The organism is Streptomyces sp. NPDC032940 (genome assembly GCF_040636935.1).
GTDB lineage: Bacteria > Actinomycetota > Actinomycetes > Streptomycetales > Streptomycetaceae > Streptomyces.
Genome location: NZ_JBEZVJ010000012.1, coordinates 137,414 through 190,741 on the forward strand (window position 1 = coordinate 137,414; position 53,328 = coordinate 190,741).

At 73.3% G+C, this 53,328-nt stretch carries 51 protein-coding genes and 2 pseudogenes (1 of these 53 running past the window's edge); 25 read left to right on the top strand and 28 right to left on the bottom strand.

What is annotated here, in order from left to right; all coding sequences use genetic code 11:
- Positions 1-587, bottom strand: partial view of a malto-oligosyltrehalose synthase gene (treY, locus tag AB0E77_RS17630; protein ID WP_361571190.1) — the beginning only. It extends 1,828 nt beyond the left edge of the window; the window shows 587 of its 2,415 coding nt (coding positions 1-587); its start codon is at positions 585-587; its stop codon lies beyond the left edge, outside the window.
- Between the two features lie 116 nt (positions 588-703).
- Positions 704-2,821 carry a glycogen debranching protein GlgX gene (glgX, locus tag AB0E77_RS17635; RefSeq protein WP_361571192.1) on the bottom strand — a complete coding sequence of 706 codons (2,118 nt, stop codon included), beginning with the start codon at positions 2,819-2,821 and terminating at the stop codon, positions 704-706.
- Between the two features lie 355 nt (positions 2,822-3,176).
- On the opposite strand from glgX, the gene AB0E77_RS17640 reads away from it, so the two are divergent.
- Together AB0E77_RS17640 and AB0E77_RS17645 are read left to right on the top strand one after the other, a co-directional pair.
- On the top strand, positions 3,177-4,424 hold the full coding sequence (locus AB0E77_RS17640) for an SAV2148 family HEPN domain-containing protein (protein WP_361571195.1): 1,248 nt from the start codon (positions 3,177-3,179) through the stop codon (positions 4,422-4,424).
- A 116-nt stretch (positions 4,425-4,540) separates the two neighbouring features.
- Entirely contained in the window at positions 4,541-5,263 is a 723-nt protein-coding gene (locus AB0E77_RS17645) for a 3'-5' exonuclease (RefSeq protein ID WP_361571198.1), read from the top strand.
- Between the two features lie 32 nt (positions 5,264-5,295).
- Here AB0E77_RS17645 and AB0E77_RS17650 read toward each other — a convergent pair whose 3' ends face one another.
- Entirely contained in the window at positions 5,296-6,159 is an 864-nt protein-coding gene (locus AB0E77_RS17650; RefSeq protein WP_361571201.1) for an aminoglycoside phosphotransferase family protein, read from the bottom strand.
- Between the two features lie 188 nt (positions 6,160-6,347).
- Between AB0E77_RS17650 and AB0E77_RS17655 the strand changes: the two genes are divergently transcribed.
- From AB0E77_RS17655 to AB0E77_RS17670, 4 genes and pseudogenes are all read left to right on the top strand, one after another.
- The gene (locus AB0E77_RS17655) at positions 6,348-7,283 is read left to right on the top strand and encodes a sugar ABC transporter permease (RefSeq protein ID WP_361571203.1); all 936 of its coding nucleotides are present in this window, start codon (positions 6,348-6,350) and stop codon (positions 7,281-7,283) included.
- Complete coding sequence (locus tag AB0E77_RS17660) at positions 7,280-8,113, top strand: carbohydrate ABC transporter permease (RefSeq protein ID WP_361571206.1); 834 nt, start codon at positions 7,280-7,282, stop codon at positions 8,111-8,113. Before AB0E77_RS17655 ends, AB0E77_RS17660 begins: the two co-directional genes overlap by 4 nt.
- Positions 8,113-9,396, top strand: coding sequence for a sugar ABC transporter substrate-binding protein (locus tag AB0E77_RS17665; RefSeq protein ID WP_361571208.1), 1,284 nt, complete (start codon positions 8,113-8,115; stop codon positions 9,394-9,396). The genes AB0E77_RS17660 and AB0E77_RS17665 overlap by 1 nt, the downstream gene beginning before the upstream one ends.
- A pseudogene (locus AB0E77_RS17670) lies at positions 9,393-10,680 on the top strand (glycosyltransferase). The gene AB0E77_RS17665 and the pseudogene AB0E77_RS17670 overlap by 4 nt, the downstream one beginning before the upstream one ends.
- Positions 10,681-10,804: 124 nt before the next feature.
- Here AB0E77_RS17670 and AB0E77_RS17675 read toward each other — a convergent pair.
- On the bottom strand, positions 10,805-13,054 hold the full coding sequence (locus tag AB0E77_RS17675) for an MMPL family transporter (RefSeq protein WP_361571211.1): 2,250 nt from the start codon (positions 13,052-13,054) through the stop codon (positions 10,805-10,807).
- A 382-nt stretch (positions 13,055-13,436) separates the two neighbouring features.
- Here AB0E77_RS17675 and AB0E77_RS17680 point away from each other — a divergent pair, with 382 nt between their 5' ends.
- Positions 13,437-13,988, top strand: a complete 552-nt coding sequence (locus AB0E77_RS17680) for a DUF1697 domain-containing protein (protein ID WP_361571213.1) — start codon at positions 13,437-13,439, stop codon at positions 13,986-13,988.
- Between the two features lie 19 nt (positions 13,989-14,007).
- Here the strand turns inward: AB0E77_RS17680 and AB0E77_RS17685 are convergent, their stop codons facing one another.
- The 15 genes from AB0E77_RS17685 to AB0E77_RS17755 all read right to left on the bottom strand — a co-directional run bounded on the left by AB0E77_RS17685 (position 14,008) and on the right by AB0E77_RS17755 (position 29,126).
- Positions 14,008-14,763: a sirohydrochlorin chelatase gene (locus AB0E77_RS17685; RefSeq protein WP_361571216.1), complete on the bottom strand. Its 756-nt coding sequence runs from the start codon at positions 14,761-14,763 to the stop codon at positions 14,008-14,010.
- Between the two features lie 50 nt (positions 14,764-14,813).
- On the bottom strand, positions 14,814-15,725 hold the full coding sequence (locus AB0E77_RS17690; RefSeq protein ID WP_361571220.1) for an ABC transporter permease: 912 nt from the start codon (positions 15,723-15,725) through the stop codon (positions 14,814-14,816).
- Positions 15,712-16,500, bottom strand: a complete 789-nt coding sequence (locus AB0E77_RS17695; RefSeq protein WP_361571226.1) for an ABC transporter ATP-binding protein — start codon at positions 16,498-16,500, stop codon at positions 15,712-15,714. The genes AB0E77_RS17690 and AB0E77_RS17695 overlap by 14 nt, the downstream gene beginning before the upstream one ends.
- A 34-nt stretch (positions 16,501-16,534) precedes the next feature.
- Positions 16,535-17,638: an aliphatic sulfonate ABC transporter substrate-binding protein gene (locus tag AB0E77_RS17700; protein ID WP_361571231.1), complete on the bottom strand. Its 1,104-nt coding sequence runs from the start codon at positions 17,636-17,638 to the stop codon at positions 16,535-16,537.
- A gap of 239 nt (positions 17,639-17,877) precedes the next feature.
- Positions 17,878-19,233: a GTP-binding protein gene (locus tag AB0E77_RS17705; RefSeq protein ID WP_361571237.1), complete on the bottom strand. Its 1,356-nt coding sequence runs from the start codon at positions 19,231-19,233 to the stop codon at positions 17,878-17,880.
- Positions 19,234-19,235: 2 nt separating this feature from the next.
- Positions 19,236-20,183, bottom strand: coding sequence for a sulfate adenylyltransferase subunit CysD (gene cysD / locus AB0E77_RS17710; protein ID WP_361571241.1), 948 nt, complete (start codon positions 20,181-20,183; stop codon positions 19,236-19,238).
- The gene (cysC, locus tag AB0E77_RS17715; protein WP_361571243.1) at positions 20,180-20,749 is read right to left on the bottom strand and encodes an adenylyl-sulfate kinase; all 570 of its coding nucleotides are present in this window, start codon (positions 20,747-20,749) and stop codon (positions 20,180-20,182) included. Before cysC ends, cysD begins: the two co-directional genes overlap by 4 nt.
- A gap of 1 nt (position 20,750) precedes the next feature.
- The gene (locus AB0E77_RS17720) at positions 20,751-21,461 is read right to left on the bottom strand and encodes a phosphoadenylyl-sulfate reductase (protein ID WP_361571246.1); all 711 of its coding nucleotides are present in this window, start codon (positions 21,459-21,461) and stop codon (positions 20,751-20,753) included.
- Entirely contained in the window at positions 21,458-21,637 is a 180-nt protein-coding gene (locus AB0E77_RS17725; RefSeq protein WP_361571248.1) for a hypothetical protein, read from the bottom strand. The genes AB0E77_RS17720 and AB0E77_RS17725 overlap by 4 nt, the downstream gene beginning before the upstream one ends.
- The gene (sirA, locus tag AB0E77_RS17730) at positions 21,634-23,331 is read right to left on the bottom strand and encodes a sulfite reductase SirA (RefSeq protein WP_361571251.1); all 1,698 of its coding nucleotides are present in this window, start codon (positions 23,329-23,331) and stop codon (positions 21,634-21,636) included. Before sirA ends, AB0E77_RS17725 begins: the two co-directional genes overlap by 4 nt.
- 176 nt (positions 23,332-23,507) lie before the next feature.
- Positions 23,508-23,591, bottom strand: coding sequence for a putative leader peptide (locus AB0E77_RS17735; protein ID WP_343234115.1), 84 nt, complete (start codon positions 23,589-23,591; stop codon positions 23,508-23,510).
- A gap of 127 nt (positions 23,592-23,718) precedes the next feature.
- A complete protein-coding gene (locus AB0E77_RS17740) occupies positions 23,719-24,291 on the bottom strand; it encodes a GNAT family N-acetyltransferase (RefSeq protein ID WP_361571254.1) in 573 nt (190 codons plus the stop codon).
- Between the two features lie 61 nt (positions 24,292-24,352).
- The gene (locus AB0E77_RS17745; protein WP_361571256.1) at positions 24,353-25,654 is read right to left on the bottom strand and encodes a hypothetical protein; all 1,302 of its coding nucleotides are present in this window, start codon (positions 25,652-25,654) and stop codon (positions 24,353-24,355) included.
- Positions 25,655-25,836: 182 nt separating this feature from the next.
- Positions 25,837-27,156: a GAF domain-containing protein gene (locus AB0E77_RS17750; protein ID WP_361571259.1), complete on the bottom strand. Its 1,320-nt coding sequence runs from the start codon at positions 27,154-27,156 to the stop codon at positions 25,837-25,839.
- A gap of 335 nt (positions 27,157-27,491) precedes the next feature.
- The gene (locus AB0E77_RS17755; RefSeq protein ID WP_361571261.1) at positions 27,492-29,126 is read right to left on the bottom strand and encodes an acyl-CoA dehydrogenase family protein; all 1,635 of its coding nucleotides are present in this window, start codon (positions 29,124-29,126) and stop codon (positions 27,492-27,494) included.
- A 98-nt stretch (positions 29,127-29,224) separates the two neighbouring features.
- Between AB0E77_RS17755 and AB0E77_RS17760 the strand changes: the two genes are divergently transcribed.
- Together AB0E77_RS17760 and AB0E77_RS17765 are read left to right on the top strand one after the other, a co-directional pair.
- Positions 29,225-30,367 (top strand): YihY/virulence factor BrkB family protein, encoded by a 1,143-nt coding sequence (locus AB0E77_RS17760; RefSeq protein WP_361571264.1) that lies wholly within the window; start codon positions 29,225-29,227, stop codon positions 30,365-30,367.
- Between the two features lie 18 nt (positions 30,368-30,385).
- Positions 30,386-31,075, top strand: coding sequence for a helix-turn-helix transcriptional regulator (locus AB0E77_RS17765; RefSeq protein WP_361571266.1), 690 nt, complete (start codon positions 30,386-30,388; stop codon positions 31,073-31,075).
- On the opposite strand, the gene AB0E77_RS17770 is transcribed toward AB0E77_RS17765, so the two are convergent.
- The gene (locus AB0E77_RS17770; protein ID WP_361571273.1) at positions 31,055-31,459 is read right to left on the bottom strand and encodes a VOC family protein; all 405 of its coding nucleotides are present in this window, start codon (positions 31,457-31,459) and stop codon (positions 31,055-31,057) included. The two genes, AB0E77_RS17765 and AB0E77_RS17770, sit on opposite strands and share 21 nt — an antisense overlap.
- Before the next feature lie 187 nt (positions 31,460-31,646).
- Between AB0E77_RS17770 and AB0E77_RS17775 the strand changes: the two genes are divergently transcribed.
- From AB0E77_RS17775 to AB0E77_RS17795, 5 genes are all read left to right on the top strand, one after another.
- On the top strand, positions 31,647-31,970 hold the full coding sequence (locus AB0E77_RS17775; protein WP_361571278.1) for a hypothetical protein: 324 nt from the start codon (positions 31,647-31,649) through the stop codon (positions 31,968-31,970).
- A 61-nt stretch (positions 31,971-32,031) separates the two neighbouring features.
- Positions 32,032-32,700, top strand: a complete 669-nt coding sequence (locus AB0E77_RS17780; protein WP_361571281.1) for a hypothetical protein — start codon at positions 32,032-32,034, stop codon at positions 32,698-32,700.
- A 128-nt stretch (positions 32,701-32,828) separates the two neighbouring features.
- Complete coding sequence (locus tag AB0E77_RS17785) at positions 32,829-33,236, top strand: YciI family protein (RefSeq protein WP_361571283.1); 408 nt, start codon at positions 32,829-32,831, stop codon at positions 33,234-33,236.
- An 8-nt stretch (positions 33,237-33,244) separates the two neighbouring features.
- On the top strand, positions 33,245-34,384 hold the full coding sequence (locus AB0E77_RS17790; RefSeq protein ID WP_361571344.1) for a DUF6596 domain-containing protein: 1,140 nt from the start codon (positions 33,245-33,247) through the stop codon (positions 34,382-34,384).
- Positions 34,385-34,568: 184 nt separating this feature from the next.
- Complete coding sequence (locus AB0E77_RS17795; RefSeq protein WP_361571285.1) at positions 34,569-36,107, top strand: carboxylesterase family protein; 1,539 nt, start codon at positions 34,569-34,571, stop codon at positions 36,105-36,107.
- On the opposite strand, the gene mmuM is transcribed toward AB0E77_RS17795, so the two are convergent.
- Positions 36,098-37,003, bottom strand: a complete 906-nt coding sequence (gene mmuM, locus AB0E77_RS17800; protein WP_361571287.1) for a homocysteine S-methyltransferase — start codon at positions 37,001-37,003, stop codon at positions 36,098-36,100. The two genes, AB0E77_RS17795 and mmuM, sit on opposite strands and share 10 nt — an antisense overlap.
- 155 nt (positions 37,004-37,158) lie before the next feature.
- On the opposite strand from mmuM, the gene AB0E77_RS17805 reads away from it, so the two are divergent.
- Both AB0E77_RS17805 and AB0E77_RS17810 read left to right on the top strand, forming a co-directional pair.
- Positions 37,159-38,244, top strand: coding sequence for a glycoside hydrolase family 43 protein (locus AB0E77_RS17805; RefSeq protein ID WP_361571289.1), 1,086 nt, complete (start codon positions 37,159-37,161; stop codon positions 38,242-38,244).
- 1 nt (position 38,245) lies between these two features.
- Entirely contained in the window at positions 38,246-39,280 is a 1,035-nt protein-coding gene (locus AB0E77_RS17810) for a rhamnogalacturonan acetylesterase (protein ID WP_361571291.1), read from the top strand.
- 10 nt (positions 39,281-39,290) lie between these two features.
- On the opposite strand, the gene AB0E77_RS17815 is transcribed toward AB0E77_RS17810, so the two are convergent.
- Positions 39,291-39,827 carry a hypothetical protein gene (locus tag AB0E77_RS17815; RefSeq protein ID WP_361571294.1) on the bottom strand — a complete coding sequence of 179 codons (537 nt, stop codon included), beginning with the start codon at positions 39,825-39,827 and terminating at the stop codon, positions 39,291-39,293.
- A 117-nt stretch (positions 39,828-39,944) separates the two neighbouring features.
- On the opposite strand from AB0E77_RS17815, the gene AB0E77_RS17820 reads away from it, so the two are divergent.
- From AB0E77_RS17820 to AB0E77_RS17830, 3 genes are read left to right on the top strand one after another with little or no spacing between them, the layout of a single operon-like run.
- Positions 39,945-40,415: a hypothetical protein gene (locus AB0E77_RS17820; protein WP_361571296.1), complete on the top strand. Its 471-nt coding sequence runs from the start codon at positions 39,945-39,947 to the stop codon at positions 40,413-40,415.
- Positions 40,412-41,158 (top strand): isocitrate lyase/phosphoenolpyruvate mutase family protein, encoded by a 747-nt coding sequence (locus AB0E77_RS17825; RefSeq protein ID WP_361571299.1) that lies wholly within the window; start codon positions 40,412-40,414, stop codon positions 41,156-41,158. Before AB0E77_RS17820 ends, AB0E77_RS17825 begins: the two co-directional genes overlap by 4 nt.
- A gap of 48 nt (positions 41,159-41,206) precedes the next feature.
- The gene (locus tag AB0E77_RS17830; RefSeq protein ID WP_361571302.1) at positions 41,207-42,010 is read left to right on the top strand and encodes an SAM-dependent methyltransferase; all 804 of its coding nucleotides are present in this window, start codon (positions 41,207-41,209) and stop codon (positions 42,008-42,010) included.
- Between the two features lie 30 nt (positions 42,011-42,040).
- Here AB0E77_RS17830 and AB0E77_RS17835 read toward each other — a convergent pair whose 3' ends face one another.
- On the bottom strand, positions 42,041-42,613 hold the full coding sequence (locus AB0E77_RS17835) for a TetR-like C-terminal domain-containing protein (RefSeq protein ID WP_361571304.1): 573 nt from the start codon (positions 42,611-42,613) through the stop codon (positions 42,041-42,043).
- 104 nt (positions 42,614-42,717) lie between these two features.
- Here AB0E77_RS17835 and AB0E77_RS17840 point away from each other — a divergent pair, with 104 nt between their 5' ends.
- Positions 42,718-43,167, top strand: coding sequence for a nitroreductase/quinone reductase family protein (locus AB0E77_RS17840; protein ID WP_361571307.1), 450 nt, complete (start codon positions 42,718-42,720; stop codon positions 43,165-43,167).
- A gap of 9 nt (positions 43,168-43,176) precedes the next feature.
- Here AB0E77_RS17840 and AB0E77_RS17845 read toward each other — a convergent pair whose 3' ends face one another.
- Positions 43,177-44,433: an FAD-binding protein gene (locus AB0E77_RS17845; RefSeq protein ID WP_361571309.1), complete on the bottom strand. Its 1,257-nt coding sequence runs from the start codon at positions 44,431-44,433 to the stop codon at positions 43,177-43,179.
- 108 nt (positions 44,434-44,541) lie between these two features.
- Here AB0E77_RS17845 and AB0E77_RS17850 point away from each other — a divergent pair, with 108 nt between their 5' ends.
- Positions 44,542-45,861, top strand: coding sequence for a radical SAM protein (locus AB0E77_RS17850; RefSeq protein ID WP_361571312.1), 1,320 nt, complete (start codon positions 44,542-44,544; stop codon positions 45,859-45,861).
- 106 nt (positions 45,862-45,967) lie between these two features.
- Here AB0E77_RS17850 and AB0E77_RS17855 read toward each other — a convergent pair whose 3' ends face one another.
- Both AB0E77_RS17855 and AB0E77_RS17860 read right to left on the bottom strand, forming a co-directional pair.
- Positions 45,968-46,741, bottom strand: a complete 774-nt coding sequence (locus tag AB0E77_RS17855) for a glycosyltransferase family 2 protein (protein ID WP_361571315.1) — start codon at positions 46,739-46,741, stop codon at positions 45,968-45,970.
- 63 nt (positions 46,742-46,804) lie between these two features.
- Positions 46,805-47,713, bottom strand: a complete 909-nt coding sequence (locus tag AB0E77_RS17860; RefSeq protein ID WP_361571321.1) for an alpha/beta hydrolase — start codon at positions 47,711-47,713, stop codon at positions 46,805-46,807.
- 296 nt (positions 47,714-48,009) lie between these two features.
- On the opposite strand from AB0E77_RS17860, the gene rsgA reads away from it, so the two are divergent.
- Genes rsgA through AB0E77_RS17875 form a run of 3 tightly spaced genes read left to right on the top strand, consistent with a single transcriptional unit; the run spans position 48,010 to position 51,110 of the window.
- Positions 48,010-49,122, top strand: a complete 1,113-nt coding sequence (rsgA, locus tag AB0E77_RS17865) for a ribosome small subunit-dependent GTPase A (protein ID WP_361571323.1) — start codon at positions 48,010-48,012, stop codon at positions 49,120-49,122.
- 21 nt (positions 49,123-49,143) lie between these two features.
- A complete protein-coding gene (locus AB0E77_RS17870; protein ID WP_361571325.1) occupies positions 49,144-50,613 on the top strand; it encodes an AlkA N-terminal domain-containing protein in 1,470 nt (489 codons plus the stop codon).
- A complete protein-coding gene (locus AB0E77_RS17875; RefSeq protein ID WP_361571328.1) occupies positions 50,610-51,110 on the top strand; it encodes a methylated-DNA--[protein]-cysteine S-methyltransferase in 501 nt (166 codons plus the stop codon). Before AB0E77_RS17870 ends, AB0E77_RS17875 begins: the two co-directional genes overlap by 4 nt.
- Here AB0E77_RS17875 and AB0E77_RS17880 read toward each other — a convergent pair.
- Both AB0E77_RS17880 and AB0E77_RS17885 read right to left on the bottom strand, forming a co-directional pair.
- Entirely contained in the window at positions 51,107-51,589 is a 483-nt protein-coding gene (locus AB0E77_RS17880; RefSeq protein ID WP_361571331.1) for a DUF456 domain-containing protein, read from the bottom strand. The genes AB0E77_RS17875 and AB0E77_RS17880 overlap by 4 nt on opposite strands.
- 62 nt (positions 51,590-51,651) lie before the next feature.
- A complete protein-coding gene (locus AB0E77_RS17885; RefSeq protein WP_361571347.1) occupies positions 51,652-52,635 on the bottom strand; it encodes a helix-turn-helix domain-containing protein in 984 nt (327 codons plus the stop codon).
- Positions 52,636-52,921: 286 nt separating this feature from the next.
- Between AB0E77_RS17885 and AB0E77_RS17890 the strand changes: the two are divergent.
- Positions 52,922-53,328: pseudogene (locus AB0E77_RS17890) on the top strand (hypothetical protein); the annotation flags it as partial.

Below are 53,328 nucleotides of genomic sequence, written 5' to 3' on the forward strand. Positions count from 1 at the left end.
TGGGCGTCCAGCAGCTGCGGCAGCGGCAGGTCCGCGGTGCCCTCCCGGAGGGGGAAGACGTGGTCGTGGTAGCGCAGCACGTCGCCGTCGGCCCGCAGCTCCTCCAGCACCTCGCCGACGGGCGCGCCGAGCACCGGCAGCAGCACCTGGCCGCCCTGCGCCTCCCAGTCGATGTCGAACCACCGCGCGTACGGCGACCTCGGCCCCTCCCGCAGCACCTCCCACAGGGCGCGGTTGTGCCGCGGGGACATCGCCATGTGGTTCGGCACGATGTCCACCACCAGCCCGAGCCCGTGCTCCCGCGCGGTGCGCGACAGGGTCCGCAGCCCCTCCTCGCCGCCCAGCTCCTCCCGCACCCGCCCGGGGTCCACCACGTCGTAGCCGTGCGACGAGCCCGGCACCGCCTCCAGCACGGGGGACAGGTGCAGATGGGTGACACCGAGCGAGGCCAGGTACGGCACGGCCGCCGCCGCGGCCGCGAAGGGGAAGCCGGGCTGCAGCTGCAGCCGGTACGTGGCCAGGGGGGCCGGGAAGTCCGGCCGGGGCGGCAGGGGCGCGGGCACCGGGACGGGTCGCTCAGGCGTCATGGAGAGCTACGTACCCGTCTCGCCGCCTTTCGTGTCATCCGCCCCTCCCAGGGAGCACCCGTACGTGGCCGGCGCCGGGCGAGGAGCGGCACGGGAGCCGTCCCTCGCCCGGCGTCCTAGACGGGCCGCTGGAGCACCGTCAGGCTCCGGTCCACCAGCGTCAGCCGATCCCCGGCCTGCACCTTCGTCCCCGCCCGGGCCGGTACGCCCTCGGTGCGGGCGGTGTCGACCACCACCTCCCACTGCCGGCCGTGGTCGACGGGCACCACGAAGTCCAGGGACTTCGGCGCGGCGTTGAACATCAGCAGGAACGAGTCGTCGGCGATGCGCTCCCCGCGCGCGCCCGGCTCGGAGATCGCGTTGCCGTTGAGGAACACCGTCAGGGCCGACGCCCGCGCCGAGTGCCAGTCGCGCTGGGTCATCTCCGCGCCCTCCGGGGTGAACCAGGCGATGTCGGAGAGCTCGTCGTGGGTGCCCTCCACCGGCCGGCCGTGGAAGAAGCGCCGCCTGCGGAAGACCGGGTGGTTCTTGCGCAGCCACACCATCGCGCGCGTGAACTCCAGCAGTGTGGTGTCCGCGTCCTCGCCCTCCGGCCAGTCCACCCACGCCAGCTCGTTGTCCTGGCAGTAGGCGTTGTTGTTGCCCCGCTGGGTGCGGGCGAACTCGTCGCCGTGGCTGATCATCGGCACGCCCTGGGACAGCAGCAGCGTCGCGATGAAGTTCCGCATCTGCCGGGCCCGCAGCTCCCGCACCGCCGGGTCGTCGGTGTCGCCCTCGGCGCCGCAGTTCCAGGACCGGTTGTGGCTCTCGCCGTCCCGGTTCTCCTCGCCGTTGGCCTCGTTGTGCTTGTCGTTGTAGGAGACGAGGTCGTGCAGGGTGAAGCCGTCGTGGCAGGTGACGAAGTTGATGGAGGCCAGCGGGCGGCGCCCGTCGTCCTGGTAGAGGTCGGACGAGCCGGTCAGCCGGGACGCGAACTCCGCCAGGGTGCGCGGCTCGCCCCGCCACAGGTCCCGCACCGTGTCCCGGTACTTGCCGTTCCACTCGGTCCACAGCGGCGGGAAGTTGCCCACCTGGTAGCCGCCCTCGCCGACGTCCCACGGCTCGGCGATCAGCTTCACCTGGGAGACCACCGGGTCCTGCTGCACCAGGTCGAAGAACGACGACAGCCGGTCCACCTCGTGGAACTGCCGTGCCAGGGTCGCCGCGAGGTCGAAGCGGAACCCGTCGACGTGCATCTCGGTGACCCAGTACCGCAGCGAGTCCATGATCATCTGAAGGACGTGCGGGGACCGCATGAGCAGCGAGTTCCCGGTGCCCGTGGTGTCCATGTAGTAGCGGGGGTCGTCGGTCAGCCGGTAGTAGGACGGGTTGTCGATGCCCTTGAAGGACAGCGTCGGACCCAGGTGGTTGCCCTCGGCGGTGTGGTTGTAGACCACGTCGAGGATGACCTCGATCCCCGCCTCGTGCAGCGCCTTCACCGCCGACTTGAACTCCAGCACCTGCTGGCCGCGGTCGCCCCAGGAGGCGTACGCGTTGTGCGGGGCGAAGAAGCCGATCGTGTTGTAGCCCCAGTAGTTGTTCAGGCCCATGTCGACCAGCCGGTGGTCGTTGACGAACTGGTGCACCGGCATCAGCTCGAGCGCCGTCACCCCCAGCTCGGTCAGGTGCTCGATCAGCGCCGGGTGCGCGAGCGCCGCGTAGGTGCCGCGCAGCTCCTCGGGGAGCCCCGGGTGGCGCATGGAGAGACCCTTCACATGGGCCTCGTAGATCACCGTGCGGTGGTACTCCGTCCGAGGGCGCCGGTCGTCGCCCCAGTCGAAGTAGGGGTTGACCACGACCGACGACATCGTGTGCGGGGCCGAGTCCAGGTCGTTGCGCCGGTCGGGTGCGTCGAAGTGGTAGCCGTACACCTCCTCGCCCCACTGGACCGACCCGCTGATCGCACGCGCGTACGGGTCGAGGAGCAGCTTGGCGCTGTTGCAGCGCAGCCCGCGCTCCGGGGCGTAGGGGCCGTGCACGCGGTAGCCGTACCGCTGCCCCGGCATCACGCCCGGCACGTACGCGTGCCGGACGAACGCGTCGCTCTCCCGCAGTTCCACCGCCGTCTCCGAGCCGTCGTCGTGCAGCAGACACAGCTCTACTCGGTCCGCGGCCTCCGTGAAGACCGCGAAGTTGGTGCCGGCGCCGTCGTACGTGGCACCGAGTGGGTACGCCTCTCCAGGCCAGACCTGCATGGACACGACTCTTTCAGGTGTGCGGCGCCGGTGCGGACGCCTTGGCTCCGAGTCTCCCCGAAGTCTCCCCGAAAGTGAGGCGACCACCTAGCACTCACGTGCCTCTTGTCCGCCACGAGCCGGTCCACTCCCCGCGGGTTCCCGGCCGTCCGCCCGGCGCCGTACCACGTCACCGCTATGAAACCGCTCACTCGCCGGGCCGGGCGGGCCGGGAACGAGCCGCCGGGACAAGGCCGTTGGTGAAACCAGCCTGCCCATCGGGCTGCACCGCGCACCGCTCGCGGAGTACCCTTCCTTGATCGTTGGGACGGGGTCTGTCCGGAAGTGCTCCGGGGGAGCGGAAGGCGGTGCGCGGGTGGGCTCGGGAGGGCTGGAGCTGCCCCCTGGTGACGAGGGTCACGAGGGGAACTCCACGGACGTCCCGCCCGGTGCGGTGTCCCTGGCGCGGCCCATGAACGCGGGGGCGATCGGCCCGGAACTGGACTGGGACGCCGACGCCTGGCACGAGGTGCGCACCCGCGCCCAGCGGGCCGGGCGGGCCTACATCTGGCTGAACCTCGTGGAACAGCGGCTGCGCGCGGTCGTCGCCGCCGTCCTGCGACCGGTCTACGAACCCGTCCACGGCGACGACTGGGTGGTCGCCGCCGCCGGTCCCGCCGGGCAGGAGTGGGTGCAGCGCGCCGTCGCCGTCCGCGAGGTCAGCCGCCGCAAGGGCTACCTCCTCGACCCGGCCGACGACAACGTCCTCAGCTTCCTCACGCTGCCCCAGCTGCGCGAGCTGATGGTCCAGCACTGGCCCTGCTTCGAGCCCTACGTCGACGAGCGCCGGGACGTCGAACTGGCCCTGGACGAGCTGGAGGTCACCCGCAACGTCGTCTCCCGCAACCGGGCGCTGTCCGAGGCGGTCCTGAACCAGGCCGAACGGGCCTCGGCGCGGCTGCTGGAGGTCCTCGGCACCGGCAGCGACCTGCCGTCCGCGCGCCGGCTCCCGGTCGACGCGGTGGAGGACCTGGTCGGCGACCGGTACGCCGACGTCGTCGCCGTGCACCCGGACCGGGTGCGGCTGCTGCGCCAGTTCCCGGCGGAGGACATCTTCGGCCGGGCCCGCCGCGTGGACGCCCTCGGCATCGGCCTCAACCTGCTCGTGCAGAACTTCTCCGGCCGCCGCCTGCTGCGGCTGGCCGAGTCCGGCGGGCGGGTGCGGCTGCTGTTCCTGAACCCCGCCTCCAGCGCGATCAAACGCCGCGAGCGCGAACTGGGCATCAAGCGCGGCGAGCTGAGCCGCGCCGTCGAGACGAACATCCTGCACATGCGCCGGGTCCGATCCCGGCTGCGGGACCCCGGGGCCTTCGAGATCCAGGTCTTCGACGAGACGCCCCGCTTCACGGCCTACCTGGTGGACGGGGACGGCGCCGACGGCATAGCGGTCGTGCAGTCCTATCTGCGCCGGACGCGGGGGATGGAGGCGCCGGTGCTGGTCCTGCGCAACGGACGAAACGGCGGCAAGGTCGTGAAGTCGGACCAGGTCGACGAAGGCGGACTCTTCCCCACCTACCGTGAGGAGTTCGAGCTGATGTGGGCGGATTCGCGGCCGGTGTCCTGAGCGCCGTCGCGGGCACCGGCCCCGAAGTAAGCGGAACGCGATCCTCTGATTGTCAGTGGCCCGTGCGAAGGTGGGAAACCACTGGGGGAACGCACCACCGAGGAGGGGGACCGCCCATGGGCTGGCACCGGGAGCTGCTGATCGGCTTCGACCTGGAGACGACGGGCACCGACCCGCGCGAGGCGCGCATCGTCACCGGCGCCGTGATCGAGGTCCGGGGCGGGGAGCCGCTCGGCCGCCGCGAATGGCTGGCCGACCCCGGCGTGGAGATCCCGGCGGACGCGGTCGCGGTGCACGGCATCAGCAATGAACGCGCGGCCGCCGAGGGCCGCCCCGCCGACCAGGTCGCCGACGCCATCGCCGGCGTGCTGACGGGTTACTGGAAGACGGGCGTCCCCGTCGTCGCCTACAACGCGGCCTTCGACCTCACCCTGCTCAGTGCCGAACTGCGGCGCCACGGACTGCCGTCGCTGCGGGAACGCCTGGGCGGCCTGGACCCGGCGCCCGTCATAGACCCGTACACCATCGACCGCTCCGTGGACCGGTACCGGCGCGGCAAGCGGAATCTGGAGGCGGTCTGCCGGGAGTACGGCGTCCCGCTCGACGCCGCCCACGACGCCTCCGCCGACGCCCTGGCCGCGGCCCGGCTGGCCTCGGCGATAGCCGGCCGCCACCCCAAGGTCGCGGCCCTCGGCCCGGCGGAGCTGCACCACCGCCAGATCGAGTGGTACGCCGAGTGGGCGGCGGACTTCCAGAGCTTCCTGCGCCGCAAGGGCGACGCCACGGCCGTCGTCGACGGGACGTGGCCGGTCCGCGAGCCGGCCGGCGAGCCGGTCTGACCCGGGCCCGCCGGGCGCGCCGCCGGAAGTCGTCAGAACGGGTACCAGCGCACCGTCGGATCCTCGTCCCGCAGTGACGCCACCCGGCGTTCGAACTCGGCGAGCGCCTTCGGGTTGCTCGGCGCGTGCTGGGCCACCCAGGCGCAGCTGGCCGTCTCGCGGGCCCCGCGCAGCACGGCGCAGCCGTCCCAGTCGCGCACGTCCCAGCCGTAGGTCGCGGCGAAGGCCTCGTACGCCTTCGCGGGCAGCCCGTAGCGGTCCCGGCTGAGCGCCATCACCACCAGGTCGTGCTCGCGCAGATCGGCGGAGAAGGTCTCCAGGTCGACCAGGACCGGACCGGCGGGACCGACGTGCACATTGCGGGGGAGCGCGTCGCCGTGGATGGGGCCCGGCGGCAGATGCGGGGTGAGCGCGGCGGCGGCCGTCGCGAAGCCGTCGCGGCGCTCGCGCAGATAGCCGGCGTCGGCGGGGTCGATCGCGTCGCCGGCGAGCCGCAGCCAGCGTTCCACACCGCCCAGCAGTTCGCGGGGCGGCAGTGCGAAGGAAGGGGAGGGCAGTGTGTGGACCAGCCGCAGCAGTTCCGCCACGTCACGCGGTTCGGTGGGCCGTACCGCGTCGGGCAGCCGGTGCCACACGGTCACGGGATGCCCGTCGACCGTCACCGCCTCCGGCCGGGCCGCCCGCACCGCCGGCACACCGGCCTCCTCCAGCCACACCGCGACGGCCAGTTCCCGGCTCGCCCGGTCGAGGAGTCCGGCGTCGCGGCCCACCTTGACCACCAGGTCGCCGGCGGCGAAGACCGCGTTCTCGCCGAGCGCGAGCAGCCGCGCCTCCCGCGCCGGGCCGGGCAGCACCTCCGCCGCGGCCAGCACCTCCCGCGCCCGTGCCTCGTCCATCGTCCGCCCTCCGTGTGTCCGTCCGTGCCCGTCCGGGTCCCCGCGGGCCCGCCGGCACCGCCGGTATCCCGCCATCCGTCGGCCAGTGTCGCATTCGTACAGGTGGGAGCGTGTGCGCGGTCCCTTGACGGGGGACAGCGCCTTCACGACCATGACCGAGCCCGTCCGAGCCGCGCGAAGGGGACCACGTGACATCGGTGACCGAGGTGAGGAGACCGGCGCGCCGCGCGCCGGGCCGGGAGCGGCCACGGCGCGGCCCCGACCACGGCGCCTGGTTCCTGGTGCTGCCCGCGCTGATCCCCATCCTGGTGCTCAGCGTCGGACCGCTGCTCTACGGCATCCTGCTGGCGTTCACCGACGCCCAGTCCGGCCGGACCGAGCCCACCCGCTGGATCGGCACCCTGAACTTCCAGGACCTGCTGCACGACACGCTGTTCTGGGAGTCGTTCCGCATCGGGCTGGTGTGGGCCGTCGGCGTGACCGTGCCGCAGTTCCTGCTCGCGCTCGGCCTCGCCCTGCTGCTGAACCAGAATCTGCGGCTGCGCTGGCTGGCCCGCGCCCTGGCGATCGTCCCCTGGGCGATGCCCGAGGTCGTCGTCGGCATCATGTGGCGGCTCGTCTACAACCCGGACGCCGGCATCCTCAACGAGACCCTGCGCGACCTCGGTCTCGGCGACGGCCGCGACTGGCTGAGCGGTCTGGCCACCGCGCTGCCCGCCGTGATCGTCGTCGGCGTCTGGGCCGGTATGCCGCAGACCACGGTCGCCCTGCTCGCCGGCCTCCAGAACACCCCGCGCGAGCTGCACGAGGCCGCCGCGGTCGACGGCGCCGGCGCCTGGCGCCGCTTCCGTACGGTCACCTGGCCCGCCCTCAGGCCCGTCGCCCTCGCCGTCACCGCGCTCAACCTCATCTGGAACTTCAACTCCTTCGCCCTGGTCTACGTGCTGACCAACGGCGGACCCGGCGGCCGGACGAGGCTGCCCATGCTCTTCGCCTACGAGGAGGCCTTCCGCTACGGGCAGTTCGGGTACGCGGCGGCGATGGGCTGCGCCATGGTCGCCGTGATCTCGGTCCTGCTGGCCGTCTTCCTCGTCGGCCGGCTCCGGGGAGGTGACGACGCGTGAGGACCTCGACCGGAGCCCGCGTCGGCCAGTACGCCGCGCTGCTCGCGTATCTCGTCTTCCTGGCCTTCCCGTTCCTGTGGCTCATCTCCACCGCGTTCAAACCGCCACGTGAACTGGCGAGCCTCCACCCCACCTGGATCCCGGAGGATCCCACCCTCGACAACTTCCGGCAGGCCTTCGACGAGCAGCCGCTGCTGCACGCCGCGCTCGACTCCCTGCTGGCCGCGCTCGGCGCCGCGCTGATCGCCGTGGTGATCGCGACGCCGATGGCGTACGTCATGGCCCGCCACCGCGGCCGGCTCACCCGCGCGGCCACCGGCTGGGTCGTGGTCAGCCAGGCCTTCCCCTTCGTCCTGCTGATCATCCCGCTCTTCCTGGTCCTGAAGAACCTGCGGCTGATCAACTCCGTGCCCGGGCTGGTGATGGTGTACGTCGTGTGGTCGCTGCCGTTCGCGCTGTGGATGCTCGCGGGATACGTCCGGGCCGTGCCGCCCGAGCTGGAGGAGGCCGCGGCGGTCGACGGGGCAGGACGGCTGCGCACCCTCGTCTCGGTGACCGCGCCGCTGCTCGCGCCGGGGATCGTGGCGACCGCGCTGTTCGCGTTCATCACCGCGTGGAACGAGTTCTTCTTCGCGCTGGTGCTGCTGAAGACCCCCGAGAAGCAGACCCTGCCCGTCGTGCTCACCCACTTCATCGGCGCCGAGGGCGTCGCCGACCTCGGCCCGCTCGCGGCGGCGGCCTTCCTCGCGACCCTGCCCTCGCTGGTGGTGTTCGCGCTCATCCAGCGGCGGATCACGGGCGGCATGCTCGCCGGGGCGGTGAAGAGCTGATGCGTACCAGGACCACCACCCTGCTCGTCGCGCTCGCCCTGCTGCTCACCGCCTGCACCGGCGCGGGCGGCGACGCCGACGACGGCCGGGTCACCCTGCGTTTCCAGTCGCTGGCCTGGCAGGAGGAGTCCGTCGAGGCCAACAAGGAACTGGTCGAGGAGTGGAACGCCGCCCACCCGGACGTCCACGTCGAGTACGTCCAGGGCAGCTGGGACAGCGTCCACGACCAGCTCCTGACCTCCTTCGAGGGCGGCGAGGCGCCGGACATCATCCACGACGCCTCCGACGACCTCGCGGACTTCGCCTACGGCGGCTACCTCGCCGACCTCACCGGCCTGCTGCCCGGGCGGCTGCGGGACGACATCCCGCAGCACAGCTGGGACACGGTCACCTTCGGCGACGGGATCTACGGCGTGCCGTTCCTCCAGGAACCCCGCGTCCTGATCGCCAACACGGCCCTGCTGAAGGAGTCCGGCGTCCGGATCCCGACACCCGGACGACCCTGGACCTGGCCGGAGTTCCAGCAGGTGACGCAGAGGCTGAGCGGCGACGGGAGGTACGGCGTGGCCTGGCCGCTCAAGGAACCCGTGTCCGCCACCCTCAACCTCTCGCTGTCCGCCGGCGGGCGGCTGTTCCACCGCGGCGCCGACGGCAAGGTCACCGTCCGGTTCGAGGAGGCCGACCAGGTGGTGCCGCGCACCGTCCACGATCAGGTCGGCCGCGACCGCAGCGCCTCGGCCTCCACCCTGGGCAGTGGTGGCTCCGACACCCTGCCCGGCTTCTTCGCCGGCAAGTACGCGATGGTGCCGCTCGGTTTCTCCTACCGTCAGCAGATCGAACAGCAGGCGCCCGAGGGCTTCGACTGGCAGGTCCTGCCCGCCCCGGCCGGCGCCGACGGGCTCGCCCAGGGGGTCAGCCCGCAGACCCTGTCGATCGCCGAGGACAGCCCGCACAAGAAGGAAGCCGCCGCCTTCGTCGACTTCCTCCTCCAGCCGGACAACATGGTCCGCCTCGCCCTCGGCGACTGGATGCTGCCCACCGGCACCCGGGCCCTGGCGGACCCCGCCCTGCACACCCCCGACAAGGGCTGGGCCACGGGCACCGCCCTCGCCGCCCATCTGCGCCCGGCCCCCGCGCAGTCCGTCCGCGGTTACGCCGAGTGGAAGGACAAGGTCGCCACCCCCGCGTTCCAGGAGTACTACAGCGGGGCGATCGGCATGGACGAGCTGCGCGAGCGGCTGGAGGAGGACGGCAACCTGGTACTCGCCCGCTACCAGCGCTGACCCCGCACACCCGGAGTACCGTACGCACCCGGAAAAAGGATTTGTACGAGACGTCTCGTCTCGCATATGGTCCGTGTCATGACCAGTCGCGCCCATATCGCCATGTTCTCCATCGCCGCACACGGCCACGTGAACCCCAGCCTGGAGGTGATCCGCGAGCTCGTCGCGCGAGGGCACCGGGTGACGTACGCGATCCCGCCGCTCCTCGCGGAGAAGGCCGCCGAAACGGGCGCCGAACCCAAACCGTGGAACAGCACCCTGCCCGGCCCCGACGCCGACCCGGAGGCGTGGGGGAGCACACTGCTGGACAATGTGGAGCCGTTCCTCGACGACGCCGTCCAGGCGCTTCCCCAGCTCATCGCTGCGTACGAGGGCGACGAACCGGACCTGATCCTGCACGACATCGCCTCCTACCCCGCCCGCGTCCTCGGCCGCCGCTGGGACGTGCCCGTGATCTCCCTGTCGCCCTGCATGGTCGCCTGGGAGGGGTACGAGCAGGAGGTCGCCGAGCCGATGTGGGAGGAGCCGCTGAAGACCGAGCGCGGGCAGGCCTACTACGCCCGCTTCCACGCCTGGCTGGAGGAGAACGGGATCACCGACCACCCCGACCCCTTCGTCGGCCGCCCCGACCGTTCCCTGGTGCTGATCCCCAAGGCGCTCCAGCCCAACGCCGACCGGGTGGACGAGACGACGTACACCTTCGTCGGCGCCTGCCAGGGCGACCGCACCGCCGAGGGCGAGTGGACGCGTCCCGAGGGCTCGGAGAAGGTCGTGCTCGTCTCCCTCGGGTCCGCGTTCACCAAGCAGCCGGCGTTCTACCGGGAGTGCGTCAGGGCCTTCGGGGATCTGCCCGGCTGGCACACGGTGCTCCAGATCGGCGGCCACGTCGACCCGGCCGAACTGGGCGACGTACCGGACAGCGTGGAAGTGCGCTCCTGGGTGCCGCAGTTGGCGATCCTCCAGCAGGCCGACCTGTTCGTCACCCACGCGGGCGCGGGCGGCAGCCAGGAGGGTCTGGCGACCGCCACGCCGATGATCGCCGTACCGCAGGCGGCGGACCAGTTCGTCAACGCCGACATGCTCCAGGGCCTCGGCGTCGCCCGTAAGTTCCTGACCGGGGAAGCCACCGCCGAGGCGCTGCGCACCGCCGCCCTCGCCCTGGTGGACGACCCGGAGGTGGCAGGGCGCCTGAAGGAGGTCCAGGCACAGATGGCCCGGGAGGGCGGCACCCGGCGGGCGGCCGACCTGATCGAGGCCGAACTGGCGGCGGCGCGGCGCTCCTGACCGCGAGCGCCGGTGACGGCGAAGGGCCCGTCGGTTCCCCCGAACCGACGGGCCCTCACCTGTTCGGGGGCCGACCGGACCCCGGATCTCCGGGGCCGGTCACACCCCGGTCTCCCGAGGCCGTTCAGACCCCGACCCGCTCGCCCTCGTCGTCCCGGACCGCCGGAGCGACCGGCTCGGGCGACTCGTCGTGGGTGAGGTCCGGCAGCCGGTGCAGCCACTTCGGCAGGTACCAGTTCCGCTCGCCGAGCAGGGCCATCACGGCCGGCAGCAGCACACCGCGGATGACCGTCGCGTCGATCAGCACGGCCGCCGCCAGGCCCACGCCCATCTGCTTCATGGACTGCATGGACAGCGTGCCGAAGATGGCGAACACGGCGACCATGATCACCGCGGCGCTGGTGACGACCCCGGCCGTGGTGACCACACCGTGCTGGATCGCCTCCCTGGTCGTCCGGCCCCGCAGCCGCGCCTCGCGGATCCGCGAGACCACGAACACGTGGTAGTCCATCGACAGGCCGAACAGGATCACGAAGAGGAACAGCGGCAGCCAGGTGACGATCGCGCCGACCCCCTCCGCGCCCACCAGCGAGGCGCCCCAGCCGTGCTGGAAGACGGCGACGAGGATGCCGTACGCCGCGCCCACCGACAGCAGGTTCAGCACGATCGAGGTGATCGCGACCGTCAGGGAGCGGAACGACAGCAGCATCAGCAGGAAGGCGAAGACCACCACGAACACGAAGACCGGCACGACCGAACCGACGAGCTGGTCGTTGAAGTCCTTGTTGCCGGCCACCTGCCCGGTGATCGGCGCCTCGACCCCGTCGACCTTGCCGAGCGTGGCGGGCCGTACCTCGTCCCGCAGCTTGACCAGGCTCTCGCCCGCCTTGTCCTGGTCGGAGCCGCCGACCAGCGGGACGTAGACCAGTGCGATGTTCTGCTCGTCGTGCATGGTGATGTCGACCGGGCCGCGCGAGGCACCCGAACTGACCGCCCGCTCCCGGAAGTCGGCCAGCGCGGCCCGCACCTCGGGCGCGTTGATGTCGTCGGCCTTCACGACCACCTCGGCCGGATCGGAGCCGCCCGGGAAGGCGTCGTTGACCCGGTTGTAGGTCTGCACGAGGGGCAGCGAGTCGCCGAACTCCTGGTCCAGGGTCAGGTTCTGCGTCTTCATGCCGACGGCGGGGGCGGCCACGGCCAGCAGGGCGCCGACCGCCACGACGGAGGCGAGCACCGGCCTGGCGAGCACGCGCCGCAGCACCGCCGTCCAGAACCGGCTGCCCTCCTGGGTGCCCTTCGGACGGCGCCGGCCCAGGAACGGGACGCGCCCCTTCTCCACCCGCTCGCCCAGCAGGGACAGCAGCGCCGGCAGCACCGTCACCGAGCCGACCATGGCGACCGCGACCACCATCAGCGAGGCCAGGCCCATCGCCTCGAACTCGGCGATACCGGTGAACAGCATGCCCGCCATCGCCACGCACACCGTCACACCGGAGACCACGATCGCCCGGCCGCTGGTGGCGGCGGCGATCCGCAGCGCGGTCTGCGCGTCCCGCCCGGCGGCCCGCTCCTCGCGCTCCCGGCGCAGATAGAACAGGCAGTAGTCGACGCCGACGGCCAGACCGACCAGCAGCATCACGGAGTTGGCGGTGTCGCTCATCGGCTGGAAGTGACTGACCAGGCCCATCAGACCCATCGTCGCCATGATCGCGGTGATCGCCAGCGCCACCGGCACCAGCGCGGCCACCAGCGCGCCGAACGCGACGAGCAGGATGCCGAGGGCCACCGGCACCGCGGAGTACTCGGCCTTCTGGAAGTCGTCGCCGAACGCGTCGTCGAACGTCTTCATCATGCTCGCGCCGCCGATCTCCTCGATCCGCAGCGACCCGTGGTCCTTCTGGACGCCCTCGACGGCCTTCAGCACCGGCTCGACCCGCTCGCCCGCGGTGTCCGCCTCGCCGCGCATGTCGAACTGCACCAGCGCGCTGTGGCCGTCCTTGGAGATCGTCCTCGCGTCGTACGGGGAGGTCACGCCGGTGACCTCCCCGGTGCCCTCCACCGCCGCGACGACCGCGGTGACGGCGGAGCGGAACTCGGCGTCCGTGGCCGTCAGCTTCCCGTCCCTCGCCTGGATCAGGACGGTCTCGCTCGCCGGTTCGTCGATCCCTGCGTCCTCCACGATCCGGGCGGCGGTGTGCGTCTCGCCGCCCATCTGGTCGCTGTCCTTGACGTCGACCCGGCCGGCCGCCGAACCGAGTCCCATCGCCAGGACGACGAACAGTACCCAGATCCCGACGGCAGCCCATCGGTGCCGGGCGCTCCAGCCGCCGGCCCGGGCGGCGATCCCCCGCACCCGTGTGTCTCCGTTCCCCATGACGGGCTTGCCCCCTCGTCTGCGGTCGCGGCCCCCTGCCGCCACCTTCCGCTTCGAAGGTATGGCCCGGATAAGTCCGTCTCGTCGTGCTGGCCGGTGACATGGGAGGCGATGCGCTCATCCCCTCGGACGCCCGGTCTCACCGCAGGGGAGGACGGCGGCCCCTTACATCTATCCGCCCCTCTCGGGGACGGCGATCAGGGTGCGCCCGGCAGCCGGATCCCGCCGGGCCGCCTTTCGCAAGGTTGTTGAACATGTCACAGGTCTGTGAAGTGGTTGAACTCCGCCCCGGGGATCGGCGAGAGTGGCGCACGTCCGCCCGGCGGACGCGGCCGTCGTGCCCGCCCCCACGGGGCACGACGGCCGCTCTATCGTGATGCGCATGACGACGAGGTATGCGGCACTGCTGCGCGGGATCAACGTGGGCGGGGCCAAGAAGGTCCCGATGGCCGAGCTGCGCACGCTCCTGGAGGGCCTGGGCCATGACGCCGTCCGCACCCATCTGCAGAGCGGGCAGGCCGTGTTCACCTCCGGCCACGGCGACGAGGATTCCCTGGCCGCCGAGTTGACGCAGGCGATCGAGAAGCACTTCGGCTTCCCGGTGGACGTGATCGTGCGCGACCACGCCTATCTGCGGGCCGTCGCCGACTCCTGCCCCTTCCCCGCCGCCGACCTCGAGGCCAAGCAGCTCCACGTCACCTACTTCTCCGCCCCGGTCGACGAGGAGCGCTTCGCGTCGGTCGACCGGGCCGCCTTCCTCCCCGAGGACTTCCGGCTCGGCGACCGCGCCCTGTACCTCTACGCCCCGGACGGCCTGGGCCGCTCCAAGCTCGCCGAGGCACTCTCCAGGCCCCGCGTGACCAAGGGCGTGACCGCCACCAGCCGCAACTGGAACACGGTCCTCAAGCTGGTGGAACTGACCGCTCCCGACTGACGCCCCTACGGCCCGGCGGTCAGGCGCCGATCGCCGCCAGGGCCGGCAGGGGGGTGGCGCGTGCCGCGTCGTAGCGTCGCAGCAGGAGGCGGGCCACCTCGGGTGCAGGGCCCAGTACGTCCGCCAGGACGTCAGCCTCGGCCGCGCCCCGCGCGATGCGGTCCGGCAGGAAGCCGGGGGCCAGCACGTACGGGGCGACGGCGACGCGCGCGCAGCCGGCGGCGCGCAGTTCGCGGACCGCGTCCTCGGTGCGCGGAAGGGATGCGGAGGCGAACGCAGGCCGCACGGCGCACCAACCGGTGTGCCGCCACTCCCGCGCGATTTCTGCGATCACTGCGATCGCCTCCGGGTCGGAGGACCCCGCCGAGGCCAGCACGACCCCGGTCGAGGACTTGTCGGCGGGCGTGAGACCCGCCTCGAACAGCCGCCGCTCCAGCGCCGCCAGCAGCAACGGCGAGGGACCGAGCACCTCCGCCTGGCGGATCCGCAGCCGGGCCGGCGCGTCCGCGAGGACGGCCGGGATGTCGGCCTTGGCGTGGAAGGCACGGGTCAGCAGCAGCGGCAGCGCCACCACGTCCCGCACGCCCTCCGTCGCCAGCGACTCCAGCGCGCCCTGCACGGAGGGCACGTTGAAGTCCAGGAAGCCGGTCTCCACCCGTACCTCGGGGCGCAGCGCCCTGACCCGGCGGACCAGGGCGTGCACGGTCGCGGCATGGCGCGGATCGCGGCTGCCGTGGGCGACGACCAGGAGGACGGGACGGACCGGACGGTGCATGGTGTGCCTCAGTTCCTCAACCTCAGTTCCCCAGCCTCTGTTCCGCGGCCTCAGTTCCGCACCAGCAGGCCGCGGCTGCGCAGCACCCACCGCTCCAGCGGGCTGAAGATCAGCAGGTCGATGGCGATGCCGACGATCAGGATCAGCAGGATGGCCTCGAAGACCATCGCCATGTCGCTGGCGTTGCGGCCGTTCTCCAGCAGCTGGCCGAGGCCCACGCCCAGGTCGGGGAAGGACGCGATGATCTCGGCGGCCATCAGCGACCGCCACGAGAAGGCCCAGCCCTGCTTGAGCCCCGCGACATAGCCGGGCAGCGCGGCCGGCAGCACGATGTGCCAGGTCCCCTTCAGCCCGGTCGCGCCCAGCGTGCGGCCCGCCCGCAGGAACAACGGGGACACCTGGTCCACACCGGAGACCAGGCCGTTGGCGATGGACGGCACCGCGCCCAGCAGGATGACGGCGTACATCATCGTGTTGTTCAGGCCCAGCCAGATCACGGCCGGCGGCACCCAGGCCACCGACGGCAGTGACTGGAGGCCGGACAGGATCGGACCGATCGCCGCCCGCACGAACTTCACCCGCGCCACCAGCAGCCCCAGCGGGGTGCCGATCAGCAGGGCGAAGCAGAAGCCCAGCAGACCCCGCGAGACGCTGGTCCAGATGTAGCCGAGCAGCTCGCCCTCGAGCCACGCCTGCCGCACGACGTCCCACACGGCGGACGGCGCGGGCAGCTTGGTCGGGTCGTCGACCACGTCGAACGACACCAGCCCCTGCCAGATGGCCAGCACCAGGAGCACCGCGACCGTGGGCGGCAGGATCTTCTCGACGAAGGTCTGCCGGAACGGCTTGCGGCCCTGCTGCACCGTCTCCAGCGCGTCGAGGCCCGCCTCCAGACCGGCGAGGTCGCCGGCGTCCCTCGCCGGGCCGGTCTTCGCCGGGCTGGTCGTCTCAGTGCTGGCCATGGCGGCGGATCTCCCCACGCAGTTCTTCGGTGATCTCGACGGACAGTTCCGCCACGGCGGTGTCCTCGATGCGGCGCGGCTGCGGGATGCCCACCGTCCACTCGCGCGCGACGCGCCCGGGGCGGGAGGACAGCAGCACCACGCGCTCGGCGAGCCGCACCGCCTCGCGCACGTTGTGCGTGACGAACAGGACGGACAGCCGCGTCTCGCGCCAGATCCGGGTCAGCTCGTCGTGCAGCACGTCCCGCGTGATGGCGTCCAGCGCCGCGAACGGCTCGTCCATCAGCAGCAGTTTGCTCTCCTGGGCGAGCGCGCGCGCCATCGCGACGCGCTGGCGCATACCGCCCGACAGCTCGTGCACCCGCTTGCCGTACGCGCCCTTCAGCCGGACGAGTTCGAGCAGTTCCTCCGCCTTGTCGCGACGCTCGGCCTTGGGCACGCCGCGCAGCTTCAGTGCGAGTTCGACGTTCTTGCCCGCGGTCAGCCACGGGAACAGGGCGTGCTCCTGGAACATCAGGGCCGGCCGCCCGTCCGTGGTGATGGTGCCGGTGCTGGGCCTGTCCAGGCCCGCCACCAGGTTCAGCAGCGTGGACTTGCCGCAGCCGGAGGCCCCCAGGAGGGTGACGAACTCGCCGGGCGCGACATCGAGGGTGATGTCGTCCAGCACGAGCTGCTGTCCGGCGGGGCCCGCGAACGACTTCGAGACATGCTCGATCCGGGCGGCGTGGGTGGCCGCCTCGGTGCCGTCGGCGGCCTTGGCGAGGGTCGTGGCCATGGTCGTCACCTCCTGGGGAGTGGTGGATCCGGGCTTACTTGACGCCGAGACCGGCGTCGTCGACCGCGGGCTCGCCCTTGGCCTTGAGGACCTTGTTGAGCAGCGTGAGGTCGTAGATGCCCTCGAGGTCGGGCTCCTTCAGCAGACCGGCCTTCACGGCGTGCTCGGCCTGGGAGTCGAGGGTGGCGGCCAGCGGGTCGTCGATGACCTCGATCGACTTCCACGCCGGGTCCAGGACCTCGGCCGGCAGCGCCTTGCCCGTGTCCTTCTCCAGCTGCTTGTTGGCCGCGGCCTTGGCCTCCTCCGGGTTGGCCTTGATCCACGCGTTCGTCTCGACCGAGGCCTTCAGCACCGCCTCGACGGCCTTCGGGTGCTCCTTGAGGAACTTCTGCGACACGATGATGTTCGTGATCACGAACTTCTTGTCCGGCCACAGCGTCGACTCGTCGAGCAGCACCTTGCCGCCCTGGGCGACCAGCTTGGACGCGGTCGGCTCGGGCACCCAGGCGCCGTCCAGGGAGCCGGACTTGTAGGCGTCCGGGGTGACCTTGTTGTCGCTGCGGACGACCGTCACGTCGCCCTTGCCGCTCTGCGCGTCGACCTTCCAGCCCTGCTCGGCGATCCAGTTGAGGAATGCCACGTCCTGCGTGTTGCCGAGCTGCGGCGTCGCGATGCGCTTGCCCTTGACGTCCTTCAGGGACTTGATCCTGTCGGGGTTGACCACCAGCTTCACGCCGCCGGAGGCCGAACCGCCGATGATCCGCAGGCTCTTGCCGTTCGACTTGGTGTAGCCGTTGATCGAGGGGGAGGGGCCGATCCAGCCGATGTCGATGGAACCGGAGTTCAGCGCCTCGATCTCGGACGGACCCGCGTTGAAGGTCGCGTACTTGGCCTCGGTGCCGCCCAGCGCCTTCTGGAAGAAGCCCTTCTGGTTGCCCACCAGGGCGGTGGCGTGGGTGACGTTGCCGAAGTAGCCGATGCGGACGGAGTCCAGTCCGTCGATCTTCTCGGCGCCCTCGGCGACCTTGGCGCTGTCGTCGTCCTTGGCCTCGGAGCCGTACCCGCAGGCGGCGAGGGTCAGGAGGGGGAGCGCGGCGATGACCGCCAGCGTACGGCGCAGGGCGGAAGTGGCAGGCACGGGAGGTGTTCCTCTCGTTGGCCCGGCGGTCACGCCTGTCGGATGGTCCGAGATGTCAGGTCGTGGCCGGGAGGTCGGCAGGTCTTCGGCTGAGCGGGTGGGGGGTGCGGGCGCGCAGGCAGTGCGCGTACGTCAGCGCACACATCGCGCCACTCCGCCCTGCCCGCTGCCGAGGGCGCCGCTGCCGACGCGGCCGCCCTCCTTCGCGAACGTGGACCAGAAGTCGGGGGAGTTCATGCTCAGAAGTCCCACCCGTCGTCGTCCGCCTCGTCCTTGACCGGCTCCGGCGCGGCGAAGGACTCGCCGGCCATGCCGGCGGTGAGCGTGGTGCCGTCGCTCGGGTCGATCAGGATGAACGAACCGGTGCGGCGCGAGTCCGCGTAGGAGTCGGCGGGCAGCGGCTCGGCGGTACGGATCTTCACACGGCCGATGTCGTTGGCGACGAGCTGCCCGGGGTGCGGGTGCAGGGACAGGTCGTCCAGCGTGAGCCGGGCCGGGATGTCCTTGACGATCGCCTTGACCGTGCGGGTGCCGTGCTTGAGCAGCACGCGGTGGCCCACCGTCAGCGGCGCGTCGGCGACGTGGCAGACCGTGGCCTCGACGTCCTGGGTGGTGGCCGGCGCGTCCTTGCTGGGCACGATCAGGTCGCCTCGGGAGACGTCGATGTCGTCCTCGAGGAGCAGCGTCACCGACTGCGGCGTCCAGGCCGCGTCGACCGGCACGCCCAGCAGGTCGATGCCGGACACCTTCGACGTGCGGCCCGACGGCAGGACCGTCACCTCGTCGCCGATGCGGAAGGTGCCGGCGGCGATCTGGCCCGCGTAGCCCCGGTAGTCGGGGTGCTCGGCGGTCTGCGGACGGATCACGTACTGCACGGGCAGCCGGGCGTGGCAGTGCGCCAGGTCGTGGCTGACCGGGACGGTCTCCAGGTGCTCCAGGACCGTCGGGCCGCCGTACCAGTCCATGACCGCCGACGGCTCCACCACGTTGTCGCCCTCGAGCGCCGAGATCGGGATCGCGGTGACCTCGGGGACGCCCAGCTCGGTCGCGTACGCCGTGAACTCCTCGGCGATGGCCGCGAACACGGACTCCCGGTACTCGACCAGGTCCATCTTGTTGACTGCGAGCACGACGTGCGGCACCCGCAGCAGCGCGGCGATCGCGGCGTGCCGGCGGGTCTGCTCGACGACGCCGTTGCGGGCGTCGACCAGGATCACCGTCAGCTCGGCCGTGGAGGCGCCGGTGACCATGTTCCGCGTGTACTGCACGTGCCCGGGGGTGTCGGCCAGGATGAACCGGCGCCGGGGCGTGGCGAAGTAGCGGTAGGCCACGTCGATGGTGATGCCCTGCTCGCGCTCCGCGCGCAGGCCGTCGGTGAGCAGCGCGAGGTCCGGGGCCTCCTGGCCGCGGCTCGCGGAGGCGCGCTCCACGGCCTCCAGCTGGTCCACGAGGACCGACTTGGAGTCGTGCAGCAGGCGGCCGACCAGGGTGGACTTGCCGTCGTCGACGGACCCGGCGGTGGCGAACCGCAGCAGGGTGGTCTCCGACAGCTGCTCGACCGACAGCGGCTCGGTGGGCTCGGTGGTGCTGGTCATGTCTAGAAGTACCCCTCGCGCTTGCGGTCTTCCATCGCGGCCTCGGAGAGCTTGTCGTCGGCACGGGTCGCGCCGCGCTCGGTGAGCCGGGAGGCCGCGATCTCGGCGATGACCTTCTCGATGGTGTCGGCGTCGGAGTCGACCGCGCCGGTGCAGGACATGTCGCCGACGGTGCGGTAGCGGACCCGCCGCTTGACGACCGTCTCGCCGTCCTTCGGGCCGCCCCACTCGCCGGCGGTCAGCCACATGCCGGCGCGCGCGAAGACCTCGCGCTCGTGGGCGTAGTAGATCTCGGGCAGTTCGATGCCCTCGCGGGCGATGTACTGCCACACGTCCAGCTCGGTCCAGTTGGAGAGCGGGAAGACCCGGACGTGCTCGCCGGGGGCGTGCCGGCCGTTGTACAGGTTCCACAGCTCGGGGCGCTGGCGGCGCGGGTCCCACTGGGAGAACTCGTCGCGCAGCGAGAACACCCGCTCCTTGGCGCGGGCCTTCTCCTCGTCGCGGCGCCCGCCGCCGAAGACGGCGTCGAACTTCTCCGCCTGGATCTTCTCGGTCAGCGGCAGCGTCTGCAGCGGGTTGCGCGTGCCGTCCGGGCGCTCCTTGAGCACCCCGCGGTCGATGTAGTCCTGCACGGAGGCGACGTGCAGCCGCAGCCCGTGCTTCTCCACCGTGCGGTCGCGGTAGTCCAGGACCTCGGGGAAGTTGTGACCGGTGTCGACGTGCAGCAGGGAGAACGGCACGGCCGCGGGGGCGAACGCCTTCAGCGCCAGGTGCAGCATGAGGATGGAGTCCTTGCCGCCGGAGAACAGGATCACCGGCCGCTCGAACTCGCCCGCCACCTCGCGGAAGATGTGCACCGCCTCGGACTCGAGGGCGTCGAGGTGGGAGAGGGCGTACGGGCTGCTCGCGGAGCCCTCGCCCTCCTTGACCGTGGCCACGGTCGTCGTCATGCCAGTCCCCTTTCGCTGAGCAGGGCGTACACCGCCGCGGCGGACTCCTGGACGGTCTGGTCCTGCGACTCGATGCGCAGGTCGGGCGTGACGGGCTCCTCGTACGGGTCGTCGACCCCGGTGAGCCCCGTCAGCTCGCCCGCGGCCTGCTTGGCGTACAGGCCCTTCACATCGCGCACCGAGCACACCTCGACCGGAGTGGCCACGTGCACCTCCACGTACGCGGTGCCGTGCGCCTCGTGCCGCTTGCGCACGGCGTCCCGGCTGTCCGCGTACGGCGCGATCACCGGGACCAGCGCGGTGACGCCGTTGCGGGCGAGCAGTTCGGCGACGAAGCCGATGCGCTGCACGTTGGTGTGCCGGTCCTCGCGGCTGAAGCCGAGGCCCGCCGAGAGGAACTCGCGGATCTCGTCGCCGTCGAGCACCTCGACGCGGTGGCCCTCCTCGCGCAGCCGGCCCGCCAGCTCGTACGCGATGGTGGTCTTGCCGGCGCTCGGCAGACCCGTGAGCCAGACGGTGGCTCCGGTCGTCACGTGGTTCTCCTGAATCTCGGTGGTCGTCGTCATGTCAGCCGTGCAGTCCGCACTCGGTCTTGGAACGGCCCGCCCAGCGGCCGGCACGCGCGTCCTCGCCCTCCAGCACCCGGCGGGTGCAGGGCGCGCAGCCCACGGAGGCATAGCCGTCCATCAGCAACGGGTTGGTGAGGACTCCGTGCTCGGCGACGTACGTTTGCACATCTTCCTGTGACCACTTGGCGATGGGGGAGATCTTCACCTTGCGGCGCTTCTCGTCCCAGCCGACCACGGGGGTGTTCGCCCGGGTCTCGGACTCGTCGCGGCGCAGGCCGGTCGCCCAGGCCTGGTAGCCGGTGAGGCCCTCCTCCAGCGGCTTCACCTTGCGCAGCGCGCAGCACAGGTCGGGGTCGCGGTCGTGGAGCTTCGGGCCGTACTCGGCGTCCTGCTCGGCGACGCTCTGGCGCGGGGTGAGCGTGATGACGTTCACGTCCATCACCGCCTCCACCGCGTCCCGGGTGCCGATGGTCTCCGGGAAGTGGTAGCCGGTGTCGAGGAACACCACGTCCACGCCGGGCAGGGCGCGGGAGGCGAGGTGGGCGACGACCGCGTCCTCCATGGAGGAGGTCACGCAGAACCGGTCGCCGAAGGTCTCCGCGGCCCACTGGAGGATCTCCAGTGCCGAGGCGTCCTCCAGTTCCCGGCCCGCCCGCTCGGCCAGCGCCTTCAGCTCGTCGGTCGTCCGCTCTTCCTGAGTGGCCGTCATATCGCTTCCCCTCCCGTGGAGTTGGGCTGGAGTCCGCGGGCGATGAGCCCGAGGAACTTCACCTGGAATGCGCGGTTGCACCCCGCGCATTCCCAGGCGCCGTGACCTTCCTCGTTCGGGCGCAGGTCCTCGTCGCCGCAGTAGGGGCAGTAGAAGGGCGCGGCGCGTTCGCTCATGACAGGTCCTCCTCCGAGGCGCGGGCCGCCCAGGTGGCGAAGCGCTCGCCGTCCTCGCGCCCGGCCCGGTAGCGCTTGAGCACGCGCTCCACGTAGTCGGGCAGCTCCGCCGCCGTCACCTTCAGGCCGCGCACCTTGCGGCCGAAGCCGGCCTCCAGGCCGAGCGCCCCGCCGAGGTGCACCTGGTAGCCCTCGACCTGTTCGCCCCGGTCGTTCAGGACCAGCTGGCCCTTGAGACCGATGTCCGCGGTCTGGATGCGGGCGCAGGCGTTCGGGCAGCCGTTGAGGTTGATGGTGAGGGGCTCGTCGAAGTCCGGCAGGCGGCGCTCCAGTTCGTCGATGAGCGAGGCGCCGCGCGCCTTGGTCTCGACGATGGCGAGCTTGCAGAACTCGATGCCGGTGCACGCCATGGTGCCGCGCCGGAAGGTCGAGGGCCGGGCGCTGAGGTCCAGCGCCTCCAGGGACTCGACCAGGGAGTCGACCCGGCCCTCCTCGACGTCGAGGATGATCATCTTCTGCTCGACGGTGGTGCGGACCCGGCCCGAGCCGTGCGCCTCCGCGAGGTCGGCGACCTTCGTCAGGGTGGTGCCGTCGACGCGGCCGACGCGCGGGGCGAAGCCGACGTAGTAGCGGCCGTCCTTCTGCCGGTGCACGCCGATGTGGTCGCGCCAGCGGGTCGTCGGCTCGGCGGGCGCCGGGCCGTCGGTCAGCTTGCGCTCGAGGTACTCGTCCTCCAGCACCTGGCGGAACTTCTCCGCGCCCCAGTCGGCGACCAGGAACTTCAGGCGGGCGCGGTTGCGCAGGCGCCGGTAGCCGTAGTCGCGGAAGATCGAGATGACGCCCTCGTAGACGTCCGGCACCTCGTCCAGCGGCACCCAGGCGCCCAGCCGTACACCGAGCTTCGGGTTGGTGGACAGGCCGCCGCCGACCCACAGGTCGAAGCCCGGTCCGTGCTCGGGGTGCTCGACGCCGACGAACGCCACGTCGTTGATCTCGTGCACGACGTCCTGCACCGGCGAGCCGGAGATCGCGGTCTTGAACTTGCGCGGGAGGTTCGAGTACGCCGGGTTGTTCAGGACCCGGCGCTTCATCTCCTCCAGGGCGGGCGTGCCGTCGATGATCTCGTCCTCGGCGATGCCCGCGACCGGGGAGCCGATCATCACGCGGGGCGTGTCGCCGCAGGCGGTGACGGTGGACAGGCCGACGGCCTCCAGGCGGTTCCAGATCTCGGGAACGTCCTCGATCCGGATCCAGTGGTACTGGACGTTCTGCCGGTCGGTGATGTCGGCAGTGCCGCGCGCGAACTCCTGGGAGATCTCACCGATGACGCGCAGCTGCGCGGTGGTCAGCGCGCCGCCGTCGATGCGCACACGCAGCATGAAGTAGCTGTCGTCCAGCTCCTCCGGCTCGAGGATCGCGGTCTTGCCGCCGTCGATGCCCTGCCGGCGCTGGGTGTACAGACCCCACCAGCGCATGCGTCCGCGCAGGTCACCGGGGTCGATGGAGTCGAATCCCCGCTTGGAGTAGATCGTCTCAATACGTGTCCGTACGTTGAGACCGTCGTCGTCCTTCTTGGTCTGCTCGTTGCCGTTGAGGGGGGTGAAGTGACCCATAGCCCACTGACCCTCGCCACGGTGACGGCTCACCTTGCGGCGGGGAGTCGTGGCAGCGGGCTTCGGCGGGGTGGCGGCCATGGTTGACACGTCCTTCGGGGCAGCTATGGATGCGCCGGCGCGCAGCGCCGTCGTTGAGGGGTGGTGGTCGGGTGGTGGGAAGGCTCTGACCTGCGCGCGCGGCGCATGGGCATACGTGCGCGTCGTTGCGCGGGGGGAGGCGAATGCGAGAAATCCGGGTGGTGCTGGAGGGGCTCTCAGCGCATCGGACAGATGGCGCTGGACATGCGGCCGAGGTCGACGTGCCGCCGACTCACCAAGGCGATTCCAGTTCCGGACATGACGGAAGCGTGGCACGGCGATCTGGACACAGTCCAGCTTCGTCCAAAATGCGGACGCCCCTGTCCCGAAGCGCGAGACAGGGGTGTCGTGGGTCACACAGGCCGAAAACGGACGCTTCGGCGCAGGTCAGGACGGGAAGGCCCCGGGCCACGGGCCCGGAGTCTGCACCTCCGTTTCTTCGTCGACCTTGGTGTCGAAAAGGCGGAAACCGCGGCGCTGATAGTTGTCCATCGCGAACTCGCCGTCCTTGCTGCACGTGTGCAGCCACACCCGCTTGGTCGTGGCCAGCCCCGGCCAGCGGTCCGCGAGGTCCCAGGCGCGGGCGGTCCCGTACGACAGCAGGTGCCCGCCGATGCGCCGGCCGCGGAAGGCCGGAATCAGGCCGAAGTACTCGATCTCCACGACGCCGTCGTCCCCGGGCGTCAGCTCCACGTACCCGGCGGGCGTGCCCCGCTCGTAGGCCACCCAGGTCTCCACCCCGGGGCGCTCGAGGTGCTCCCGCCACCGCGCGTAGGTCCAGCCCAGCCGGTCCGTCCAGCGGATGTCGCCCCCGACGGAGGCGTACAGGAAGCGGCTGAACTCGGGCGAGGGCACCTCGGAGCGGACGATCCGCACGTCCCCCTCCGGGGCGGCGGCCGGCAGCAGATCGGCCGGCGCGGTCTGCTCCAGGGACCAGGTGGTCACGGCGATGTTGGTCATGCCGGTCAGGGAATCATCCGGCCGCGAGATCTGTCGATCCCGGTCCGAAGGCACCCGGCGGTCAGCCGAGCGTCTCGTCCAACGACGACAGCGGCAGCGCGAAGAGCATGCCGCCCGACTGGGACCACAGCTCACCGGTGTCCGCCCGGTACGCCAGCGGGCCCGGCGGCCCGCTCCAGCACTGGCGCGAGCGGTCGGCGCCGCATTTCGCGGCCCGCGCGCCCTGCGTGTCCTGCCGCCACAGCTCCCCGGGCCCGTCCCCGTCGCCGGCCGGCCGGTCCAGATACCAGGAGGAGCGCGCGGCGCCGGGCGGGCGGTGCGCCAGCACGCCCACGACCTCGGTCGCCCCGGTCTCGTACGCCTCCCGCGCGTCCACGTGCCCCGCGGAGTCGGTGGCCGCGAGGCCCGAGTGGGCCGGGTCCGCGCCGAGCGCGTAGCGCCACAGGCGGGTGGGCCGGTCGGCGCCGTCGGGGACGTACTCGCTCGCCACCAGGCCTTCCGGGGCCGTGCCGCGGTCCAGGGAGAGCGCGGCGGGGCGCGCGGCGTCCGGTGTGCCGGCGAGACGGTAGGAGGCGACCGCGGGCAGCACGTACCGGTGGCCGTACGCCGCCCAGCCGCCGGGCACCCGGCCGACCGCGTCGGCGTCGGCGGTGGCGCGCTGGATGCGGTCCACGTCGTACACGTACAGCGCGTTGCGGTCCCCGGCGCCGGCGGTGACCAGCAGTTTGTCCCGGTACCAGACCATGCCGGAGACGGGGGAGGCGAGCGCCCGGTAGTCGCGGCCGCCGTCCACCGGGACGGCGAGCAGCGCCGAGGTGTAGGCGGGGCGACCGGGGGTGTCGGCGTCGACGAAGGAGACCCGGGCGGGACCGGACGCCCCGGAGGTGCCGTCGTCGCGGCTCCAGGCGGACAGGACGACCCGGCGGGAGCCCCAGCGGCCGTCCGCGCCGGCGTCCTGGGAGGTGGTGACCGCACCCGGCCGCCAGCCCCGGGTTTCCTCGGCGTCCCAGCAGTAGGCCCGCGTGGCCGCGGGGGAGACCGGCAGCGCCTCGCGCTCACCGGCCGTGCAGTCGGCGGCGTCGCGCAGGGTGTGGTCGGCGGAGTTGAGGACGGCGTCGGCGCTCACCGGCCCGCCCATAGCGGCGGAGAGCCGGTCGAGCCAGGGCGCGGGCACCCGGTGCTCCGTCAGCCGCAGCGCGTCGGTCACGGCGATCGGCTCCAGGGCGCCGTGGTCACCGGCGACCTCGGCCTGCGAGGTGCTGATCAGCGTGGCGGCACCGGTCAGGGCCAGCGCGGCCCCGGTCAGGGCCGCGCGCAACGCCCTGCCCCGACGGCGCCGGCGATGTCTGCCGCGCTGCTTCATCACACCTCCACGGCCCCGATCCAACTGCGCCCGGCGTTCCGTGCGTTGACCGAGAAGCAGGAGGGGCGGTCCGTGGAGGATGCTACGGCAGGCGGAGGGCCCGCGGAGCCGGACGCCGCAAATATGCGGAAACGAACCATCTTTCGGGGGCCGTCCGGGGGCGTCCGGGCCCCGTCCGCGGCTCAGGGCTCCGGCACCCGGCTCGGCGGCACCGCTCCGGCCGGCGCCGCCGCCCGCCGCTCCGTCACCGCCGGCGCCGCCGAGTCGGGCAGCAGATCACGGGGGTCGTCCGGGAGGACCACCTCCACCTCGGCGTCGTCGCGGAACCGGTACGGCCGGTGCCGCAGATAGGCCCCGAGATACCGCCGGACCCGGGACATCTCGGCCCGCACGGTCACCGTGCGCGCCGGGTCGCCGAAGAGGTCCTCCGCCAGCCCCGCGGCGCTGCGGCCGTCGCGCCGGACGGCCAGCAGATACAGCAACTCGGCGTGCCGCGGGCTCAGTTCCCGCTCCCAGGACCCGGCGCCGTCCAGCACCCGCACCGCCCAGCGGCGCGGCCGGCCGAGGTCGAGCACGATCCGGGGCGTGGCCTCGGGCACCGGCTCCGCCGCGACCCGCACCAGCCAGCCCTCGGCCAGCGGCTCCACGACGCACGCCCCGAACGCAGGCAGCCACCTCGGACCCGCCGCCGGGGACCCGGGCAGCACCACCCGCTCCGCGTACGGCATCCCCGTCACCGCGGCCGTCCAGCCGTCCCGGTCCACCACCAGCGCGCGCCCGTCGATCCGGGCCAGCACCGGCGCCGCCACCGCGCGCAGCCGCTCCAGCGACTGCGTGTGCAGCTCGCGCAGCCGGGCCTCGGCGAGCTTGGCCACCGAGTCGACCCAGGCGAGCGTGGCCGGGTGCATCGTCTCCAGCGGCCCGCTCACGTCGACCACCCCGAGCAGCCGGCCGCTGCGCGGGTCGGTGATCGGCGCCCCGGCGCAGGTCCAGGTCGCCTGGGAGCGCACGAAGTGTTCGGAGGCGAAGACCTGGACCGGCCGCCGGGTGACCGCCGGCGTGCCCACGCCGTTGGTGCCGACCACGTCCTCCCGCCAGTCCGCGCCGAGTTCGAAGCCGAGCCCGTCGGCCTTCCGCAGCACCGGCGTGCTGCCCTCCCGCCACAGCACCCGGCCCTCGTCGTCGGCGACCACCATGATGTGGTGGGCGACGTCCGCGACCGACAGCAGCCCCTCCCGCAGCACCGGCAGCACGTGCCGCAGCGGCGAGGCCTCCCGCCGCCGCTGCACCTCCTCCCGGGACAGCAGCCCGGCGCGGAAGTCGTGGTCCGGGTCGACGCCGCTGCGCAGCATCCGCGCCCAGGACTGCTCGATCACCGGACGCGGCGCCGCCGGGGCGCGCCCGCCCGAGAGTCTGGCGGAGCGGACCTCGCTGAGCATCCGCGCCGCGCGCGCCGTGTCGACGGCGGCGAGCTGCGTCACGTTGATCGGCGAGAGCGCCACTGGTCCTCGTCCTCCCGGAAGCAGGTGCCGGGACGAGGGGCCCCGCGGCCGGCCGGCGGTGAGCCCGTGATCGTCCCGGATGTTCGTCTCATACTGACCGCTTTCCCATGCCGGACGGACACAGTCCGCACACAGTCGGCAGCAAGTTGCAACCCCTTGCAACCCTGGTGGACGGCCGTGACCGTGTCCGAAACTTGTGCCACGCCGCCCCGAGCGGCGTACGCGGCCTGAACAGGCCTGTGTGGCGGGGGTGGTGCCGTGTCGGCGCAGCACCACCCCCGTGCCGCGCCCGTCCGCCTCCCGCGCGGCCGGCGGGGCGGGAGGCGGACAACCGGTCAGACCACCGGCCGGGCCCGTTCCACCACCGACGCCAGGTCCAGGGCCGGCGGCAGCGTGCCGAAGGCCGCGCCCCCGTCGCCGCCCAGCCGCGCGGCGCAGAAGGCGTCGGCGACCGCCGGCGGCGCGTACCGCACCAGCAGCGACCCCTGGAGCACCAGCGCCAGCCGCTCCACCAGCCGCCGTGCCCGCCCCTCGGCGGCCTCCAGGTCGGCGAGTTCCGTCAGCAGGTCCCTGATGGCCGCGTCCAGCCGGTGATCGGCGCCCCGGGCGAGACCGACCTCCGTCAGATACGCGTCCAGGGCCAGCGGCTCCCGGCCGAGCGCCCGCAGCACGTCCAGCGCCTGGACGTTGCCCGCGCCCTCCCAGACCGAGTTCAGCGGCGACTCGCGCACCAGCCGGGGGAGCCCGGACTCCTCGACGTACCCGTTGCCGCCCAGGCACTCGGCCGCCTCCACCGCCACCGGCGCACAGCGCTTGGTCACCCAGTACTTCGCCGCCGGCACCGCCAGCCTGAGCAGCGCCCGCTCCCGCTCGCTCCCGTCGTCGTACGCCGCCGCCAGCCGCAGCGCGAGCGTGGTCGCCGCCTCCGACTCGACGGCGAGGTCGGCCAGCACGTTGCGCATCAGCGGCTTGTCGATCAGCTTCCCGCCGAACGCCTCCCGGTGCGCGCAGTGGTGCACCGCCTGTGCGACGGCCTGCCGCATCAGCCCCGCCGATCCCAGCACGCAGTCCAGCCGAGTCGCCGCCACCATGCCCATGACGGTGCGCACCCCGCGCCCCTCCTCGCCGACCCGGCGCGCCCAGGTCCCGGCGAACTCGACCTCGGCGGAGGCGTTGGACCGGTTGCCCAGCTTGTCCTTCAGCCGCTGGATCAGGAACACGTTGCGGGTGCCGTCCGCCAGCACCCGCGGCACCAGGAAGCAGGTGAGCCCTCCGGGAGCCTGCGCCAGCACCAGGAAGCCGTCGGACATGGGCGCCGAGCAGAACCACTTGTGCCCGGTCAGCTCGTACGTCCCGTCCTCGGCCAGCGGCCGGGCCGCGGTCGTGCCCGCCCGGACGTCGCTGCCGCCCTGCTTCTCCGTCATGCCCATCCCGAACAGCACGCCGGCCTTGAGGTGCGCCGGCCGCAGCCCGCGGTCGTACACCTGCGCGGTGAGCCGCGGTTCCCACTCGGCGGCCAGGTCCGGGTCCGCGCGAAGGGCGGGCACCGCCGCGTGGGTCATCGACAGCGGACAGCCGTTGCCCGCCTCGGCCTGCGTCCACACGAGGAACCCGGCGGCCCGCCGCACATGCCCGCCCGGCCGGGTCCAGGCCGCGGTGAGGCCGGCGGCGACGCCCTTGCCCAGCAGCCGGTGCCAGGCCGGGTGGAAGTCGACCTCGTCGATCCGGTGGCCGTAGCGGTCGTGGGTGCGCAGGACCGGCGGGTCCGCGTTCGCCTGCGCGCCCCACTCCTGCACCTGCGCGGAGCCGCAGCTGCGCCCGAGCCCCGACAGGCCGGCCATCGCCTCCTCGTGCAGCTCCGGTGCCAGGTGCCGCTCGACCGCCGCCACGAGGGCCCGGTCGGCGGTGAAGACGTCGTAGCCGGCCAGCGGCGGCGGCTGGTTGGTCACGGTGTGGGTGCTGCCTGCCATGACGGCGAACCTACCGCGCCCTGGGACGGCACGGGCCCCGTCGGTCCCGGGGCGGTCCGCGGATGAGTGCGGGTGGCCGCGGCGGATACCTTTAGGGCGTGCAGCCAGCAAGTGAATCCCCCGAACGGCCCTCGGGCCGGCTCCACCGTGCCCGGGTCCTCTACCGGAACGTCTCCAAACGCAGGACCGCCTGGCTGCTGCTCAAGGACACGGTGAACTCGTGCATGGAGTACCGCATCCTCGGCCTGGCCGCCGAGGCCGCCTTCTTCACCCTGCTCTCGGTGCCGCCCCTGCTTCTGAGCCTCCTCGGGCTGCTCGGCTACGTCGACTCCTGGATCGGCGCCGACACCACCGAGAGCCTGCGCTCCAACATCCTGGACGCCTCGCGCGCGGTGCTCTCCGAGAAGGGCGTCACGCAGATCACCGAGCCGATCCTGGACGACGTGATGAAGGGCGGCCGGCCCGACGTCATCTCCATCGGCTTCCTCTTCGCCCTGTGGTCCGGCTCCCGCGCGGTCAACGTCTTCATCGACACGATCACCGTGATGTACGGCCTCGACGGGGTCCGGGGGATCGTCAAGACCCGGCTGATGGCCTTCCTGCTGTTCATCGTGGCCCTGCTGATCGGCTCGGTCGCGCTGCCGCTGATGGTGGCGGGGCCGGACGCCGTGGTGCGGGTCGTGCCCTGGTCCACGACCGTCGTGCAGGTCCTGTACTGGCCCGTCGTGATCATCCTGTCCGTGGCCTTCCTGACCACGCTGTACCACGTGTCGGTGCCCGTGCGCTCCCCGTGGATCGAGGACGTGCCCGGCGCCCTGGTCGCCCTCGCCATGTGGGTGCTGGGCAGCTTCCTGCTGCGCATCTACCTCACCAGCACCGTCGAGGGCCCGACCATCTACGGTTCGCTCGCCGCGCCCGTGGCCGTGCTGCTGTGGATCGGTGTGTCCGCGTTCGCCGTGCTCGTCGGGGCCGCGGTCAACGCGGCGATCGACCGGGTCTGGCCGGCCGCCGCCACCGCCGCGGCCCGCGAGGCCAACGAGCGGCTGCGGCAGGCGCAGGTCGCCGAGTACGTGGCGCGGGCCGCCGCGAGCGGCGAGTCGGACCCCGACATGCCCTCCGAGTTCCCGGAGCGCTGGTCCCGGTTCCTGCCGCCGGAGGACGTCACGGCCCGCCTGCGCTCCCACACGAAGCACACACCGCACACACCTCCCAGGGACCAGGACAAGCCCGAGGCCTCCTGAGGACGTAGCCTGGCCGGCGTGTACGCGGAGCGCGCCTGCCGACTGCCCGGCGCGGTGGTGTGGACCAGCACGCCCACCGGCGACGGCCCGGGACGTGTCCTGCCCGACGGCTGCATGGACCTGCTGTGGCACGACGGCCGGCTGCTGGTCGCCGGCCCCGACACCCGCGCCTACGTCACCGAGGGTGTCCAGGGCCCCTGGGCGGGCGTCCGCCTCTTCCCCGGCACCGCGCCCGCCCTCCTCGGCGTCCCCGCGCACGCCCTGCGCGACCGGCGTGTCGGCCTGGCCGACCTCCGGCCCGCCGCCGAGGTGCGACGCCTGACCGCGCGGGTGAACGCCGCCGCCGACCCGGCGCGGGGCCTGGAGGAGGCGGCGCTGGCCCTGGCGGCCGGCGCCGGACCCCCCGACCCGCTGCTGCGCCGCGTCGTGGCCGCCCTCGACGCGGGCCGCCCGGTCGCCGCCACCGCCGACGCACTCGGCATCGGGGCGCGTCTGCTGCACCGCCGCTCGCTGGCCGCCTTCGGCTACGGACCCAAGACGCTGGCCCGCGTACTGCGCCTGCAACGCGCCCTCGCCCTGGCCCGGGCCGGCACCCCCCTGGCGGAGACCGCCGCCCGGGCCGGGTACGCGGACCAGGCGCATCTGGCGCGGGACGTGCGGGAGCTGGCGGGCGTCACCGCGGGTGAGCTACTGGGCCGCCGGCGGTAGCGCGGCGAACAGATCGACGCCGTTGCCGTCCGGGTCGTGCACGACGGCGTACCGCTGCCCCCAGAAGGCGTCCCAGGGCCTCAGCTCACCGTGGTACCCGGCTCCGGTCAGCTCCTCGTACAGCGCGTCCACCTCCGCGGGCGCGTCGCACAGCAGGGCGAGCGATGCCCGGGCGCCGCCCGCCGGCGGACGCCACCCGGGGTGGAAGGAGCGGACGGTCTCCTCGGTGTCCAGCAGCAGCCGGAGCCCGCCCGGCAGTTCGGCCTCGGCGTGCGGCTCCCTCCCGGCGCCCTCGGGGAAGGCGAAGCCGAGCCGGCGGTAGAAGGTCACGGATGCGGCCATGTCGGAGACGACGAGGCCGATGGCGTCGAATCGTGCGGTCATGGGGCCACCGTAGGCAGGGCGGCGGACGCCGGTCTTGAAGGAATCGGACACCCCGGCCGGGCACCCGCCGGACACCCCGGCCGGGCACTCCCCGGACACCCCGGCCGGGCACGCCGCCCGGGCGGAGCAGCTCAGAAAGCCCTCAAGTTCCTTGATCCGCAAGGCCCGTGGAGCCGACCATGACGCCATGCTGGGAAGACGAGCGGAATCCGAGATCGTGGTCCTGCGGGACGCGGACGTCATCGCCGCCGGCCTGCGCGAGGCGCTCGCCGAGGCGTCACCGGAGGAACGGCCCGGCCTGGAGCGCGCCGCCGCCCTGGTGGAGCGCGCGGCCGCCGTCCCCGACGCCGCCCTGCGCGCCCGCTGGGTCCACGAGCGGCTCGCCGCCGCGGGCCACGAGGGCCCGGCCGACTCCGTGCGGGCCGTCAAGGTCCTGCGCCAGGCGGCCCCCGGCCTGAGCCTGCGCTCGGCCGTCCAGCTCTCCAAGGACGCGGCGGCGCACCGCCCTTGACCCGGCGGCCACGGCAGCCCGGCACGGCGGGCGGGGAACACCTGTGCGGCAGGATGGGCGCATGATGCGCCGCACGCACGTCCTGCCGCTGTTGTTGCTGTCCCCTCTGCTGCTCACCGCCTGCGGCACGGAGAGGCCGGCCGGGGACCCGGTCGCCGCCTCCGCCGCCGCGGAGGCCTCGGCGGCGGCCGAGGAGGACATCGTCACCCCCGACGAGCTGGAGAACCGGGCCCAGGCGCTCGGCATCGCCCCCGAACTCGTCTACGTGACCGGGACCCCCGGCCTCACCCTGGCCCCCCAGTCCGTGGGTGTCGTCGGCGACGACGGCTTCTCGGCGAGTTACGTCGTCGACGCCTCGGGCGCGGTGCTGCGGCTGGCCGTGGAGCGGGGCTCGATGACCGAGGACACCTGCCGCGAGCTGCCGGTCGGCGACACGAGCGCCGAGCGGACCACCTGCGAGCCCGACGCGGCGACGCTGTACCGCACGGGCGGCGGACGCCACGAGTACGCCCTGCCGAAGAACGGGTTCGTCATCCGGCTCACCGCCGACGCCGGCGCCGTGCCCCGCGCGGTCCTGCGCGAGGCCGCCGACTCCGTGCACCGGCCCGACGCGGCCGAGGCCGTGGCCACCCTGCCCTCGCCCCGGCCCGCCGGCACGCCCGTGGAACGCGGCGACCTGCCCCCGGCCGGCGACGGCGCACCGGACAACAGCGTGGACATGGGCGGCTGAGCACCGGGCCGGGGGAGGGAAGAGAGCCCGGAAAAAAACTCCGGCACCGATGTCGAGAACCCGCGTCCGGCTCCGTCCCCGGGGTGAAGGCGGCCACAATGGGCCGCACAGCACCGAGGAGAGTCACCATGGCCAAGTACCTGCTGCTCAAGCACTACCGAGGCGCCCCGGCCGCGGTCAACGACGTCCCCATGGACCGGTGGACGCAGGAGGAGATCTCCGCGCACATGCAGTACATGAACGACTTCGCGGCCCGCCTGGAGAAGACCGGCGAGTTCGTCGACGGCCAGGCACTCGCCCCCGAGGGCGCGTGGGTCCGCTACGACGGAGAGGGGCGCCCGCCGGTCACCGACGGCCCGTTCGCCGAGACCAAGGACCTCATCGCCGGCTGGATGGTGATCGACGTCGACGGCTACGACCGCGCCGTCGAGCTGGCCGGGGAGCTGTCGGCGGCCCCCGGGGCCGGCGGCAAGCCGATCCACGAGTGGCTCGAGGTGCGGCCCTTCCTGGCGGCGCCGCCCACCATCACGGAATGACCTCACCGATGGACGAGGCCCTCCTGCGCGGCCTCACGCCGGGCGTCCTCGGCATCCTCGTCCGCCGCGGAGCCGACTTCGCGGCGGCCGAGGACGCCGTGCAGGACGCGCTGCTCGAGGCGCTCCGCGTCTGGCCGGCCGACCCCCCGCGGGACCCCAGGGGCTGGCTGGTCACCGTGGCCTGGCGCCGGTACCTCGACGCGCTCCGTTCCGACGCCGCCCGCCGCCGGCGCGAGGACCGCGTCGACGAGGAGCCGCCGCCGGGCCCCGCGCCCACGGTGGACGACACGCTCAGGCTCTACTTCCTGTGCGCCCACCCGTCGCTGACGCCGGCCTCCGCGGTGGCCCTCACCCTGCGCGCCGTCGGCGGGCTCACCACCCGCCAGATCGCCCGGGCCTATCTGGTGCCCGAGGCGACCATGGCGCAGCGCATCAGCCGGGCCAAACGCACCGTCTCCGGCGTGCGGTTCGACCGGCCCGGCGACGTCGCCACCGTGCTGCGCGTCCTCTACCTGGTCTTCAACGAGGGCTACTCCGGCGACGTGGACCTCGCCGCCGAGGCCATCCGGCTCACCCGGCAGCTCGCCGCCTCGGTCGACCACCCCGAGGTGGCCGGGCTGCTCGCCCTCATGCTGCTCCACCACGCCCGGCGCGCCTCCCGGACCGCGCCCGACGGGAGCCTGGTGCCGCTCGCGGAACAGGACCGGTCCCGCTGGGACACCGCGGCCATCGCCGAGGGCGTCGGGATCCTCCAGGCGGCCCTCGCCCGCGACCGTCTCGGCGAGTTCCAGGCGCAGGCCGCCGTCGCGGCGCTCCACGCCGACGCGCCCACCGCCGAGGAGACCGACTGGGTGCAGATCGTCGAGTGGTACGACGAGCTCGAGCGGCTGACGGACAGCCCGGTCGTCCGGCTCAACCGCGCGGTCGCCGTCGGCGAGGCCGACGGGCCGCGCGCCGGCCTCGCGGCGCTCGCGGAGCTGGACGACACGCTGCCCCGCCACACCGCGGTGGCCGCCTACCTCCACGAGCGCGAAGGCGACGTGACGACGGCGGCACGGCTGTACGCCGAGGCGGCCCACCAGGCACCCAACCTCGCCGAGCGCGACTACCTGATCCGCCGGGCCGCCCACCTCAACACCGGACGGTGACACCCGGCGACCTTGTGGTCGCCCACCGTGCCGCCGGACAATCCGGTGGGCGGCGGCGTCCCGATGGCGGGATCATGGAATCGGACCGGAACACCTCCGGGCGGCGCGACGCTCGATGTGACGTGAGCGGTGCGCGGCGCGGCGGTACGACGGTGCGAGAGCGCGGCGAAGGACTGGTGAGCGCATGACGGCAGGCCGGACGGACCCCGTGGTCCGCACGCCCTTCGGGGCGGTGCGCGGCAGACACGAGCAGGGGATCGCCGTGTTCCGCGGCATCCCGTACGCGGCGCCCCCCTTCGGCCCCCGCAGATTCCGGCCACCCGTGGATCCGGAGCCCTGGGACGGCGTGCGCGACGCGGGCGCCTTCGGCCCGACCGCGCCGAAACCGCCGTACTCCGAGGCGTTCGCCCAGTACCTGTCCGACCCGGCGATCCCCGGCGACGACTGCCTCAACCTCAACGTCTGGACGCCGGAACCGGGCCCCGGAGCGCGGCTGCCGGTCCTGGTGTGGCTGCACGGCGGCGCGCTGACCAGGGGATCCTCCGCCGTGCCGGTCTACGACGGCCGCACCTTCGCCCGCGACGGCGTGGTCTGCGTGTCGGTCAACTACCGTCTGGGCGTCGAGGGCTACGGACTGTTCCCGGACGCCCCCGCCAACGCCGGACTGCGCGACCAGATCGCCGCGCTGGAGTGGGTGCGGCGGTCGATCGCGGCCTTCGGCGGCGACCCCGACCGGGTGACCGTCGCCGGCCAGTCCGCCGGGGCGATCAGCATCGGCGCCCTCCTCGCCGCGCCGCAGGCCCGGGGTCTGATGCGGCGCGCGGTCCTGCAGAGCGGCGCGCCGGAGGCGTCGGACCGCGACAAGGTGCGCCGCATGGTGCGCCGGATGGCCGCCCGGCTGAAGATCCCGGCGACCGCGGAGGCCTTCGCCGCCGCCGACCGCGAGCAGTTGCTGCGCGCCCAGGCCGAGGTGGGCCGGCTCAGCAGCCCCGTGCTCGGCGGCCCCGCCTTCGGCCTCGTCGTCGACGGCGACGTGCTGCCCGCCGACCCGCTGGAGGCGGTCGTCGACGGCGACGCGGCCCGGGGCGTCGACCTCATGATGGGCTGGACCCGTGACGAGTACCGGCTCTGGCTGGTCCCCGGCGGCCTCCTCGAGCGCGTCGACCGGCTGGGCGCCGTCGCCCTGGCGGGCGCGCGGGCCCGCTGCCACTGCGGCAACGAGGTGGTACGCGGCTACCGCGCCCTGCGCCCGGACGCCGGCGTCGCCGAGACCGTCGGCCAGCTGGTCACCGACCACCTGCTGCGCATCCCGCTGCACCGGGTGGCCGACGCCCGGCCGGACTCGTCCCACGTGTACGAGTTCGCCTGGCCGTCGAACCTGCCCGACCTGGGCGCCTGCCACGCCCTCGAGCTGGGTTTCGTCTTCGACTCCGGGGACGGACCGGACGCACGCCGGCTCGCCGGCGAGGGGGCCCCGCGGGAACTGGCCGACGCGATGCACGGGGCGTGGGTCCGGTTCGCCGAGACCGGGGACCCGGGCTGGCGGACGTGGGACGCCACGCACCCCGTACGGGTCTTCGGCGACGGCGTCCCGCACGTGGCGTACGGCCCGCACGACGCCGAGTTCCAGCTGTGGAAGGCCGACGTCACCGCGCGGGGGGCCTGGTCCAGGCGCCTGGTGCGGCGCTCGGCCGACCGGCCCGCGATGCCCCGTCAGGCCTGAGCCGCCGCCGCGACCGACGCGATCTCCTGCGGGCCCACCCGGCAGCACCCCCCGATCAGCCGGGCCCCGGCGTCCCGCCACTGCCGCACCCGGGCGGGGGTGAAGGCGGAGCGGCCGGTCCAGCCGCGGGCGCCGGCGTCCCAGGACTCGCCGCTGTTGGGATAGACGACGACGGGTCCGCCGGTGACGCGCACGGCCGTGGCGACCGCACCCGCCGCGTCCTGCGGGGCGCAGCAGTTCACGCCCACCGCGACCACCTCGTCCGCGTCCGCCGCCAGGGCGAACGCCTCCTCCAGCGGCTGCCCGGCACGGGTGCGGCCGCCCGCCACGGTGTACGACAGCCAGGCCGGCACGCCCAGTCCGCGCACCGCCCGCAGCAGCGCCGCGGCCTCGTCGGTGTCGGGGACGGTCTCCAGAGCGAGCACGTCCGGTCCGGCGGCGGCCAGGACCTCCAGACGGGGCCGGTGGAAGCGCTCCAGCTCCGCGACCGTGAGGCCGTAGCGCCCCCGGTACTCGGAGCCGTCCGCGAGCATCGCCCCGTAGGGACCCGCCGACGCCGCCACCCACAGCCGGCGGTCCGTCCGCGCGCGGCGGGCCGCCTCCCGGGCCGACGCCACGCTCGACGCCATGAGCGCGGCGGCGCCGCGCCGGCCGATGCCGCGCCGGGCGAACCCCTCGAAGGTGGCCTGGTAACTCGCCGTGATCGCCACGTCCGCGCCCGCCTCGAAGTAGGCGAGGTGCGCCGCCGTGACCGCCTCGGGCTCCTCCGCGAGCAGCCGCGCCGACCACAGACCGTCACTCAGATCGTGGCCGGCCGACTCCAGCTGGTTGGACATTCCGCCGTCGAGCACGAGGGGCCGGCCGCGGCCGAGGGCGTCGGCGAAGTCGCTGGTCATGGGGACGAGGTTAGCCAGTGGGCCAGGTCTCCGGTGTCGGACCCGTTGACCTTCCCCCGTTCCCCCCTTACCTTTTCGGCGTTCGTCATTCCAGGTGGCGTTCGACATCTCGAACCACCTGTGCGTGTCGAACTCCCCGTCGAGAGGCAGCCCGCATGAGCCGCGCCGACGATACGCCCGTCCAGCCCCGCCGGCCCGCCCCCGGCCGCCGCCTGCTGCTGAAGGGCGCCGCCGCCGCGGGCGCCCTGACGGCGGTCCCCCGCACCGCCTCCGCCGCCCCGCGGAAGGCCGCCCCGTACGTGAACCCGCTCGTCCGCAACCGGGCCGACCCGCACATCCACCGCCACACCGACGGCCACTACTACTTCACGGCGACCGCCCCCGAGTACGACCGGATCGTCCTGCGCCGCTCCCGCACGATCAACGGCCTGGCGACGGCCGAGGAGTCCGTGGTCTGGCGCAAGCACGCCACCGGCGCGATGGGTGCGCACATCTGGGCGCCGGAGATCCACCGCATCGGCGGCAAGTGGTACGTCTACTTCGCCGCCGCGCCCGCCGAGAGCGTCTGGGACATCCGCATCTGGGTGCTGGAGAACTCCCACCCGAACCCCCTGCGGGGCACCTGGGTGGAGCGCGGCCAGGTGAGGACGGCGTGGGAGACCTTCTCCCTGGACGCCACCACCTTCACCCACCGCGGCACTCGCTACCTGGCCTGGGCGCAGCACGAGCCGGGCATGGACAACAACACGGCCCTGTGGCTGTCGCGGATGGCGAACCCGTGGACCCTGACAGGCCCGCAGATACGGCTGTCCACCCCGGAGTACGACTGGGAGTGCGTCGGCTTCAAGGTCAACGAGGGCGCGTCGGTCATCGCCCGCAACGGCCGGCTGTTCATGACGTACTCGGCCGCCGCGACCGACGCGAACTACTGCATGGGCCTGCTGACGGCCGACGCGGACGCCGACCTCATGAACCCCGCCAGCTGGTCGAAGTCACCGACGCCCGTCTTCACCAGCAACGACACCACCGGGCAGTACGGCCCCGGCCACAACAGCTTCACCGTCGCCGAGGACGGCCGCACCGACGTCCTCGTCTACCACGCCCGCCAGTACCGGGAGATCAGCGGCGACCCGCTCGACGACCCCAACCGTCACACCCGCGTCCAGGAACTCGGCTGGAAACCGGACGGCACCCCGGACTTCGGCGTCCCGGTCGCCGACACGGCGAAGGCGGGTGCCTGAGATGGGACGACGCGTGTCCGCGGCCGCCGTCGCCCTCTGCCTGGCCGTCCCCGGTGCCGTCGCCACCGCCGGGACGGCACACGCGGCACCCCGCCTCCCGGGGAACTGCACCGCCACCGCCTGCCACTTCGACGTCCCGCCGGGCACGTACGACGTGCAGGTGCTGCTCGGCGGCGACAGCGCGGCCGTCACCGCCGTCAGCGGCGAGTCCCGGCGCTCCCTGCTGCCCGAGACCGCCACCGGGGCCGGCGAGCGGGTCGCCCGCAGCTTCACCGTGGACGTGCGCACCCCCGAGGGCGAGCCCACCGGGCCCGACGGCACGTCCGGCCTCGACCTGGTGGTCGGCGGCTCCGCGCCCGCACTCGCCGGCATCCGGGTCACCCCGGCCCGGCACGTGCGCCAGATCCTCCTCGTCGGCGACTCCACCGTCTGCGACCAGCCCGGCGCCCCGTACTCGGGCTGGGGCCAGCAGCTGCCCCAGTACCTGCGCAAGGGCCTGTCCGTCGCCAACTACGCCGACTCCGGCGAGAGCACGGTCAGTTACCTGGCCGACCAGCGGCTGTGGGGTACCGTACGGCCGCTGATCCGCCCCGGGGACCTGGTGCTCGTCCAGCTCGCGCACAACGACAAGACGACCGACGCGGCGACCTACCGGGCCAACCTGGAGACCCTCGTCGCCGGAGTGCGGGAGCAGGGCGGGCGGCCGGTCCTCGTGACGCCGATCGTCCGCCGCTGGTTCAACGCCGACGGCACGCTGAACAACGGCACCGCACTGCTCGTCAACAGCCTCGGCGTCGACCACCCGGCCGTCGTCCGCTCGGTCGCCGGCGACGAGGGCGTGCCGCTGATCGACCTCACGGCGAGGACCAAGGCGCTCGTGGAGTCCCTCGGCGTGGAGGGCTCCAAGGCGCTCTACCTCTACGACGAGAAGCGGGACAACACCCACACCTCCGCGTACGGCGCCACCGTCTACGCGGGCCTGGTGCGGGACGAGCTCGTCGCCCGGCACCTGGTGCCCGCGGGCGGCGTGCGGTGAGGCGCGCGGCTCAGCCCTGAAGGCGGCGGCGCATCTGCGACAGGCGGCGGTCGTAGTGGACGTGGTACCAGACCATCCACGTCATGGCGACGACCGCGGCCGCCAGCATCCAGCCGCCCGTGGCCACCGCGCCGGAGGCGAACCACAGGGCGGCGGTGCCGAAGAAGATCACGGCCAGGAGCGGGAGCGCCCACCAGCGGTGGCGCCGCAGCCGCTGCTGCCGGGAGTCGACCAGTGCCGCCATGGCCCGCCGCTGCCCGGGTTCCGCCGGCGGCGGCGCGCCCTTGAGGATCTGCCGCTCCATGGCGGGTACGTCGTCCGGAGCGGTGCCGGTGGTGCGGGCGTCGTGGCGCCGGCGACGGCGCACCAGCCACACGGCGTACCAGCTCGTCAGCGCGGCGCTCACGAGGGCCGGCAGCCACCCCGCGAACCCGTTGAAGGCCATACGGGTCGCAACACCGACGACCAGCACCATCAGGCCGATCACCCATAACTTGTCCTGCCACCGCCGCTCGGGGCGGCCGTCGCGTCGCTCCATGGTTGCCATGTCCACCTTCCGGACGGTCGAAGAAGCCGGTGACTCCGGGTAGCCGTCCGGGTACCCGCCCGAGGGCGCCGGACACTTCGGCCGGGGCCGAACCAACGGACCCTTAGCGTCGGGGACATGAGCGACACGAACACCGCCACCGCCCCGGTCACCCCCGCCGACGCCGTCACCGGTATGGTCGGCCACGTCCTCGACGTGGCCGCCACCTGGACCGGCTGGGACGGGGAACCCGCCCACGTCGACGGCCGGGTCTACACCCCGCACAAGGCCGTCCGTCGCGTCGCCGACCACCTGATCGACCATCTCGCCGAACTGGAGGCGCGCCTGGCGGGCGAGCCGCCGCAGCCCGACCACTGGCACGCCTCGGCGATCACGACGGACGCGGACCGCGCGCCGTTCACCCAGGAGGACCTCGACGAGGCCCGCAGCCGCCTCACCCGGCTCGCCCGGATCTGGGCCGACCGCCTCGGGGCGCTCACCGCCGAACAGCTCGACCACTCGCCCGGCGAGGGCTGGACCTTCCGTGAACTCGCCCTGCACGTCGCAGAGTCCGCGTACTACGCCGACGCCGTGGGGGAGCTGTCGTGACCGCCTTCGCCGAGCTGCACCGCGCGGGTGAGCCGCTGCTGCTGCCGTGCGCCTGGGACCACGCCTCGGCACTCCTCCTGGCCGGCCAGGGCTTCGCTGCGGTCGGCACGACCAGCCTGGGCGTCGCGGCGGCGAGCGGGCTGCCCGACGGGGCCGCCGCGACCCGCGAGGAGACGCTGCGGCTGGCCCTCGCCCTGGGCTCGGAGCCGTTCCTCCTCTCCGTCGACGTGGAGGGCGGCTTCAGCGACGACCCCGACGAGGTCGCCGAGTTCGCGCGGCAGGTGGCGGCCGTCGGTGCCGTCGGGATCAACCTGGAGGACGGTCTCGGCCCCGTCGACCGGCACGCCGCGAAGATCGCCGCGGTGCGGTCGGCCGCCCCCGGCCTCTTCGTCAACGCCCGCACCGACACGTACTGGCTCGGTGACGGCGAGGGAACGGCACAGCGCCTCGACGCCTACCGGGAGGCGGGCGCCCACGGCGTCTTCGTGCCCGGCGTGAGCGACCCGCGCACGATCGCCGCCCTGGTCCGGGACCTCGACGTCCCCCTCAACGTCCTCTACACCCCGGCCGGCCCCGCCCTGCCGCACCTGGCCGACCTCGGCGTCCGCCGGGTGAGCCTGGGCTCGCTGCTGTACCGGCGCGCTCTCGGCGCGGCCCTGGAGGCGGTGGCCGGCATCCGGTCCGGGCGGGCCCCCGACGGAGGGGTGCCGAGCTACGACGACGTGCGAAAGCTGGGTGGTTGACCCCTCAAGTTGCCTCCCGGAGGCATTGCTCTGTGTGAAGCTGTCCCCATGGATCACCCGCGTGATGAAGTCAGGGCCAGGCTGCAGACCGATCGCCCGCACTCCGCCCGTGTCTGGAACTACCTGCTGGGCGGCAAGGACAACTATCCCGTCGACAGTCAGGTCGGCGACGTCATCCTGTCGACCTTCCCGGAGTTCGCGGCCGTCGCCCGCCTGCAACGCACCTTCCTGGCGCGCGCCGTGCGTTTCCTGGCGGGGGAGGCCGGCATCCGCCAGTTCCTCGACATCGGCACCGGCCTGCCCACCGCGGACAACACGCACGAGCTGGCCCAGCGCATCGCGCCGGAGAGCCGCATCGTCTACGTCGACAACGACCCGCTGGTCCTGACGCACGCCGAGGCGCTGCTCACCAGCACCGAGGAGGGGGCCTGCGCCTACATCGACGCCGATGTGCGCGACCCCGACCGGATCCTCGCCGAGGCCGCCAAGACCCTGGACTTCGACCGGCCGGTCGCCCTGACCATGCTGGGCATCATGGGGCAGATCTCCGACGACGACCGGCCCGCGGAGCTCGTCGCCCGGCTGGTGGAGGCGCTGCCGCCGGGCAGCTACCTCGCCCTGAGCGACGGCACGAACCGCAACGCCGCCCTCAACACCGCCGTCGAGGCCTACAACGCGCAGTCGGCCAACACCTACCATCTGCGCTCGCCCCAGGAGATCGCCGGCTACTTCGCCGGGCTCGAGCTGGTCGAACCCGGTGTGGTGCCGTCCGCCGACTGGCGCCCGGACCCCACCCTGCCCCCGGAGACCACGGCCGAGGTCGGCGTCAGCGGCGTCGCACTCAAGCCCTGAGCGGACGGACCGGGCGGACCGCCGGCGGGGTCAGCCGCCCGCCGGCCAGTGCTCCAGCGCGACGTGCAGCGCGGCCACGGCCCTGTCCCACGACGCCTGCACGTCCCGCGGGGCACCGAAGGCCCCGGCGGCCTCCAGGGCGCAGTACCCGTGGAAGGTGCTGCGCAACAGGCGCACGGCATCGGTGAGATCGGGCTCTTCGAGGCCGTACGCGCGCAGCATTCCGTAGGTGATCTCCGCGGTGCGGCGCAGCACGGGGGAGTCGGCGGCGACGGGGGCCTCGACCCGGATCTGGGTCGCGGCGTACCGGCCGGGGTGGCGCAGCGCGTACGCCCGATAGGCGCCGGCGAAGGCGGCCAGCGCCTCCTTGCCCGCCCGTCCGGCGACCGCGTCGGCGATCTCCTCGATCAGCTCGCCGCCCGCCAGCAGCGCCATCCGCATCCGCAGATCGCGCAGGCCGCGGACGTGCGTGTACAGGCTCGCGTCCTTCACGCCCAGGCGCCGGGCCAGCCCGGAGACGGTGACGCTCTCGAACCCCGCCTCGTCGGCGAGGTCGGCGGCGGCCGCGACGACGCGCTCGGTCGTGAGACCGGCTCGGGCCATGGGTCACCTCTCCGGCGGGTGTGCTCGTATCGCGGAACGTCCAGCCCGCATCCTAGGCCGCGCGCTGTGCTGCGCGGACGGGGAGGCTGTGGCAGATTGCCGCCATGGACCCGTCGACGATGAGCACCGAGCAGCGCAACGCGTTCAACCGCCAGGTCGTCGAGCGGTTCCGCGCGCAGCGGGGCACCGGGAGCATCGGCGACATGATGCACGCCGACCGGATGCTCCTGCTCACCCACACCGGGGCCCGCACCGGCACCCGGCGCACCACCCCGATGGGCTTCTGGCGCCTCCAGGGCGACCGCCTGGTGGTCGTCGCGTCCAACGCGGGGGCGCCGCGGCACCCGGACTGGTTCCACAACGTCGTGGCCCACCCCGAGGTCACCGTCGAGCTCGGCCCGGACACCTGGCAGGCCGTCGCCACCGTCCTGGACGCGCCCGGACGCGCCCTGCTGTGGCCGCTGCTGCTCGAACAGGCGCCGTTCTTCGCCCGGCACCAGGAGCAGACCGACCGCGTCATCCCGCTGGTGGAGCTGCGCCGCTCAGGGGACTGACCGCCGGCCTCAGCCGGCCAGCACCTCGCGCACGAACGCGTTGGTGAACGTGCCCCGCGGATCCAGCGACTCCACCAGCGCCCCGAAGTCGCCGAGCCGCGGCCAGCGCTCGCGCAGCACCGCCGCCGGGGTCGTGAACACCTTCCCCCAGTGCGGGCGCGCGTCGAAGGCGTCCAGCGCCTCCTCCACCCGCCGCACCACCGGCAGCACCGCCGCGGTGTCCTCGACCCAGGTGAAGTGCACCGCCACCGTGTCCCGCCCGTACGCGGGGCTCAGCCACTGCTCGTCGGCGGCGACCGTGCGCACCTCACAGGTCTGCAGCACCGGCGCGAGCGTCCGCCGTATCGCGTCCAGCGCGCGCAACGCGTCGACGGCGTGCCCGCGCGGCATCAGGTACTCCGACTGGAGCTCCGCGCCGCTGCTCGGCGTGAACTCGGCCCGGAAGTGCGGCAGCCGCTCGTGCCAGGGGCCCGGCACCCCGGACTGCTCGGTGCAGTTGACCGCGGGCATGCCCGGCACCGGGTGCATCTTCTCGGTGGCCGGGGCGGCGTACGGGAAGCGGGGGAGCGGCTGGTCGGTGCGCCGCTTGAGCCACACCTGACGGAAGCCGGGATCCCGCCAGTCGGTGAACAGACTCACGCTGTACGCCGCCGACATCACCGTCTCGAACGCCGCCGGGTCCAGCCCCTCGAGCGGCAGCTCGGTGAAGACGTGCTGCTCGACCTCGTAGGCCGGCTCCAGATCGAGGGTGAGGGCGGTCACCACGCCCAGCGCACCGAGCGAGGTCACCGCCCCGCCGAACCGCTCCTCGCCCCGCGCGACGGTCACCGTCGAGCCGTCGGCGGTGACCAGCTCCACCTCGCGTACGACGGACGCGAGCGAACCGTTGCCCACCCCGGAGCCGTGCGTGCCGGTCGCCACGGACCCGGCGACCGAGATGTGCGGCAACGACGCCATGTTCGGCAGCGCCAGCCCCCGCGCGTGCACCGCCCGGGCCAGCTCCGCGTACCGCACCCCGCCACCGGCCCGCACCGTACGGGCCGTCGTGTCGACGTCCACCTCGGAGGGCAGCGAGGCCAGCGACAGCAGGACGCCCTCGGGGCCCGGCTCGGCGATCTCGTTGAAGGAGTGCCCGCTGCCCAGCACCCGCACCCTCGTGCTGTCCGCCACCAGGGCTCGCAGCGCGTCCAGGGAGTGCGGCCGCAGCAGCTCCTTGGCCGTGTACGTGACGTTGCCGGCCCAGTTGGTCACCGTGATGTCGCTCATACCGCGGAAACCTACCCGGCGCGCCTGGAAGGGGCCCCGGCCGGGAAGCCGCACCGGCGGGGGCATACCGTGAGGAGTCGTACGTCCGAACCGGGAGGAGACACTTCGATGGACAGCCGCACCGCGCTGGTCGAGGATCTGATGGAGCGGTTCCCGCACGTGCCGCGCGAGGCCGTCTTCAAGGAGGACCTCCTGCGGGGCGGCGTGGCCTTCGACCCCTCCGCGCTGAGCGACAACGAGGACGGCGAGGTCAAGCCGAAGTCGTACTTCATCTTCTCCTTCGACCACGGCACCCTGCCCGAGCTGGGCGAGGCCGCGCTGCGCCGCCCGCCCGAGGAGATCATCCTCACCGGCGGCCCCTACGACCTGCGCCGCACCGTCGTCTCCGTGCGCGTGAACCCGTCCTCGCCGTACCGTGTCGCCGCCGACGAGCACAATCAGCTCGGCCTCTACCTGGACGGCAGGCGGATCTCCGACGTCGGCGTGCCGCCGATGCCGGAGTACTACCGGCACAAGCTCTCCAACGGGAAGTCGGTCATGGAGGTGGCCCCGACCATCCAGTGGGGCTACCTGATCTACCTGACCGCGTTCCGCGTCTGCCAGTACTTCGGCGCCAAGGAGGAGTGCCAGTACTGCGACATCAACCACAACTGGCGCCAGCACAAGGCGGCGGGACGGCCGTACACGGGCGTGAAGGACGTCGACGAGGTCCTCGAGGCGCTGGAGATCATCGACAAGTACGACACCGCCAAGATCTCCACCGCGTACACGCTCACCGGCGGCGCGATCACGTCGAAGGTCCAGGGGCTGGACGAGGCCGACTTCTACGGCCGGTACGCCAAGGCCATCGAGGAGCACTTCCCGGGCCGCTGGATCGGCAAGGTCGTCGCCCAGGCCCTGCCCAAGCCGGACGTCCAGCGCTTCAAGGACTACGGCGTGCAGATCTACCACCCCAACTTCGAGGTGTGGGACGAGTACCTCTTCAAGATGTACTGCCCCGGCAAGGAGCGGTACGTCGGCCGCGACGAGTGGCACAAGCGCATCCTGGACTCGACCGAGGTCTTCGGCGCGCGCAACGTCATCCCGAACTTCGTCGCCGGCGTCGAGATGGCCGAGCCCTTCGGCTTCAAGACGGTCGACGAGGCCATCGCGTCCACCACCGAGGGCCTGCGCTTCTTCATGTCGCACGGCATCACGCCCCGCTTCACCACCTGGTGCCCCGAGCCCACCACCCCCCTCGGCAAGGCCAACCCGCAGGGCGCGCCGCTGGAGTACCACATCCGCCTGCTCCAGGCCTACCGCCAGACCATGGAGGACTTCGGCCTCTCCTCGCCCCCCGGCTACGGCCCGCCCGGCGCCGGCAACGCGGTCTTCTCGGTCAGCTCCTTCATGGACAGCCTGCCGGCGGACACGCCCGTGGAGGTCTGAGCCGACGGTACGGTGAGCGATGGCGCGCACGGTCCGCGCGTCATCGCCCGCCGGGGCGCGCGGCGTCTGCCGCCCGCCGGGGCAGACGGGAATGGTCAGACAGCCCCTAGACGCGCGAGTTGCGCACCGACTGCCACACGGCGCCGGTCAGGGCCCGCGTCGCCCGGGGCACCGACAGATGCTCGTGCTCGCGGTAGAGGGACCAGTTGTACCGCACGAGCGACAGCTTGTTGGAGGACAGCGACCCCGCCTGGTGGGCCCGGTACACCGCGAGCGGCTCGGCCAGACCCCGGGCGTCGGCGCCGTCCCGCATGATCGACAGCCACAGGGCGTAGTCCTGGCGCTTGCGCATCTCCGGCATCAGCCTCGTGCCGAGGACCTTGCGGTCGTACATGGCGGTGAGGGCGCCGATGTGGTCGCGGACCAGCATCGCGCGGTAGTCCACGTGCTCCCGCGCACGGATCACCCGGCCGTTCGGGACCCAGTCGGTGCTCTCGCCGGCGTGATCGGCGTCCATCTTGTAGTACGAGGTGAACGTCAGCGGTGCGGAGGCCTCCGCGGCGAAGGCGAGCTGCTTCTCGGTCTTCTCCGGAAGCCACATGTCGTCGCTGTCGAGGAACGCGACGTAGTCCCCGCGGGCCCGCCGGATCGCGAGGTTGCGGGCCCGTCCGGCACCGCCCTGTTCGGGCGCCGACTCGGGCAGGACCCGCTCGTCCTGCTCGGCGAACTCACGGAGCAGGTCCATGGACCCGTCGGTGGAGCGGTCGTCGGTGACCAGCAGTTCCAGGTCGGCGTGCGTCTGTGTGAGCACCGACCGGACGGCCGCGCCGAGAGTGGCTGCCGAGTTGTACACGGGCATCACCACGGACACCAGGGGCACGGGGGTTCCTCCTCGCCGGACCGGGAACGACGGTCCATTGAAACATCGTGGCCGAGGACGGCGTCACCGGGACCCCGGCCGCCCCGGGGTACTGCCTCCCGTCACCCGCAGCGGCCGTCGGCCGAGCGTGAGCATCGCCTCCGCGACCTCCTCGGCCGCCGCGGCGGGAAGCGCCGTCGCGGCGTCGTCCAGGACGAGCAGCCGTGCTCCGGGGATCTCGCGGGCGAGCGCCTCGCCGTTGCCGACCGGGAAGAACCGGTCGTGGCGGCCGTGGACGACGAGCGTGGGAATCGCGATCCCGGGCAGCCGCTCGCGCCAGCGGGGCGTGCAGTCGAGCCGGGAGAACACCATGCCGAGCTGGTTGGCCAGGTGGACCGGGGGCGCGGTGCCGGGCGTGCGGTCCCAGACGCGGGCGGCCCTCGCGCGGGCGGCGGCGGGGTCGTCGCCGAGGATCTCCGCGCCGCCGGCGGCGTACTCCGCGACCGCCGCGCGGTCCGCCCAGTCGGGCATCGGACGCGCGAACAGCGCGCTCATCGCCGCCGGGTCGTGGTCGGGCAGGTCGTCGTCGGGCGGGCCGGGGGCGACCGCGCGGGTGCCGGCCAGGGTGAGCGCCCCGAACGCCTCGGGACGGTCGAGCACGGCCACCTGGGCGACCATCCCGCCGACACCGATCCCCGCGAGGTGCGCGGGCCGGCCCCCGCCGAGCACGGCGGCGAGGCCCGCCGCGTCGGCGGCGAGAGTACGCAGGGTGTAGCCGGGGTTCTCCGGGTCCACGGTCGTCGACCCCCCGCTGTCGCGCAGGTCGTAGCGCACCGCACGGCGTCCGCCGGCGGCGAGGCGCTCGCACAGGGCGTCGGGCCAGGAGAGCATCGTCGTCCCGCCCACGAGCAGGACGAGCGGTGCGTCCTCGTCGCCGAACGACTCGACGCTCAAGGTGGCCCCGTGGACATCGACAGTGCTGATGCGTGTCATGCCAGGGTGGACCCGGTCGGCCGCCCGAATTCATCGCTCCCGCGCGGGCGGCGGTAAATCGCTGGTGCGCCTCGGGCGGGGCCGCTAGGGTCGGGTCCGTTCCGGTGGCCGTGCCGCCACCGCTGTTCGCCGCATGTGACCTGGGAGGTGTCGACCGATGGCTGTCGTCGCGACGGGTGTTGCCCGTATCCGGAAGTTCGTCATCACGTCCACCTCCGTGGCCGCCGGCTGATCCCACCCACTTCTTCCGCGTCCGAGTGCGCGGCGCCGGGGCCACCCATGTGAAGGGTCACCCCTTGTCCTCCTCTTCCCTCTCTTCTCTCCAGAGCTCCACCGCGTCGTCGCTGGCCGCTTACGGCTGGGACGCCGGGTGGGAGTCGGAGTTCTCCCCCTACGCCGCCGAAGGGCTGCTGCCCGGCCGGGTCGTCCGCGTCGACCGCGGGCAGTGCGACGTCGTCACCGCCGGCGGCGTGCTGCGGGCCGACACCGCGTTCGTCACCCCGCACGACCCGCTGCGCGTCGTGTGCACCGGCGACTGGGTCGCCGTCGAACCGGACGGCAACCCGCGCTACGTACGCACGTATCTGCCGCGCCGTACCGCCTTCGTGCGGTCCACCTCCTCCAAGCGGTCCGAGGGACAGATCCTCGCGGCCAACGTCGATCACGCCATCGTCGCCGTGTCGCTGGCCGCCGAGCTCGACCTCGCCCGGATCGAACGGTTCCTCGCGCTCGCCTGGGAGTCCGGGGCGCAGCCCGTGGTCGTCCTCACCAAGGCCGACCTGGTGCCCGACCCGGAGACCCGGGCGTACCTCGTCCAGGACGTGGAGACGACCGCGCCCGGTGTGCCGGTACTGTCCGTCAGCGCCGAGCAGGGGGAGGGGCTGGACGTCCTCGCCGCCGTCGTCTGCGGCGGTACGGCGGTGCTGCTCGGACAGTCCGGTGCCGGCAAGTCCACGCTCGCCAACGCGCTGCTCGGCGAGGACGTCATGGGCGTCCAGGCCATCCGCGACGTCGACGGCAAGGGCCGTCACACCACCACCACCCGCAACCTCCTCGCCCTGCCCTGCGGGGGTGTGCTGATCGACACTCCGGGGCTGCGCGGCGTCGGGCTGTGGGACGCCGGCAACGGGGTCGGCCAGGTGTTCGCCGAGATCGAGGAACTGGCGCGGCGGTGCCGGTTCCACGACTGCGCCCACGAGAGCGAGCCCGGCTGCGCCGTCCTCGCCGCCATCGACGGCGGGGAACTGCCCGAGCGGCGGCTGGAGAGCTACCGCAAGCTGATGCGGGAGAACCAGCGCATCGTCGCCAAGACCGACGCCCGGCTGCGCGCCGAGATCCGCAAGGAGTGGAAGCGCCGGGGTGCCATGGGCAAGGCGGCGATGGAGGCCAAGCGCGGGCGCGTGCGGTAGCCGTCGGCCGCCCTCAGCGTCATGTCCGATTACCGCCAGCCCGGTCCTGCGGGCCGGCGGAGACTGGAGGACGTGAACGAGAACGTGACGCAGACCGCCGAGCGCGAGGACAGCCGGTACGAGGCCGTCCGCAGCCGGGACGCCCGGTTCGACGGGGTGTTCTTCTTCGCCGTCGAGACCACCGGCATCTACTGCCGGCCCAGCTGCCCGGCGGTCACGCCCAAGCGGCACAACGTGCGCTTCTTCCCGACGGCCGCCGCCGCGCAGGGCTCGGGCTTCCGGGCCTGCCGGCGGTGCCGCCCGGACGCCGTGCCCGGCTCGGCCGACTGGAACGTCCGCGCCGACGTCGTCGGCCGGGCCATGCGGCTCATCGGTGACGGCGTCGTCGACCGTGAGGGCGTCACCGGACTCGCCGGCCGGCTCGGCTACAGCGCCCGCCAGGTGCAGCGCCAGCTCACCGCCGAGCTCGGCGCCGGGCCCGTGGCCCTCGCCCGCGCCCAGCGGGCGCACACCGCACGTGTCCTGCTGCAGACCACCGGCCTGCCGGTCACCGAGATCGCCTTCGCGTCCGGGTTCGCCAGCGTCCGGCAGTTCAACGACACGATCAAGGCCGTGTACGCGGCCACCCCGAGCGGCGTCCGCGCCGCCGCCCCGGCCCGCGAACGGGCCTCCCGGGCGGCCACCCCCTCCGCCGGCATCCCGCTGCGGCTCGCCCACCGCGGCCCCTACCGGGCCGGACCCGTCTTCGACCTGCTCCAGCGGGAGGCGGTCGCCGGGATCGAGGAGGTGAGCGGACCGCCCGGCCGCCGCGTCCACCGGCGCACCCTGCGCCTGCCGTACGGCACCGGGATCGCCGCCGTCGAGGAACGGCCGGGCCGGCCCAGGACCGGCAGCGGTGGCTGGCTCGACGCCCGTCTGCACCTCACCGACCTGCGCGACCTGACCACGGCCGTGCAAAGGCTGCGGCGCCTGTTCGACCTCGACGCCGACCCGTACGCCGTCGACGAGCGGCTCGGCGCCGACACCCGCCTCGCCCCGCTGGTCGCCGCCCGCCCCGGGCTGCGCTCACCGGGCGCCGCCGACCCCGGCGAACTCGCCGTCCGTGCCGTCGTGGGGCGCGCGGAGGCCGAGCGGCTGGTCCGGCGGTACGGCAAGGCGCTCGACGCCCCCTGCGGCACCCTGACCCACCTCTTCCCCGAACCGGCCGTCCTCGCCGGGGCCGAGCCGCACGGCACCGCCGGTGCCCTCGCCGCCGCCCTCGCCGACGGCACCGTACGCCTCGACCCCGGCGCCGACCGGGACGACGCCGAGCGGGCGCTGCTCGCCCTGCCGGGCATGGACGCCCGTACCGCCGCCGTCGTGCGCACCCGCGCCCTCGGCGACCCCGACGTCGGCCCGCCCGGCACCGACGTGCCCGACACCTGGCGCCCCTGGCGCTCGTACGCTGTGAACCACCTGCGCGCAGCAGGAGAGTGGGAGCAAGACCGATGACCGCCACGACCACCGCCACCTACTGGACCGAGCTCGACAGCCCCGTGGGCACGCTGCTGCTCACCGCGGCCCCGGACGGTGCGCTCACCTCCCTGTCCGTGCCCGGGCAGAAGGGCGGCCGCAGCGTCCAGGACGGCTGGCGGCACGACCCCGGACCCTTCCGGGAGGCCGAGGCGCAGCTCGCCGCCTACTTCGCCGGGGAGCTGTCGCAGTTCCGGCTGCCGCTGCGCGCCGAGGGCACCGCCTTCCGCGAGCGCGTGTGGGCCGCCCTGGACGCCGTGCCCTACGGGGTGACCACGACGTACGGCGCGATCGCCGCGCGCATCGGCGCCTCCCGCCCCGCGGTGCGCGCCGTCGGCGGCGCGATCGGCGCCAACCCGCTGCTGATCCTGCGTCCCTGCCACCGCGTGATCGGCTCCGACGGCACTCTGACCGGCTACGCGGGCGGCCTGGAACGCAAGACCCGGCTGCTCGCCCTGGAGGGCGTGCGGCTCTAACCGGCCAGCACCGCGCCGAGCCACGCGCCGGTCACCAGCAGGCAGGCGAACAGCTCCGTCAGCACGCTCGCGCCGCCCGAGCGCATCGCCGTCCGCAGGGACGCCATCGCCTCGCCGTGCCGGCCGAGACGGAGGCGTTCGGCCAGGTAGATGCCGCCCATGAAGCCCGGGACCGCCCCGATCACCGGGATCAGCACGAAGCCGAGGCACGCCCCGGCGCCCGCGTACGCCGTCATGCGGTGGGTGACCTCGTCCGAGCGCGGTGACCGGGGCGGCAGCGTCCAGCGCACCGCCCGGGACACCAGCAGCACGGCCGTCGAGCCCACCAGGACGAACCACGAGACGGGCTGCGGATCCTTCAGCGACCACCACAGCACGCCGGCCCACACCAGCCAGGACCCCGGCATGCCGGGCAGCAGCACACCGAACAGCCCGAGCAGGACGACCAGGCCGGACAGCAGGAGGTCCCACGCTCCCATCTGTCCAGGGTGCAGGAGGAGCGGGCGGTCCGCAGATCTCCCGGAGCGCCGCGTGCGGTACCTCAGTGGTTGCGGGACACCCAGTCCCGCTCGTACGCGTGCCAGCCCAGCTGGAGCCGGGTCGTCACCCCGGTCAGCTCCATCAGCCGCTTGACCCGGCGCTGCACCGTCCGCAGCCCCAGGTCGAGCTGTTTGGCGACGCTCGCGTCCGTCAGGCCGGCCAGCAGCAGGGAGAGTATCTCCAGGTCCGTGCCGTCGGGACCGTCCGGTTCCTGCTCCGTCACCCCCGACGCGCCGAGCCGCAGCGGGAGCGCCTCGCGCCACACCGCGTCGAACAGGCCCGACAGCAGCTCCAGCAGCCCACTGGCGTGCACGACCAGCGCGGCCGGCTCCGCCGAGTGCGCGGTGAGCGGCACCAGGGCCAGCGACCGGTCGGCGATGACCAGCTTGGTCGGCACCCGGTCCACCACCCGCACCTGCTCGTCGCGGCCCAGCGCGGCGGTCAGCTCGGTGATCCCGGTCGGCATGTCCAGCACCGACCGCTCGACCACCACGCGGTAGCGGACCCCGCGTTCGGCGGCCTGCTCCTCCGCGTCGTTCTCCATGCCGGTCACGGCGACCGGGTTGCCGGTGACCAGCGCGCACACCTCCTCGGCGGCGCCCAGCTGGAGCTGGAGGAAGCGGCGCGCCACCGCCGCCGCGCCGATCACCACCTCCACCAGGTCGTGCACCGCGGGCTCGCCCGCCGACGCCCGGTACTCCTCGGCCAGCAGCGCCGCCGCCAGCTCGGCCTTCTCCAGCTCGTGCCGCTGCTGGGTGAGCAGCGCGCCCAGCGCCACCCCCGGCGGTGCGGCCACCCAGCGGCCGGGGCGGGCCGAGGACTGGGCCGCCAGACCGTTCTGTTCCAGCCGCCGCAGCGCCCGCTCCGTGTCCTGCTCGCCGAGCGCCAGCCGCCGCGCCAGATCGGGCACATCGGCCGCACCCACGGACACGAGCGCCCGGTAGGCCGCCTCGTGCGTGTCCTCCAGCCCCAGCACTCCCAGCATCAGGCGCCGCCCCTCCCCGAAGATCATCAGCATTCTGCCGTGCCCGCGCGTGGCGGAAAACAGCCACGGCACAAACCCGCCTCGGCACATCATCGCCGTACCGTCGGTCACTCTGCCAAGGTGGCGTCGCCGGGTGGTTCTCCCGTGGGGGGTGGAACCGCCCGGCCACCCCGTCCGCACCACCGTTCGACACCGTCACTCGAACACACGCTCCGGCGGGCGACGGCCCGGCGGATTTTCCGGATGCCCCGTTTTCATCCGGGCCCCGCGGTGGACAATCAGGAACATGAGCCAGCAGGGGGGAAGGCCCACCGGTCCCGAGGACGACTGGTGGGGACAGCTGTACGACGACTCCACCGACGACACCGGCCCCACGGCCGCGCCCGATTCCCTGGACGACCGGTTCGCCTCGGCGGCGGGCACGGTGGGCCGCCCGGACGACCCCCCGGCCGACCGGCCGCCCGACGAGCGGCCCCCGTGGTGGGCGGCCCCGGAGCCGCCGCCCTTTCCGGAACAACGAGGCGCCCGTGAGGACGTCCCCGGCCCGCGCACCGGCGACGCGCCCCGGCCGGGCGGGGCGCCGCGTGCCCCCCTTGAGCCGCCGTCCGGCGGGCCCGGCGGCCCGGTGACCTTCCCGTCCCGCGGGACCGGGCGGGCCGACGGGACCGGGCCCCGGGCCCGCACGGAACCACC

Excerpts from the sequence above, each read along its gene's own strand:
- glgX (WP_361571192.1), bottom strand. The coding sequence starts at position 2,821 with ATGCAGGTCTGGCCTGGAGAGGCGTACCCACTCGGTGCCACGTACGAC.
- AB0E77_RS17645 (WP_361571198.1), top strand. The coding sequence starts at position 4,541 with ATGGGCTGGCACCGGGAGCTGCTGATCGGCTTCGACCTGGAGACGACG.
- AB0E77_RS17650 (WP_361571201.1), bottom strand. The coding sequence starts at position 6,159 with ATGGACGAGGCACGGGCGCGGGAGGTGCTGGCCGCGGCGGAGGTGCTG.
- AB0E77_RS17665 (WP_361571208.1), top strand. The coding sequence starts at position 8,113 with ATGCGTACCAGGACCACCACCCTGCTCGTCGCGCTCGCCCTGCTGCTC.
- AB0E77_RS17675 (WP_361571211.1), bottom strand. The coding sequence starts at position 13,054 with ATGGGGAACGGAGACACACGGGTGCGGGGGATCGCCGCCCGGGCCGGC.
- AB0E77_RS17680 (WP_361571213.1), top strand. The coding sequence starts at position 13,437 with ATGACGACGAGGTATGCGGCACTGCTGCGCGGGATCAACGTGGGCGGG.
- AB0E77_RS17685 (WP_361571216.1), bottom strand. The coding sequence starts at position 14,763 with ATGCACCGTCCGGTCCGTCCCGTCCTCCTGGTCGTCGCCCACGGCAGC.
- AB0E77_RS17690 (WP_361571220.1), bottom strand. The coding sequence starts at position 15,725 with ATGGCCAGCACTGAGACGACCAGCCCGGCGAAGACCGGCCCGGCGAGG.
- AB0E77_RS17695 (WP_361571226.1), bottom strand. The coding sequence starts at position 16,500 with ATGGCCACGACCCTCGCCAAGGCCGCCGACGGCACCGAGGCGGCCACC.
- AB0E77_RS17705 (WP_361571237.1), bottom strand. The coding sequence starts at position 19,233 with ATGACCAGCACCACCGAGCCCACCGAGCCGCTGTCGGTCGAGCAGCTG.
- cysD (WP_361571241.1), bottom strand. The coding sequence starts at position 20,183 with ATGACGACGACCGTGGCCACGGTCAAGGAGGGCGAGGGCTCCGCGAGC.
- cysC (WP_361571243.1), bottom strand. The coding sequence starts at position 20,749 with ATGACGACGACCACCGAGATTCAGGAGAACCACGTGACGACCGGAGCC.
- AB0E77_RS17720 (WP_361571246.1), bottom strand. The coding sequence starts at position 21,461 with ATGACGGCCACTCAGGAAGAGCGGACGACCGACGAGCTGAAGGCGCTG.
- AB0E77_RS17725 (WP_361571248.1), bottom strand. The coding sequence starts at position 21,637 with ATGAGCGAACGCGCCGCGCCCTTCTACTGCCCCTACTGCGGCGACGAG.
- sirA (WP_361571251.1), bottom strand. The coding sequence starts at position 23,331 with ATGGCCGCCACCCCGCCGAAGCCCGCTGCCACGACTCCCCGCCGCAAG.
- AB0E77_RS17735 (WP_343234115.1), bottom strand. The coding sequence starts at position 23,591 with ATGTCCGGAACTGGAATCGCCTTGGTGAGTCGGCGGCACGTCGACCTC.
- AB0E77_RS17740 (WP_361571254.1), bottom strand. The coding sequence starts at position 24,291 with ATGACCAACATCGCCGTGACCACCTGGTCCCTGGAGCAGACCGCGCCG.
- AB0E77_RS17745 (WP_361571256.1), bottom strand. The coding sequence starts at position 25,654 with ATGAAGCAGCGCGGCAGACATCGCCGGCGCCGTCGGGGCAGGGCGTTG.
- AB0E77_RS17755 (WP_361571261.1), bottom strand. The coding sequence starts at position 29,126 with ATGGCAGGCAGCACCCACACCGTGACCAACCAGCCGCCGCCGCTGGCC.
- AB0E77_RS17770 (WP_361571273.1), bottom strand. The coding sequence starts at position 31,459 with ATGACCGCACGATTCGACGCCATCGGCCTCGTCGTCTCCGACATGGCC.
- AB0E77_RS17775 (WP_361571278.1), top strand. The coding sequence starts at position 31,647 with ATGCTGGGAAGACGAGCGGAATCCGAGATCGTGGTCCTGCGGGACGCG.
- AB0E77_RS17780 (WP_361571281.1), top strand. The coding sequence starts at position 32,032 with ATGATGCGCCGCACGCACGTCCTGCCGCTGTTGTTGCTGTCCCCTCTG.
- AB0E77_RS17785 (WP_361571283.1), top strand. The coding sequence starts at position 32,829 with ATGGCCAAGTACCTGCTGCTCAAGCACTACCGAGGCGCCCCGGCCGCG.
- AB0E77_RS17790 (WP_361571344.1), top strand. The coding sequence starts at position 33,245 with ATGGACGAGGCCCTCCTGCGCGGCCTCACGCCGGGCGTCCTCGGCATC.
- AB0E77_RS17795 (WP_361571285.1), top strand. The coding sequence starts at position 34,569 with ATGACGGCAGGCCGGACGGACCCCGTGGTCCGCACGCCCTTCGGGGCG.
- mmuM (WP_361571287.1), bottom strand. The coding sequence starts at position 37,003 with ATGACCAGCGACTTCGCCGACGCCCTCGGCCGCGGCCGGCCCCTCGTG.
- AB0E77_RS17805 (WP_361571289.1), top strand. The coding sequence starts at position 37,159 with ATGAGCCGCGCCGACGATACGCCCGTCCAGCCCCGCCGGCCCGCCCCC.
- AB0E77_RS17810 (WP_361571291.1), top strand. The coding sequence starts at position 38,246 with ATGGGACGACGCGTGTCCGCGGCCGCCGTCGCCCTCTGCCTGGCCGTC.
- AB0E77_RS17815 (WP_361571294.1), bottom strand. The coding sequence starts at position 39,827 with ATGGCAACCATGGAGCGACGCGACGGCCGCCCCGAGCGGCGGTGGCAG.
- AB0E77_RS17820 (WP_361571296.1), top strand. The coding sequence starts at position 39,945 with ATGAGCGACACGAACACCGCCACCGCCCCGGTCACCCCCGCCGACGCC.
- AB0E77_RS17830 (WP_361571302.1), top strand. The coding sequence starts at position 41,207 with ATGGATCACCCGCGTGATGAAGTCAGGGCCAGGCTGCAGACCGATCGC.
- AB0E77_RS17835 (WP_361571304.1), bottom strand. The coding sequence starts at position 42,613 with ATGGCCCGAGCCGGTCTCACGACCGAGCGCGTCGTCGCGGCCGCCGCC.
- AB0E77_RS17840 (WP_361571307.1), top strand. The coding sequence starts at position 42,718 with ATGGACCCGTCGACGATGAGCACCGAGCAGCGCAACGCGTTCAACCGC.
- AB0E77_RS17845 (WP_361571309.1), bottom strand. The coding sequence starts at position 44,433 with ATGAGCGACATCACGGTGACCAACTGGGCCGGCAACGTCACGTACACG.
- AB0E77_RS17850 (WP_361571312.1), top strand. The coding sequence starts at position 44,542 with ATGGACAGCCGCACCGCGCTGGTCGAGGATCTGATGGAGCGGTTCCCG.
- AB0E77_RS17860 (WP_361571321.1), bottom strand. The coding sequence starts at position 47,713 with ATGACACGCATCAGCACTGTCGATGTCCACGGGGCCACCTTGAGCGTC.
- AB0E77_RS17870 (WP_361571325.1), top strand. The coding sequence starts at position 49,144 with ATGTCCGATTACCGCCAGCCCGGTCCTGCGGGCCGGCGGAGACTGGAG.
- AB0E77_RS17875 (WP_361571328.1), top strand. The coding sequence starts at position 50,610 with ATGACCGCCACGACCACCGCCACCTACTGGACCGAGCTCGACAGCCCC.
- AB0E77_RS17880 (WP_361571331.1), bottom strand. The coding sequence starts at position 51,589 with ATGGGAGCGTGGGACCTCCTGCTGTCCGGCCTGGTCGTCCTGCTCGGG.
- AB0E77_RS17885 (WP_361571347.1), bottom strand. The coding sequence starts at position 52,635 with ATGCTGGGAGTGCTGGGGCTGGAGGACACGCACGAGGCGGCCTACCGG.